Genomic DNA, 57,671 nt, shown 5'->3' with positions numbered 1-57,671 from the left:
CAACAAGGTGGACCAGCCATGAGCCAACTCACCGACGGTTTCGGACGCAGCTTTCCGTACCTGCGCCTGTCGTTGACCGAAGCCTGCAACTTCCGTTGCAGCTATTGCCTGCCCGACGGTTACCAGGTCGATGGCCGCCCGCGCTTCCTGCAGGTGGATGAAATCGCGCGCCTGGTGCGCGCGTTCGCCGCGCTGGGCATGAGCAAGATCCGCCTGACCGGTGGCGAGCCCAGCCTGCGCAAGGATCTGGACGAGATCATCGCCACCGTGGCGGCGGCGCCGGGCATCCGCAAGGTGGCCATCACCACCAATGGCACGTTGCTGCCGCGTCGCCTGCCGGGCTGGCACCGCGCCGGCCTGACCGCGCTGAACGTGAGCATGGACAGCCTGCAGCGCGAACGCTTCAGGACCATCACCGGGCATGACCGCCTGCCGGAGATCGAACAGGGCCTGGCCCTGGCGCAGGCGTTGGGCCTGCCGGCGATCAAGCTCAACGCGGTGCTGCTGCGTGGCCTGAACGATGACGAGCTGCCGCAGTGGATGGACTACCTGCGTGGCCGCCCCTTCAGCGTGCGCTTCATCGAACTGATGCGCACCGGCGACAACGAAGCCTATTTCCAGCGCCACCACCTGCGCGCCGACGTGGTGATCGAGCAGCTGCTGGCCGCTGGCTGGCACGAGCGTCCGCGCGCCGCCGACGCCGGCCCGGCGCGCGAGTTCGGCCACCCCGACCATCGCGGCAGCATCGGCATCATTGCCCCGTATTCGCGTGACTTCTGCAAGGGCTGCAACCGCCTGCGGGTGACCGCCAAGGGCGACCTGCGGCTGTGCCTGTTCGGCGAGTTCGGCGTACCGCTGCGCCCGCTGCTGCAGCGCGATGAGGACCATGAGGCGCTGCTGGCACGCATCACCACACAGCTTGGCCTGAAAGCGGCCGGGCATGGACTGCACCAGGGCCAGACCGGGCTGACCCCGCACCTGGCCTCCATCGGAGGATGAGCAACACGATGAGTGGGGAATTGAACGCGGCCTTCCATATGGCCGATGTCCGTAACAAGCGCATCAGCCGCCGCCGTGCGGTGGCGGTGGGCGAGCTGCATGCCGGTCCAGTGGCCTATCCGCTGATCGTCGAGCGCCGCCTGCCCAAAGGCGATGCGCTGGTGATGGCCGAGATTGCCGGCCTGCAGGGCGCCAAGATGGCGTCGATGCTGATGCCGCTGTGCCATCCGCTGCCGCTGGAACTGGTGCAGGTGTTCTGCGCACCGGTGCCGGAGCGGCAGGCGATCCGCGTGTGGTGCGAGTGCGCCAGCGAGGCACGCACCGGCGTCGAGATGGAGGCGCTGGCTGGTGTCAACGCGGCGTTGCTGACCCTGTACGACCTGAGCAAGCCAGTGGAACCGGCACTGCGCATCGAAGGCATCCGCCTGCTGTTCAAGGAAGGCGGCAAGCGCGGGGTCTGGCTGCACCCGGATGGCATGGACGAGGCCGAGCGCGTGCGTTTCAACCCACGTGCACCTAAGGGGTTGGAGGGTGCGGCCTGCGCGGTGATTACGCTGAGCGATCGCGCCAGCGAAGGCACTTATGAGGATGTGTCCGGCCCGACCCTGGTGACCGGCCTGAGAAAGCTGGGTGGCGACGTAGTGGCCGCCGAAGTGCTGCCCGATGGCATCGAGCCGTTGGCGGGCCGCCTGCAGGCCTTGGCTGCCGAGGGCGTGCGCCTGTGCCTGTGCACCGGTGGTACCGGGCTGGGCCCGCGTGACCTGACCCCGGAGGCGCTGCGTTCCTTGAACGCACGGCCGGTGCATGGCCTGGCACAGATGGTGCGGGCGCTGAGTGCACAGCACACGCCGATGGCCTGGCTGAGCCGCGCCGAGGTGGTGCAGCTGGGCAACATGCTGGTGTTCGCATTGCCAGGCAGCCCGAAGGCGGCGGCGCAGTGCCTGGACATCCTGGCGCCGGTACTGGGCCACGCCCTGGCGATGGTCGACGGTGGTGGCCACTGATGATTGCCTACAGCGAAGCCCTGCAGCACCTGCTGGATGCGGCCACGCCGCTGCCGGCCGAGCGCCTGCCGTTGCATGAGGCCGGCGCCCGCACTCTGGCCAGTGACATCATCAGTGAGCAGTCGCTGCCGCCGTTCGACAATTCGGCGATGGACGGCTTCGCGCTGCGCGCCAACGGCGCGACGTTCGAGGCCGGTACCGAATTCGCGGTGCAGGGCTGGCAGGCGGCCGGCGATGCCGGTGCCGAGGGCGGCGAGGGTGCCTGGGAAATCATGACCGGAGCGCGCATGCCGGTTGGGCTGGATACGGTGGTGCCCGTCGAGAACGTGGAGATCCTTACCAGCGAGGACGGCCGCCCGACCCGCATCGCATTGAAGGGCACGGTGAAGCCGGGCCAGAACGTACGCCTGCGCGGCCAGGATGTGAGCGACGGCGAGCGTGTGCTGCAGGCCGGGCAGGTGCTGGACATCAATGCGCGCACCCTGCTGCATGCCATCGGCGTGGGCCAGGTGGCGGTGGTGGCGCGGCCGAAGGCGGCAGTGATCGCCACCGGCAAGGAGCTGGTGACCGAGGCGGCGCAGACGCTGGAATCCGGCCAGATCCGTGACAGCAACCGGCCGTATCTGGTGGGCCGCCTGCAGGCCGCCGGTGCCGAAGTGGTGTGGCAGGGCACGGTGGGCGACGACGTGGTCGCGTTCAATGCGGTGCTGGATGAAGCGTTGGCTGCCGGCGCGCAGCTGCTGATCAGCACGGGCGCGGTGTCGGCCGGCCGCTACGATTTCGTTCCCGATGCACTGCGTGGCCGTGGTGCGCGCATCGTGTTCCACAAGGTGGCGATCCGCCCGGGCAAGCCGTTGCTGTTCGCGGTGCTGCCCAATGGTGCGCTGTATTTCGGTCTGCCCGGCAACCCGGTCTCGGCCGCTGTGGGCCAGCGCTTCTTCGTCGAGCCGGTGCTGCGCCGCTTGCTGGGGCTGGCACCGGAAACCGTATTGCAGCTGCCGCTGCAAGCCGACGTGCGCACGCCGCCGGGCCTGCGCTTCCATGCGCGGGCGCGGGTGGAAGTGGACGGTCAGGGGCGCCTGAGTGCGCGTGTGCTGTCCGGGCAGGAGTCGTTCCGTTTGATGTCCATGCTGCAGGCCAACGCTTGGGTGGTACTGGAGGCCGAGGGAGACCTGGCCAACGCTGGCACCTACGTGCGCGTGCAGGGCTGGGGTCACCATGACCCGGTGCAGCTGGCGAGCCAGGAGTCATGATGAAACAGGTGAATCTGCAGTTGTTTGGTGCGTTTTCCGATCTGGATGCCAGCCGCGAGATCGCGGTGGAGGTGGCTGGTAGCACCGTGGCCGACCTGCGCCAGGCGCTGCGCGAGCTGCTGCCGACGCGTTGGCCGGGCTTCCGCGCGGGCCTGCTGGACTACTCGGCGTTCGCCGACCAGCAACGTGTGCTGCGCGACCATGAAGCGCTGCCCGACGATGGTCGGGTGGCGATCCTGCCGCCGGTAAGCGGGGGCTGAGCGATGAGCGAGAAGATCATCGCCAAGGTGGTGGATCGCGCGCAGGCGTCGATCGATCCGGCCGAGGGCATCGCTGCGGTGTCCGATCCGGGTTTCGGTGGCATCGATGTGTTCATCGGCAAGGTGCGCGACGTCAACATCGGCCGCCCGGTGAACGGGATTACCTATGACCTGTTCGAGCCGCTGGTGCTGAACGAGTTCAAGCGCTTGGCCGCCGAGGTCGAGGCGACGTTCGGTCCGAAGCTGAAGCTGTATGTGGCCCATGCCAAGGGCCGGTTGGGCATTGGCGATGTGGCGGTGGTGGTGGCTGCGGGCAGCCCGCACCGCGACGAGGCATTCCGGGCCTGCCGGCAGTTGATCGAGGTGGTGAAGCACCAGTGCCCGATCTGGAAGCAGGAGCATTACGAGGACGGCGACAGCGAGTGGAGCGAGGGCTGCAGCCTGTGCCACGCGGACAGCGAACCCGCACACGCCCATGACCATGCGCACGACCACCACCATTGAGTCCGCTGCAGCCACGCATGGCGTGGCTCTACCACCGAATGTCTGGATGGCCGTGGGGTTCAGTAGATCCACGCCATGCGTGGATGGGGCCGTTCCCGCGTATCCAACCGGCGCAGCCACGCATGGTGTGGCTCTACCATGAATGGAACCATCAACGGCATCGTGCTGGCCGGCGGCCTGTCCAGCCGGATGGGGCGCGACAAGGCGCTGCTGCCGTGGCAGGGGCGCACGCTGCTGGAACACATGCGTGGCCTGCTGCTGCAGGCCGGCGCCGAACGGGTGTGGGTGAGCGGCGACTATCCGGCCTTCGGCGGCATCCCCGATCAGGTGGCGCGCTGCGGTCCCCTGGGTGGACTGCACAGCGTGATGCAGCAGATGCCCGATGGCCCGGCCTGGGTGGTAGCGGTGGATACGCCGTTGCTGGCGCCGCGGCTGCTGCAACGGCTGGCCGCCGAGGGGCGGGGCGCATGCACGATCTTTGACGGGCATCCCTTTCCCATGCTGTTGAATGTGGACAATGCCACTCGTAGCGTGCTGGCCGCGATGCTGGATGATGCGGACGGACGCCGCTCGGTACAGGCCTTCCAGCGCCGCCTGCAGATGCACGCGCTGCTGCTGGAAAGCGTTGACGAAGCCTGCCTGGTCAACTGCAATACCCCCGAACAATGGGAGGATGTTGCGTCATGAAAGTGCAGTTGCAGGACCAATCAGTACGGCTTCGCCTGGATGAGGCCGAACTGGCGCGCCTGCTGGCCGGTGAATCGGTCGAGAACATGACCCGCTTCGGCGGTATCGAGGGCTGGGGCATGGCGGTGTCGCTGCATGGCGGCGAGCAGCCCGTGCTGCTGGACGGGGGCACCTTCTGCCGCCTGGTACTGCCGCGCCCGGCCGTCGAGGCCTTGGCGGCGCGGTTGCCGTGCCGGGATGGGCTGCCATTCGACATTGCCCTGGAAGACGGCGGCCAGCTTCAGCTGCAGTTCGATGTGGACGTGCGCGACAGCGTGCGCCAGCGCGGGGTGACCCGCCGCAACACCGCTTCACCGGTTTGACATTTGTCAGGGGCACGGCGGAAACCGGCCCCTGATTGATCCAGATCAACCCCGTCGTTGTTGCTGCGCGGCCTAATGGCTGCATGACGACGGGTCACAACTTGAAAGCAATACCCACGTCATTCCACAGCCTTGGAGCCATGTATGACCGTCGGTAGCGATCCTGTTGTCCGCAGCACTGCCCGTCCGGGTCGCGTCATCAGCGACTGGACGCCGGAGGACCCCGGCTACTGGGAGCTCACCGGCAAGCGGGTCGCCACCCGCAACCTGGTCATCTCGATCCCCTCGCTGCTGCTGGCCTTCTCGGTCTGGGTGCTGTTCTCGGCGGTGTCGATCAGCCTGCCGAAGATCGGCTTCAACTTCAGCACCGACCAGCTGTTCTGGCTGGTGGCGCTGCCCAGCCTGTCCGGCGCCACGCTGCGCATCTTCTATTCGTTCGTGATCCCGATTTTCGGCGGCCGCCGCTGGACCGCGCTGTCGACCGCGTCGCTGCTGGCACCGACGCTCTGGCTCGGCTTCGCGGTACAGGACCCGGCCACGCCGTACGGGGTGTTCGTGGCCATCGCGATCCTGTGTGGGTTCGGTGGCGCGAACTTCTCGTCGTCGATGTCCAACATCTCCTTCTTCTACCCCAAGCAGAAGCAGGGCCTGGCGCTGGGCCTGAACGCCGGCCTGGGCAATGTGGGCGTGTCGGTGGCGCAGGCGGTGATCCCGCTGGTCATCACCGTGGGCGTGTTCGGTGCGCTGGGTGGTGCGCCGCAGCCCACGGTGGAGGGTGGGGCGCCGCTGTTCCTGCAGAACGCCGGTTTCATCTGGGTGCCGGCCATCGCGCTGTGCGCCATCGCGGCCTGGTTCGGCATGAACGACCTGACCAGCGCCCGCTCGTCGTTCTCCGAGCAGGCGGTGATCTTCCGCCGCAAGCACAACTGGCTGATGTGCTGGTTGTACATCGGCACCTTCGGTTCCTACATCGGCTTCTCGGCCGGCTTCCCGATGCTGGTGAAGAGCCAGTTCCCGGACGTGAACCCGCTGGCCTACGCCTTCATCGGCCCGCTGCTGGGTGCGTTGATGCGTTCGGTGGGCGGCAGCATGGCCGACCGCTGGGGCGGCGCACGCCTGACTTTCTGGGTGTTCGCGCTGATGATCGCCGCCGTGTTCGGTGTGCTGCACTTCCTGTCCAGTCACGGCCAGGGCGGCAACTTCCATGGCTTCCTGCTCAGCTTCATGGCGCTGTTCGTGCTCAGTGGCATCGGCAACGGCACCACCTTCCGCATGATTCCGGTGATCTTCCGCACCCTGCATGAGCGCTGGTCGGCCAACGACAACGCCGAGGGCAAGGCTGCTGCTGCCCACCAGGCCAGCATCGAGTCGGCCGCGGTGGTCGGCTTCTCCGGTGCGATCGGCGCCTATGGCGGCTTCTTCATTCCCAAGAGCTACGGCTCGTCCATCACCTTGACCGGCAGCCCCGACATGGCGCTGTACGGATTCGTTGTTTTCTATGTCACCTGTCTGGCCGTGACCTGGTGGTGGTACTACCGGCGCGGTGCCGAGACACCCTGCTGACGACATGAAAACGCACCGCAGCCAGATGACACACACAGCCACGATGCCGATGTCCGCAAAGGGAGACCCCCGATGAGTTATTTCCTCGATCGCTTGCAGTTCTTCAAGCGTGACCCCCAGACCTTTGCCGATGGCCACGGATTCGCCAAGAGCGAAGGCCGTGACTGGGAAAACAGCTACCGCGCCCGTTGGCAGTACGACAAGATCGTGCGTTCCACCCACGGCGTGAACTGCACCGGTTCGTGCAGCTGGAAGATCTACGTCAAGAACGGCCTGGTCACCTGGGAAACGCAGCAGACCGACTACCCGCGTACGCGCCCGGACCTGCCCAACCACGAACCGCGTGGCTGCCCGCGTGGCGCCAGCTATTCCTGGTACCTGTACAGCGCCAACCGGCTGAAGTACCCGCTGATCCGCGGCACGCTGCTGCGCCTGTGGCGCGAGGCGCGCAAGAGCAAGGGCCCGGTCGATGCCTGGGCCAGCATCGTGGAGGACAAGGAAAAGGCGCGTTCGTACAAGACCCGCCGCGGCATGGGCGGCTTCGTGCGCCTGCAGTGGGAAGAGGCCAACGAGATCATCGCCGCCTCCAACCTGTACACGGTGAAGCAGTACGGCCCGGACCGCGTGGTCGGGTTCTCGCCGATTCCGGCGATGTCGATGGTGTCCTACGCCGCCGGCGCGCGTTACCTGTCGCTGCTGGGCGGCGCCTGCCTGTCCTTCTACGACTGGTACTGCGACCTTCCGCCGGCCTCGCCGCAGATCTGGGGCGAGCAGACCGACGTGCCCGAATCGGCCGACTGGTACAACAGCCGCTACATCATCGCCTGGGGCTCGAACGTGCCGCAGACGCGTACGCCCGATGCGCACTTCTTCACCGAGGCGCGCTACAACGGCACCAAGACGGTGGCGATCTGCCCGGACTATTCCGAGCTGGCCAAGCTGACCGATCACTGGCTGCACCCCAAGCAGGGCACCGATGCGGCGCTGGCCTTCGCCTTCGGCCATGTGATCCTGCGCGAGTTCCACGTCGATTCGCCCTCGCAGTACTTCCAGGACTATTGCCGGCAGTACTCGGACATGCCGATGCTGGTGCGCCTGGAGCGCCGCGACGACGGCCGCCTGGTGGCGGGCCGTTTCCTGCGTGCCAGTGAACTGGGCGGGCTGGGTGAAGCCAACAACCCGGACTGGAAGACGCTGGCCTATGACGAGACCAGCGGCCAGATCGTGGTGCCGAACGGCTCGATCGGCTTCCGCTGGGGCGAGAAGGGCAAGTGGAACATCGAGGAGAAGGAGAGCAAGGGCGCCGAGACGCGTCTGCGCCTGAGCCTGGCCGATGGCCATGAGGGCATCGAGGCGGTGAGCTTCCCGTACTTCGGTGGCATCGAGACCGACGGCTGGACCGCCGCGCCGGCCGACGACGTGCTTGAGCGCAACATTCCGGTGCGCCGGCTGGCCACGGCCGAGGGTGGCGAAACCCTGGTGGCCACGGTCTACGACCTGCTGCTGGCCCAGTACGGCGTGGACCGTGGCTTTGGCGGCGGCAATGTGGCATCGAGCTTCGACGACATGGTGCCGGGCACCCCAGCCTGGCAGGAGCGCATCACCGGCGTGTCGCGCGCCGAGGTGATCGAGATCGCCCGCGAGTTCGCACGTACCGCCGACAAGACCCATGGCCGTTCGATGATCATCGTCGGCGCCGGGATGAATCATTGGTTCCACAACGATATGAACTACCGCGGCCTGATCAACATGCTGATCATGTGCGGTTGCGTGGGCCAGACAGGTGGCGGCTGGGCGCATTACGTGGGCCAGGAAAAGCTGCGCCCGCAGACCGGCTGGCAGCCGCTGGCCTTCGGCCTGGATTGGAGCCGCCCGCCGCGCCACATGAACGGCACCTCGTTCTTCTACTTCAACACCGGGCAATGGCGCTACGAGAAGCTGCAGGTGGACGAGCTGCTGTCGCCGCTGGCGGATGCGAGCAAGTACAGCGGCAGCCTGGCCGACCTCAACCTGCGCGCGGTGCGCATGGGCTGGCTGCCGTGTGCGCCGCAGCTGGACCGCAACCCGCTGCAGCTGGTACGCGAGGCCGAAGCGGCGGGTGTTGCCCCGGCCGACTACGCGCTGGGCAAGTTCAAGGACGGCTCGCTGGACTTCGCCTTCGCCGATCCGGATGCACAGCAGAACCATCCGCGGATGATGTTCATCTGGCGCTCGAACCTGTTGGGTTCGTCGGGCAAGGGCCACGAGTACATGCTGCGGCACCTGCTCGGCACGCGTCATGGCCTGCAGGGCAAGGACCTTGGCGAGATGGGGGCGATCAAGCCGGAGGAAGTGACGTGGCGTGACGAGGCACCGGAAGGCAAGCTGGACCTGCTGGTCACGCTCGACTTCCGCATGTGCACCACCGCGCTGTACTCGGACATCGTGCTGCCCACGGCCACCTGGTACGAAAAGGACGACCTCAACACCTCGGACATGCACCCGTTCATCCACCCGCTGTCGAAGGCGGTGGATCCGGCCTGGGAATCGCGCAGCGACTGGGAGATCTTCAAGGAGGTCGCCCGCACCGTAAGCGAAATGGCGCCGGGTGTGCTGGGCGTGGAGAAGGATCTGGTGCTGGTGCCGACCCTGCATGACACCCCGAACGAGCTGGGCATGCCGTTCGGCGTGGCCGACTGGAAGAAGGGCGAGTGCGAGGCCATCCCGGGCCAGACCATGCCGTCGATGACGGTGGTGGAGCGCGACTACCCGAACCTGTACCGCAAGTTCACCTCGCTCGGCCCGCTGCTGGACAAGCTGGGCAACGGCGGCAAGGGCATGAGCTGGGACACGAAGCACGAGGTCGAATTCCTCGGCAAGCTCAACCACACCGTGCACGACGCGGGCGTGAGCCAGGGCCGCCCGGCCATTTCGACCGCGATCGACGCGGCCGAGGTGATCCTGCACCTGGCGCCGGAAACCAATGGCCACGTCGCAGTGAAGGCGTGGGAATCGCTGGGGACCTTCACCGGCCGCGAGCATACCCACCTGGCGGTGGGCAAGGAGCACGAGGCGATCCGCTTCCGTGACATCCAGGCACAGCCGCGCAAGATCATTTCCTCGCCGATCTGGTCGGGCCTGGAAGACGACAACGTCAGCTACAACGCCGGCTATACCAACGTGCACGAGCTGATTCCGTGGCGCACGGTGACCGGTCGCCAGCAGTTCTACCAGGACCACGAGTGGATGATCGACTTCGGCGAGGCCTTCATGGGCTACCGGCCGCCGGTCAACACGCGCACGGTGGAGCCGCTGCTGAACCAGCGCCCGAACGGCAACAAGGAGATCGTGCTGAACTGGATCACGCCACACCAGAAGTGGGGCATCCACAGCACCTACAGCGACAACCTGATCATGCAGACGCTGTCGCGCGGTGGCCCGATCGTGTGGCTGAGCGAGGACGACGCGCGCAGTGCCGGCATCGTCGACAACGACTGGATCGAGCTGTTCAACGTCAACGGTGCGATTGCCGCGCGTGCGGTGGTCAGCCAGCGCGTGATGCCGGGCATGGCGATGATGTACCACGCCCAGGAACGCATCATCAACGTGCCGGGCTCGGAGATTTCCGGGACCCGCGGCGGCATCCACAACTCGGTGACCCGCATCGTGCTCAAGCCCACCCACATGATCGGCGGCTACGCGCAGCTGGCGTACGGCTTCAACTACTACGGCACGTGCGGCACCAACCGCGACGAGTTCGTGATCGTGCGCAAGATGGACAAGGTCGATTGGTTGGACGATGAACAGCCCGCTGGCGCTTCGGCATCGGCCAGCAAGGAGATGGTGTGATGAAGGTCCGTGCACAGATCGCGATGGTGCTGAACCTGGACAAGTGCATCGGCTGCCATACCTGCTCGATCACCTGCAAGAACGTCTGGACCTCGCGCGAGGGCGTCGAGTACGCCTGGTTCAACAACGTGGAAACCAAGCCGGGCATCGGCTACCCCAAGGAATGGGAGAACCAGGACAAGTGGAACGGCGGCTGGGTACGCACCCGCGCCGGCAAGCTGGTGCCGCGTGCCGGTGGCCGCTGGCGCATGCTGGCCAAGATCTTCGCCAACCCGGACCTGCCACAGATCGACGACTACTACGAGCCGTTTGATTTCGACTACCAGAACCTGCACACCGCCAAGGACAGCCAGCACCAGCCCACCGCGCGGCCGCGTTCGCTGATCAGTGGCGAGCGCATGCAGAAGATCGAGTGGGGCCCGAACTGGGAGGAGATCCTGGGTTCGGAGTTCAGCAAGCGCTCGCGCGACTACAACTTCGACCAGGTGCAGAAGGAGATCTACGGCGCCTTCGAGAAGACCTTCATGATGTACCTGCCGCGCCTGTGCGAGCACTGCCTGAACCCTGCGTGCGTGTCGGCGTGCCCGTCGGGCGCGATCTACAAGCGCGAGGAAGACGGCATCGTGCTGATTGATCAGGACAAGTGCCGCGGTTGGCGCATGTGCGTCTCGGCCTGCCCGTACAAGAAGATCTACTACAACTGGAAGAGCGGCAAGTCGGAGAAGTGCATCTTCTGCTACCCGCGCATCGAGATGGGCGAGCCGACCGTGTGCTCGGAAACCTGCGTGGGCCGCATCCGCTACCTCGGCGTGATGCTGTACGACGCCGACCGCATCGCCGAGGCGGCCTCGGTGGCCGCCGAGAAGGACCTGTACCAGGCCCACCTGGACATCTTCCTGGACCCGAATGATCCGGCGGTGATCGCCGCCGCGCGCAAGGAAGGGATCCCGGACAGCTGGCTGGATGCGGCCAGGCAGTCGCCGGTGTACAAGCTGGCGATCGACTGGAAGCTGGCGCTGCCGCTGCACCCGGAATACCGCACGCTGCCGATGGTCTGGTATGTGCCACCGCTGTCTCCGATCCAGTCGGCCGCCGAACGTGGCCGCGTGGGCATGAGCGGTGAACTGCCGGACGTGGCCTCGCTGCGTATCCCGATGCGCTACCTGGCCAACCTGCTGACGGCGGGTGACGAGGCGCCGGTGGTGCGCGCGCTGGAGCGGCTGATGGCGATGCGTGCCTGGCGCCGGGCCAAGAACGTAGACGGCGTGGAAGACACCGCAGTGCTGGAGCAGACCGGGCTGAGCATTGCCCAGGTCGAAGAGATGTATCGCTACCTGGCCATCGCCAATTACGAGGACCGTTTCGTGATTCCCTCTGGCCACCGCGAGTACGCCAACGATGCCTTCGGCGAGCGCGGCGGCTGCGGCCTCACCTTCGGCAACGGCTGCAACGGTGACAGCCCGGCCGATCTGTTCGGCCAGCGCAAGAGCACAACGTTCGTGGTGGACAACGGCCCCAATCATCGCCGCAAGGAGGTGGTGTGATGAGCGTGCTCAAGCTGGTCGGGGTGTTGCTGGATTACCCCCGTGAAGAACTATGGCAGCACGGCGAAGAACTCCTCGCCGCCTGCGACGACCCGGCGCTGGGCGCCGCCCGCCGCCAGCAGCTGCGCAGCTTCGTGCAGCAGCTGCTGGCTACCGATGCGCTGGATGCGCAGGCGGCGTGGCTGGCCAGTTTCGACCGCGGCCGCTCGATGAGCCTGCTGCTGTTCGAACACATCCATGGCGAGTCGCGCGACCGCGGCCAGGCCATGGTCGATCTGGTCGAGACCTACCGCCGCAACGGCTTCGAACTGGATGCGCGCGAGCTGCCGGACTACCTGCCGCTGCTGCTGGAGTTCCTGGCCCATCGCCCTGGCAGCGAGGCCCGCGAGTGGCTGCACCACATCGGCCATATCGCCGGGATGCTGGCGGCGCGTGCCGCCGAGCGTGAGCTGCCGCACCGGGTGCTGTTCGAGATCCTGGTCGAAGCCGGCGACGGCAAGGCCGATCTGCAGGCGCTGCGCCAGCGTGCCAGCGAGGAAGTCCGCGACGATACCGCCGAGGCCATGGACCGCTTGTGGGAGGAGGAGGCGGTGCGCTTCGGCGCCGAAGCCCCTGCCGAGGACTGCAAGCCGCCCGTGCGTTCGCCGGCCCGTCCTTCGCATCGAGAGGTCCAGCCATGAGTTACTCCCTGCATCAATTCGCCTTCCAGCACTACCCATACATCGCCGTGGCGGTGCTGCTGATCGGCAGCTGGGCGCGCTACGACAAGGCCATGTACACCTGGCGCACCGGCTCCAGCCAGATGCTGTCAGACAAGGGCATGCGGATCGGCAGCAACTGCTTCCACATCGGCATCCTGGCCATCCTCGGTGGCCATCTGGTCGGCCTGCTGACCCCGCACGCGGTGTACGAGCACTTCATCACATCGTCGCAGAAGCAGATGCTGGCGATGGTGGTGGGCGGCGTGTTCGGCGCGCTGTGCTTCATCGGCATCAGCATCCTGCTGGTACGCCGCCTGTTCAATGCGCGTGTTCGGGCCACCGGCAGTTTCGGTGACACCCTGGTGCTGGTGCTGCTGTTCGCCCAGCTGTGCCTGGGCCTGTACAGCATCCGCGTCTCATCCGGCCACCTGGACGGTGGGGTGATGGTGCAGCTGGCCGAATGGGCGCAGCACATCGTGACCTTCCGCGCCGGTGCCGCCGACTACATCGAGGGCGTCAGCTGGGTCTACAAGATGCATATCTTCCTGGGCCTGACCCTGTTCCTGATCGCGCCGTTCACCCGCCTGGTGCACGTGTGGAGCATTCCGATCAGCTACCTGTGGCGGCCGTACCAGGTGGTGCGCCGCCGCCAGGCCACGCTGCGCTACGGTCCGCGGGAGTAAACCATGGGCAGCCTGCCGAAATTCCTGCCGATCACCGTGATCGACTCCACCGCACCGGTGCCTGCCGAGGCGCATTCGCATCACCACGACGCGGCAGAGCAGGGGCCGCGCTCGCTCGGGCAGCCGGCACCGTGCCGGCTGTTCGTGGACGAGACCGCGATCAGCGAGGCCGACATCGCCCGCGAGATGCAGCACCATCGGGCGATGCGCCCGGAACAGTCACGCGCCGAAGCGGCGCGTGCCCTGGTGGTGCGCGAGCTGCTGCGTCTGGAAGCGCAGCGGCTGGGCCTGCAGGCGCCGGAGGGCAACCGGGTCAGCGACGAGGAAGTGCTGATCCAGCAACTGCTGGAAGACGCGATCGAAGACCGCGTGCCGACCGACGAGGACTGCCGCCGCTACTTTGAGCAGAACCCGGAGCGCTTCCGCTCGCCTGACCGCGTGCGCCTGCGCCATATCCTGCTGGCGGCGGCGGCCGACGACGTGGCCGGGCGCTTCGCCGCACGCACCGAAGGCGAGCGGCTGGCCGGACTGCTGAAGGAGTCGCCGCACCTGTTCGCCGATTTTGCCCTGCGCCATTCGCGCTGCCCCTCCAGCAGCGAGGGCGGCGACCTGGGCTGGTTGCAGCGCGGGCAGACCACGCCGGAGTTCGACCGCCAGGTGTTCCGCCTGCGCGAGGGCCTGGCTGGATTCCCGGTGGAATCGCGCTGGGGCTACCACGTGGTCTGCGTCGATGCCCGCGAGGAAGGCCAGCCACAGTCGTTCGAGGCGGTGCTGCCGCAGCTGCGTGATTACCTGGAACTGCAGGTACGCCAGCGCGAGGTGCAGGCCTATCTGCTGCAGCTGCAGGAACGCTACCCGGTGCGCGGGCTGGATGAGATCGAAGCCGAAGCAGATATCGGCTGACCCCCATTGAACAAGGAGACCCCATGAACCAGGCCCTTGCCCCCGCCAGTGCCGGGCAGCAGCAGCGTGCGCTGTGGCTGAGCACGTTCGCCTTCACCGTGTGCTTCGCGGTGTGGATGATCTTTTCAATCATCGGCATCCAGATCAGTCAACAGCTCGGTTTGAATGACACCCAGTTCGGCCTGTTGATCGCCACGCCGGTACTGACCGGTTCGGTCAGCCGCGTCTTCCTCGGCATCTGGTCCGACCAGTTCGGTGGCCGCAAGGTGATGGTGCTGGTGATGCTGTGTGGCGCCGTGGCCACCTGGATGCTGACCTATGCGCAGACCTACACCCAGTTCCTGATCGCCGCGCTGTGCGTGGGCATCGCCGGCGGCAACTTCTCGGTGGGCGTGGCCTACGTCTCGAAGTGGTTCCCGGCCAGCAAGCAGGGCACCGCGCTGGGCATCTTCGGTGCCGGCAACATCGGCTCGGCGGTGACCAAGCTGTTGGCGCCGCTGGTGATGGTGGCCGCGGGTTGGACCATGGTTGCCAAGGTCTGGGCGGTCGCGCTGGCCGTCACTGCGGTGCTGTTCTTCCTCTTCAGCAAGGAAGACCCGTCGCTGGAGCAGCGCCGCCGCGAGGGCGTGAAGCCGGTTCCGTTCGCCGAGCAGATGGCGCCGCTGAAGAACCTGCAGGTGTGGCGGTTCTCGCTGTACTACTTCTTCGTGTTCGGCGGTTTCGTGGCGCTGGCGCTGTGGCTGCCGCACTATCTGGTGGGCGCCTACGGCATGGACGTGGGCCACGCCGGCATGCTGGCGGCGTGCTACTCGATCCCGGCCAGCCTGTTCCGCGTGGTCGGTGGCTGGATGTCGGACCGGATGGGCGCGCGGCGGGTGATGTACTGGACCTTCGGCGTGTCGGCCATCTGCACCTTCCTGCTGGCCTACCCGGATACCGAGTACGTGGTGAAGGGCATCCACGGCCCGATCCACTTCCATCTGGCCATCGGCGTGGTGATGTTCACCTTGCTGGTGTTCGTGCTGGGCTTCTTCATGTCGCTGGGCAAGGCAGCGGTCTACAAGCACATTCCGGTGTATTACCCCAAGCACGTGGGTGCAGTGGGCGGTGTGGTCGGCATGATCGGCGGCCTGGGTGGCTTCATCCTGCCGATCGTATTCGGGGCATTGAACGATGCCGTGGGCATCTGGAGCAGTTGTTTCATGCTGCTGTTCGTGCTGGTGGCGGCTGCACTGGCGTGGATGCACTTTGCGATCCGTCGCATGGAACGCCGTCACTTCCCGCAGATCGATCGCGAGACCGACCTGCCCGAAGCCATCGATGCGGCCGCCGCCGAGCGGGTGCGTGGCAGGTAAAGGGGGTTGCCGGCCAGCGGCCGGCACTACCGGGTAGCGGGTGAAAGGGTAGTGCCGGCCGCTGGCCGGCATGAACCCACCGATGCGCCACGCTTGATTTCAATCAGGGCCACGCGAAGAGGAACGCCCGAAGATGTGTGCCATGAGCTTCCACGTCGATGAGAGTGAGGACACTGCGCTGCAGGCGGCATTGCTGCGGCAACCCCGGCATGTGCTGTTTCCGCCGGCTGACCAGTTCAGCACCGGGTTTGGCGAAAGCGGCTGGCGCGCCGCCGTGCGCGCCAGCAATGAGCACCTGATCCCGCGTGGCTTGACGCTCGGCTTCCAGGCCGGTCGTGGTGGGCGCGATGTGCCGCCACAGGCGTATCTGGACATGTTGCTGCTGGCCCTGCAGCTGCAGGCCGATGCCCTGGCCGAGGACCGCGAAGTAGTGGCGATGGTGCTGCAGCTGGGCTTGGCCGAGACCTTGCCGCCACCCCAGCTGGGCCAGCTGCTGGATGCGGTGCCGCAGCACCTGCGCACCGTGGCACGGCCCCAGGTGGAAGTGCGCCTGGACGCGGGCAGCGCGCTGTCACCAGCGCAGCTGCGTGCGGTGGGCTGCACCCGCCTGAATGTGATCGACCGTGCCGATGCGCCGGGGCCGACCTTGCTGGCACAGGCGCGGCAGGTGGGTTTCACCGCGCGCTACTACCAGCTTCGGGTACCTGGGTCTGAGGATGTGGGTTTCATCGAGCGCCTGCACGAAGTGCTGGCCGAAGCACCCGAGCGCATCCTGCTGCCGGCACCGTGCGCGCTGCCGCAGCGTCCGTCGGCAGCGCATTGGCTGCAGGCCTGGCGGCTGCTGCGCGCGGCCGGTTACGAACCGATCGGTGGTGACCACTACCAGCGCGGCGACCTGCCCAACCCGCATGGGCCGGGTGACGGCCAGCGCCATTGCGACCTGGCGGGTGTGCCACGGCGTGACCGCAGTGATTTCATCGGGCTCGGCCTGTCCGCCTGCAGCCAGATCGGCGAAGTGTTCTACCGGCTGGAGGACGAGCTGGGTGAATGGCGGGCGCGCCTGCAGTCCGGTCACATGGGCGTGGCCGCGGGCCTGATCCTGTCCGAGGACGAGCGGATGGCGGCCGAGGTGGCGCAGAGCATCGCCTGCGATCATGCGCTCGATGCGGCCGCCTTCGAGTGGCGCAATGATGAACCGTTCGAAGAATGCTTCGCCGAACAGCTGCCGGCGCTGTCGCCGCTGCTGGCGCGCGGCTGGGCGCAGTGGGATGCACGCGTGCTGCGGCTGGCCGAAGAAGGGCGGTTGCTGTGGCGTATGATGGCCGCATGCTTCCGGCCGGCGGCCGCCATCGCTTGAGTCCTGCCCCGATGTCTTCAACTCCGCCTTCCCAGGGTCGCCTCGGCCGGGCCACGCCGAACCCCGCCGCCGCCGATGATGGCGACGCGCTGCACTTCTGCAGTACCTGTGCATTTTCCGATGCCTGCATGTCGCAGGGTTATGACAAGACTGCGTTGGGCGATCTGCACGTCCTGGTCGACCACGTTGGCCCGTTCCATGCGGGTGACTACATCTTCCGCGCTGGCGAATCGTTCGATTCGATTGCTGCGGTGCGCGCCGGTATGGTCAAGACCTTCGTCGATGACAGCCAGGGCAACGAGCAGGTGCTGGGCTTCAGCCTGCCGGGCGAAGTGATCGGCCTCAATGCGATCCACGGTTCGCGCTTCCCCTGCAATGCAGTGGCGCTGGACACCGTGCACCTGTGCCGCATCTCGTTCCCCAAGCTGAGCCTGCTGGCCACGCGCATGCCGGGGCTGCAGGCCAAGCTGTTCAGCCTGCTCAGTGCGGAGATCGGCAAAGTCGCCACGCTGGCCGCCAACCACCGTACCGAAGAGCGCATGGCCGCGTTCCTGCTGGACATGTCCGAGCGTTACGCGCGGCGTGGTTTTTCTGCCACGCGCTTCAACCTGACGATGGCACGCACCGAGATCGCCAACTACCTGCGGATGGCGCCGGAAACCGCCAGCCGCGTGCTGCGCCGCCTGAGCGATGATGGGATCATCGCGGTGAAGCAGCGCGAGATCCTGCTGCTGCAGCCCGAGCGCCTGGCGGCGCTGGCGGTGGCCGACGAATCCGATTCGAACTGAACCTGGCCGGGAGCCGACGATGAAACGCGCTGGACTGTTGTTGCTGGGACTGCTGGCCACGCTGCCGGCCTGGGCCGCCGAGCTGACGGTGTCGGCGGCATCGAGCCTGACCGAGAGCTTCCGTGAACTCGGCACCGCCTATGAGAAGGCACACCCGGGAACCAAGGTCGATTTCAACTTCGCCGCGTCCGGCGTACTGCTGCAGCAGATCAGCCGTGGCGCGCCGGTGGACGTGTTCGCCTCGGCCGATGAAACCACGATGGACCAAGCCCAGCAGCAGGACCTGCTGGCGGCCGGTACCCGCGAGGTGTTCGCGGTGAACGCGCTGTGGGTGGTGGTGCCGCCGCAGGCCAAGGCCGCGCCGCGTACCCTGAAGGACCTGGCCGGTGGCAGCGTGCAGCGCATCGCACTGGGCAACCCGGACAGCGTGCCGGTCGGCCGCTACGCCAAGGGCGCGCTGGAAGCGGCGGGCCTGTGGCCGTCGGTGCAGGGAAAGACCATCACCACGCAGAACGTGCGCCAGTCGCTGGATTACGTGGCGCGCGGTGAAGTGGACGCCGGCTTCGTCTATGCCACCGATGCGCAGGCCATGCCCGACCGCGTGCGCCGCGCTTTCGCGGTGCCGGTGGCCGGGCGCATCGCCTATCCGCTGGCGGTGACCAAGGCCAGCGCGCAGCCGGCCGAGGCCAAACGCTTCGCCACCTTCGTGCGTTCGACGCAGGGCCAGGCGATCCTTGCCAGGCACGGGTTCGGCAAGCCCTGAGGCATGGATCTCGACTGGAGCGCGCTCGGGTTGTCGCTGAAGGTGGCCGGTTGGGCCACTGCGATCAATCTGGTGCTGGGCGTTGGTCTGGGCGCGCTGCTGGCGCGCCGTCGCTTTCCCGGACGCGAGCTGCTGGATTCGGTGCTGACCCTGCCGATGGTGCTGCCGCCGACCGTGCTGGGCTATTACCTGCTGGTGCTGATCGGCCGTAACGGACCGATCGGTGCGTGGCTGCAGTCGTGGTTCGGCATCAACCTGGTGTTTACCTGGCAGGCGGCGGTGATCGCTGCGGCGGTGGCCTCGCTGCCGCTGGTGTTCAAGCCGGCACGCGCGGCGTTCGAGGAAGTGGACGGACAGCTGGAGCAGGCCGCACGCACGCTTGGTGTGTCCGAAGCGGCGGTGTTCTTCCGCATCACGCTGCCACTGGCCTGGCGCGGCATCCTCGCCGGCCTGCTGCTGGCGTTTGCACGTGCGATGGGCGAGTTCGGCGCCACTCTGATGGTGGCTGGCAGCATTCCGGGCCGCACGCAGACGCTGTCGATCGCCATCTACGAGGCGGTGCAGGCCGGCCAGGACGGCAAGGCCAATGCGCTGGTGATCCTGACCTCGGTGGTGTGCATCGTGATCCTGCTGCTGGCCGCACGGCTGGTGGGCGGGCGTCGCCGGGAGCTGCGCGATGTGGCTTGACCTGCAGGTGCAGCGCCGACTGCAGGCGGCCGGCCAGAGTTTCGTGCTGGACGTAGCTTTGCAGTGCACGCAACGGCAGGTGGTGCTGTTCGGGCCCTCGGGCGCGGGCAAGAGCCTGACCCTGAAGGCAGTGGCCGGGCTGCTGAGGCCGGGCCAGGGCCACGTGCGCCTGCAGGGGCAGACCTTGTTTGACGCGGCGACCGGCGTGGACCTGCCACCGCAGCGCCGCCGGCTGGGCTATGTCTTCCAGGACTATGCGTTGTTCCCACACCTGAGCGTGCGCCAGAACGTGGCGTTCGGTCTGCAGAAGGGCTGGTTGAATCCGCGCGTGGGCCAGCGCTTCGATGCGGTGGAGCAGTGGTTGCACGCATTCCGCATCGACACGGTGGGCGATCTGCTGCCCTCACAGGTATCCGGGGGACAGCGCCAGCGTACCGCCCTGGCACGCGCCCTGGTGACGCAGCCGCAGGCGCTGCTGCTGGATGAGCCGTTCTCCGCGCTGGACCATGATCTGCGCCAGCACCTGCGCCAGGAGCTTGAGACCGTGCTGGACAAGACCGGCATTCCGTTGCTGTTGATCAGCCACGACCCGCAGGATGTGGCCATGTTCGGCCAGCAGGTAGCACGCGTGGTGGATGGTCGTATCGTCGGCGGTTGACCCGCGATGGACGCAAGGGCGATGGATGGCTACATCTGATGGTAGTGTAGACCGCTGGTAGCCAACCATGGAATCCGGAGCAGCAAGCCCGGCGGTACTCTACCGGTTCAGGAGTTCCGCGACGCTCAGGCGATGAATGGTTGCATCTGATGGTAGTGTAGGCCGCTGGCCGGCAACCATGGAATCTGGGGCAGCAAGCCAGCGGTAGCTCTACCGGTTCAGGAGTTCCGCGACGCTCAGGCGATGAATGGTTGCATCTGATGGTCGTGCCGGCCGCTGGCCAACCATGGAATCTGGGGCAGCAAGCCGGCCAGCGGCTACCTACCGGTTCAGGAGTTCCGCGACGCTCAAGCGATGAATGGTTGCATCTGATGGTAGTCTTGACCGCTGGCCTACAACCACGGAATCTGGGGCAGCAAGCCAGCGGTACCTCTACCAATCCAGCGTTCGCGCAATCCAGTGGAATGGATCAATACAGCTCGCAGTGCGTGCGGCCTTCACCCCGCAGCGCGTCCCAGTGCCCTTCGCCACTGATGGCATCGATGGCCTCGCGCACCGCGCCTTCCAGGTGGCTCTTGTTACCGCACAGGTACAGATGCCCGCCACGGGCCAGCACATCGCGCACTTCGTCGGCGCGCTGCTGCAGCACATGCTGCACATAGACCTTCTCGGCCCCATCGCGCGAGAACGCGGTATGCAGGCCGGCCAGCACACCGCGCGCGCGCCAGTCCTGCAGCTGCTCGCGGTACAGGTAATCGTGCTGGCTGTGCTTCTCGCCGAACACCAGGTGCACCTCGCGTTCGCAGGCGTTGGCTTGCAGCTCCTGCATCAGGCCCATCAACGGCGCGATGCCAGTGCCGGTGCCAACCAGCAGCAATGGCGCTTCGCCGGTATCGGGCAGATGGAAGCCGGGATTGGAACGGCAGTACACGCGCGCGTGGTCGCCGCCGTGCAGCAGACTGCCGGTGGCAGTGCCGAAGCGCTCGCGACCGCGCAGGGTGTAGCGCACTTCGCGCACGCACAGGCTCAGCTGGTCGTCGCAGGGGTGCGAGGCGATCGAATAGGCGCGCGGCAGGCGCGGTGACAGCAGCTCGCGCAGGCGGGCCAGCGGCACGCTGGCCGGCGTGGCGTGGTCCTGCAGCACGTCCAGCAGGTCCAGCCCGTGCAGGTAGGCGTCCAGCTCGCGCTTCTGGCTGACCTTCAACAGGCCCTTCAGCACCTCGCTGCCGCCCAATTTGGCCAGTTCGCGCAGCACGCCCTTGCTCAGCAGGCGCAGCTCGCGGTCGTGCAGTGCGGCCACAGCGGCGGAGTCGCCGTACCAGGTGGCCAATGCCTGCAGCAGCGCAGGGTCGTTCTCCGGCACCACGTGCAGGGTGTCACCGGCGCGATACGCCATGCCACTGCCGGCAATGTCCAGCTGCAGGTGCCAGGCGGCCGGGTCGCTGCTGTTCAAGCGGCGGCGTTCGAGAATGCGGGCGGCAAAGGCATTGTCTTCGCCATAGGCGGTGACCTGCAGGTGCAGGTCCTGGCCAGCGTTGAGGTCGCCATCCAGAACCTGGCCCAGCACCGGCTGCCATTGCTGGAAGAACTGCTCGTAACCCAGGTCGGCATCCACGCGGTGCAGCAGCGGCTGCGCCTGGCGCTCGCTCAGCGCGGCATCCAGCGCCTTGGTGAAGCCACAGAAGCTGGGGTAGCCGGTGTCACCGAGGCCGAACACCGCATAGCGCAGGCCACTCAGTGTCGGGGTCTGGCGCAGCGTTTCGAAGAACTGCTCGCCGTTGGCTGGCGGTTCGCCGTCACCGAAGGAACTGGAGATCGCCAGCAGCACATCGCCGTGGCCGAGGCTGGCCACGTCGATATCGTTGAACGGGAGCACCTGCGGCGCGTGCGGCTGCAGGTCCGCGCCCAGGCGCTGGGCCAGGGCGCGGGCATTGCCCGACTCGGACGCGAAACCCACCAGCAGGCGGCTGAAGGGCGTACTGGTCGGGAGGGCGTTCACGCGGCCTCGTAGAAGTCGTCGAACTTTTCCTTGCTGAACTCGACCAGGTCGTAGTTCTGCATCAGGTCGTTCACCACGCGGCGGATGCTGATGTACGAGGTGATGTTGCCCTCGGCATCGAACAGCGGTTGCACGGTGGTGTCGACCACGTAGAGCACGCCACCCTTGCCAAGGTTGGGCACGATGCCGGTCCAGGTCTTGCCGGCCTTGATGGTGTCCCACATGTCCTTGTAGACCGCCTTGGGCACATCCGGATGGCGCACGATGCTGTGCGGCTGGCCGATCAGCTCCTCGCGGGCGAAGCCGGTGAGCGTGCAGAACAGGTCGTTGGCGTAGGTGATGTTGCCCTGCAGGTCGGTGGTCGAGATCACCATGACGTTCTGCATGGCATTCAGCAGCTGGGCGTTGTCGGGGGTGTAGCTCATCGCAGGTCCTTTGGATGCCGGTGACGCCGGCGTATTGGGTTCCTGCATAGAGATACGCCCGCGCAGCGGCGGGCGGATTGACATTGATCAAGCGGGTGGCTGGATCGGCTGCGACCGGGTGTCGCAGGGAGCGTTCACTGCTGCAGGGGAAAGCCGATCGTCTCGTAGCAATGCCGCATCAGGTGGCGGCCTCCCTCATTGTTGTGCAAGGTGTCCGCGTCACCGAAGAACCGCAGCAGCGCTCCCCCGGTCGTACTGCCTGCATGCGCGGAGCGCCTGGCTGCCGATGGCAGAAACGGATCAGCTCGCGGATCGTGTCCGCCAGGCAGATCCGCACGTGCAACGGCGCGTTCGATCATCAGCTGGGCACATGCGCCTGCCAGATAGGCGTCTGGTTCGCGCTGCCCGCCGCGCCGAGGCTGTCCTGCCAATGCGGTGGCGATATGCTGGAACTCATGGGCGGTGGTGGCGATCACGCGCCTGCGCAGCGAGTCGGTGTCGGGACCGGAGGGAAACCAGAAGCTGACCATCTGGCCCTGCGGCTCTGGTCCTGGCAGCTGTCGCCAGATGCCGCCTCCGTCACTTACGATCGTGAGCTGATAGCGCATTGGTGTCCGTTCCTGCCCATTGGCCTGGAGCGGCAATCCAGCGGATCGTGCGGCGGCCTCGCAGAGCCGCGACGCCTGCATGGCTGAAAGCGCTCGATCTTCCCAGAGGACTCGAGTTGCGACGGATGACCATCCGCACTCGATGGATCGATTGGGATACTCCGAGCTTTCTGGACCGGGTAGCACCGACACTGTGCTGATCTTCAGATGTGAGGTAGGGCCTCGCAGCAGGGTGGCATACCCTCCATCGGTACTGACCAGGTTCCGGGGAGGCAGCTGGATGGATTGGCACGCACTTGTGGCCAGAAGGATTGCCGCCAGCCCAGCATAGAGCCCGAGGGGGAGGCCCGGTTGGGTACGCCTGGACTGACGGCGCTGCATCAGAGGGGCAGCCCGCGAGTAGATGTGAGGGTGATACCGATTGCTGCCACGACAACTCGCAGATTGCTCATTGGTACTCTCCACGTTGGACGTCGATTGACCGATCAGCTCAACCCGCTGATTCGGCAGTCGATCCGTACCGGCTCAGGCTCGATCAGGCAATCGGAATTTTTTCAAACACCTCCAGTAGGTGGCTCCGGGCCACGTTTGAGGCGGCACGCAAATGTGCAGGTCGAGCTGATAGCGACCGTCGCGCTTCCAGTCACACACACGCGGGGAACTCGCGCGTGCGTCAGCCCATCAGATAGCGCAGCACACCGGCCGATACCACGCCGATCAGCACCGTCGGCAGCATCGACAGCCGCGTGGCGGCCAGCAGGGTGATCGCCAGCGCGGCGAGGTCGGCGGGCTTGTCGGCGACGAAGTCGGGCGCGATCACCGAGATCAGCACGCAGCCCGGCGCGGCTTCCATCACCGTCACTGCGCGCTTGCTCAGCGTGCGGTTGCGCAGCGCGAGGAAGCCGATGATGCGGGTCAGGTAGGTGGCAGCGGCCATCAGCACGATGGTCAGCACCGAGGTCCAGTGGATCAGGCCGTTGAAGATCATGCTGCGTCCTCCGCCAGCAGCCAGGCGGCCGCCAGGCCGGCCAGTGCGCCACTGGCCACGTACCACGCACCCGGCACCAGCAGGTAGGTGGCAGCGGCCACCACCAGGCTGACCAGCCACGGGCGCGCTGCTTTCATGCCCTGCCACATGCCGCGCAGCAGCACCAGGAACACGGCCGGGAAGGCCATGTCGAAACCATAGGCGTGGATGTCGACCAGCATCGGGCCGACGATCGCGCCCAGCGCGGTACAGGCCACCCAGACCGTGTACAGGCCTGCCGACACGCCCAGGTAATAGGCCAGGCTGAAGCCGAGCGCACGGCGGCGCGCATCGGCCACGCCCATCGCCCAGCTCTCGTCGCACATGAAGAACAGCGCCGGCAGCACGCGGCGGCGCGGCAGGTGCTGCAGCAGCGGGGCCAGGCTGGCGCCCATCAGCAGGTGGCGGCTGTTGACCAGCGCGGTGATCGCCACGATCAGCGCGATATGCAGCGGCGAGGTCCACAGTTCGACGGCGGCGAACTCCGAGCCACCGGCGAAGTTGAGGCCGGTCATCAGCGGCACTTCCAGGGCGCTGAGGCCTTTCTGGGCGGCCTGGGCGCCGAGCACCAGGGCGAAGGGAATGAAGCCGATCATCACCGGTACGGCGGCGCGCAGGCCGCGCAGGAATTCGGCGCGCGGGGCGGTATCGCAGGTATCGGGCAGGGGGAGGGTGGTACGGGCGTCCATGGAACGGCACAACGAGGTGGGGGTGGCCCATGCTAGCGGTCCGATCGCGAAATCGGGTTGCGTTGATGCCATTCAATTCGGGAATATTGAGATTCCATGCGGCTAAGGTCGCCAAAGGTGAAATCCCGTGCAGTATCAGCTCGACAACCTCGATCGCCGCATCCTCGATGCCCTGCAGCGTGACGGACGGCTGCAAAACCTGGAGCTGGCCCGGCTGGTGGGCCTTTCGCCCTCGGCCTGCCTGCGGCGGGTGCGGCTGCTGGAGGAGGGCGGCTACATCGACCGCTACGTGGCCCTGCTGAATGAGGCGAAGGTGGGTCGTGGCTTCACGGTGTTCGTGCGAGTGTGGCTGCGCGGGCAGGACGAGGACACCACCAACCACTTCATCAACAGCATCAAGTCGTTCCCGGAAGTGCTTGAATGCCATCTGATGGCCGGTGACTGCGATTTCCTGCTGCGGGTGGCGGTGGCGGACCTGGATGCTTACCGGCAGTTCCAGATGCAGCACCTGAACCGGATCACCGGGGTGCAGAACACCAAGACCGAGATTCCGATGCAGCGGATCAAGCAGACCACCCAGCTGCCGCTTTGAGGATGGGTGGTTCCGGCCGGGTTGCACCCGGCACCCGCGGTAGTGCCGGCCGCTGGCCGGCAACCTCAGGAGCAACAGCAGCCGCAACGGCGATGTTCCCAGGGCGGCGGGGCGGTGTGGCCAGGCAGGACACGCCGTAGACCCATCCATGGGGGCTCGATGGCGCCATCCATGGCGCCAACGGTCCTGCCTGCCCACACCGCCCCGCGCCTGACAGTTCCCCGCGACCTGTTGGGGTCGGATCCCGTTGCTGTGCAACGGGCTCTGACCCCGGGAGCAGATGGACATGTCTGTTCGATTCATTGATTCCTGATGCGTGACTGGGTTCACGGAGCCTGGCTCAACGCCGGGCGTAGGCAGCGGTCATCGCAATGACATCTGGCCCCGGTACGGTTTGAGCCCGCTTGCTGGTCGCGCGCGGGCCGGGGTTCCGGTCGTGGCGCGCGTCCACTGCAGCTGCTGTCGCTGCCGAGGGTCATGTGTTCTACGTCAGGGGGCTGAATGGACACCATGCGGTCAGAACTTGGAAGGTGGCCATCGCCGCATGGCTGCTGCTGTCCTTTGCCGCTGTGGCGCGGGACGGTGTTCATGCCTACGACATCCCTGCGCAGCCGCTGGAGCAGGCGGTCGAGCGCTTCAGCGTCATCAGCGGGTGGTCGGTGATGTACCCGGGCGATCTTGCCGCCGGCCGTAGCAGCCATGCGCTGCGCGCCAGCCTTGCGCCGCTGCCTGCCTTGCAGATGCTGCTGCAGGACACCGGCATCGAGGCCGAGATGATCGGTGAGCAGCGCGTGGTGCTGCGCCGGGGCACGCCCTCGGTCGCCGAACCCGGTACTGGTGCCGAACTTCCCGAGGCCGAGCGTCGGCGTCGCTATGGCGGGCTGCAGCAGCGCCTGCGTGCGGTGTTCTGTGACGACCCCGAGATCGCGCCCGGCCGCTATGCCGCGACGCTGCGCTTCCACGTCGACGGCGAAGGCCAGGTGCATGCGCCCGAGCTGCTCTCAGGCAGTGGCAGCGCCCGCCGCGATGCACGCCTGCTGCAGGCGCTGCAGGGCCTGGTGCTTGCGCCCGATGCCGCCGCGCTGCCGCAGCCGGTGACGCTGCAGATCCGACCTTCCGGCACCGACCACGACTGTGGTCGGCGCGCGCCCCTTCCATGACTTCAAGGATTCGAACATGAGCAACGGTACGGCTGGGGCAGTTGACCTGATGGACCACCTTCTGGGGGCCTACGACGAGCTGAAGCGCCGCCTGGTGCGCAAGCTGGGCTCGGAGGAGCTGGCCGGCGATGCGCTGCAGGACACCTGGATGCGCCTGAGTGCGCGCCGTGACCGCCTGGATGCCGTGCAGAATCCCGCGGCCTACCTGTTGCGCATGGCGATGAACACGGTGATCGACCGCCAGCGTGCCGACCACCGCCTGCTGAGCCTGGAAGAGGTGGATACGCTGATGGAGATGGCCGACCCTGCACCGGGCCCGGCGCAGGCGGCCGAACTGGATTTCGCGCTGGAGGACATGGTCGGCCTGCTGCAGCGCATGCCCGAGCGCCGACGCCGCATCCTGCTGGCGATCCGCGTCGATGGCCTGCAGCAGCGCGACGTCGCCGACCAGCTGGGCGTGTCGCTGCGGCTTGTGCAGCGCGAGCTGAAAGCGGCCCAGGACTACCTGGCCGAGCGCAGCGGACAGGGGCGCCAGGTGCGGTTCTGAGCGGCGGCATCCGTCTACACTTTGACGCCGAGCAGAACCCCGCAGCGTGCGGGTCCGGCATGAGCCCCCATGGATCCTGACGATCGCCCGCAACGCCCGCTGGATGCCGTCGAGCGTCAGGCCCACGCGTGGGTGGTGCGGCTGACCTCGGGCGAGGCCACCGCCGCCGATGGGCGCAGGTTCCGTGAGTGGTGCGAGGCTGATCCGCGTCATCGCGAAGCATTCGGCCGTGCGCGCCGGCAATGGGCGCAGGTACGCCTGGCGGGCGAACAGCTGCCCGCCGCTGCGCGCCAGCCGGTCGCGCCGACGCCGTCCCAGCGCTGGAGCCGGCGCGCCTTCCTGGGCGCCGCGATTGCCGCACCGGCCAGCCTGGTGGTGGTGGCGGCGATCCGCCCGCCGCTGGGGCTGTGGCCCTCGGTGACGGCGATGGCGGCCGATTTCCACACCGGCACCGGTGAGCGACTGCAGATCGCGCCCTTGCCGCTGCTGAAGATCGAACTGGATACGCAGAGCAGCCTGCGCCGTCGTTCGGACACGCAGGGCGAAGGCTTCGAGCTGGTGCAGGGCCAGGCCGCGATCGAAACCCAGGCAGGCCTGCGCCTCGCCCTGTTCGCGGGGCCGGGCTGCGTGATTGCCGATGAAGGTGCGGTGCGCCTGGACGTCCGCAACACCCACGGCCAGGTACGGGTGACCTGCCTGCAGGGCAGCGCCCGCATCGAGCACCCGCAGGGCCGCCTGCAGCTGCAGGCGGGCCAGCAGACCCAATACGACGAGCGCCTCAGTGGCGTGGTGGCCGAAGCCCTGGCCTCGGAAGTGAGCGCCTGGACCGAGGGCATGCTGGTGTTCCGTCGCGCTCCCTTGCGCGAGGTGGTGGATGAAATCAACCGCTACCGCCGCGGCAAGGTGCTGCTGGGCGAATCGGCATTGGCGCGGGCCCCGGTCAGCGGTCGCTTCCGCATCGATGATCCGGACGCGGCGCTGGAGCAGCTGCGACTGACGATGTCGCTGGATCTGCGTCGCTTTCCGGGTGGCATTGCCGTCCTTGGTTAGATGAAGACGCTGGCCGTGCGCGCCGTGCAGGGCTGTTGCAAGCAAGGAGACGCCAAGGATGCGCAACGAGACCATCGGTGTGCTGGATCTGCGCCGCAACCTGTCGGCGTTGCTGGAAACCACGCAGCGACGGCCCTTGATGGTGCATCGCTACGGCTCGCCATGGGTGTGCGTGGTGTCCGACGCGCAGTGGCAGCAACAGGCCGTGCTGCTGGACTTCGATCCGCAGTCGCACCCGTTGGCGATGCTGCTGCGGCTGCAGCAGCAGGTGCTGCCCCTCGCTGAGGCCGGCACGCTGCCGCCTGCGGCGATGGCGCGCGTGCTGCTGCTGATGGGCATGCACGGCATCGACGATCTGGTGCAACTGCACGAGCAGGTACAGCATCATCGTCTTTGGCACTGGTTCGTGGCCGGCACCCATGGCGTGATGGACGGCTGGCAGCTGCCGGCGCTGCGTGTTGCGATGGCGTCATGGTGCGATGACGTGGATATGTCCAATGCACTGGCAACGTTCGCCGCACGCAGCGATGTGGCGATACTGGCGCGCCGTTGCGGGGGCGAAGCGCCGCGACTGGAGCGCGAAGCCTGCAGGCAGATGACGCTGCGATGACGTTGCTGATGAAGCGCCACGCAGCGCACAGAGACGCATTCGCGTTGTCGCTTCACCTGCCTTGCTGACGTCTTCTCCAGAGTACGACGCACCACGCGTCGCGGAGCACGGGCGGCGCCGATGGCAGACAGTCGCAGGATCAGCATGCTGGAGCTGGATCGTCACCTGAGCCAGTCGCTGGAACAGGCACGGCATACGCCCGTGAACGTGCAGCGCTATGGGCACTCGTGGGTCTGGGTACTGTCCAGTGACGCCTGGGCCGATGCGGCGCGCTGGGCGGCACTGGACAGCAGCGCGCATCCGCTGGCGGCGTTGCGGCGCGCCCTCGATCTGCAGCTGCGGCCCTGGCCCGAGGCGGCCATGAACGCGCTGCCGCTTGACGCGGGCGATGTGCGGCAGCTGCAACGTGCGGCGTTGCTGGTGGTCGTGCGTGATCTCAACAGTGCGCAGCGCGTGTACGACGATCTGCGTTACCACCAGGTCTACCGGATGTTCATCGGCCTCGACCATGGCACCGCGTGGTCGCCGATGCAGTGCGTGCGCCTGCTGCAGGCCTGCGCGCACCCGTTGCTGCGCGGCTGCATCGACGATGCGCTGGCCAGCGTGCCGCAGCACCTGTTCGAGTCTGCATGTGCCCCGGCTACACGTGTTGCGCCTGCACAGGCACGCGCGCAGCGAATAGCAGGCGGATGTTTATCGTACTGACACATGCACCGCTGACCATGGCGCAGCGGTCTCTTCCAGGATGACGAGGGCGGAACAATGGCAAGGCAGGTGGGTGGTCGCAGGGCTCGGCAACGGGGTTTCAGCCTGATCGAGATCATGGTGGTGGTGGTGATCATCGGCATTCTTGCCGCGTTGATCGTGCCGCGGTTGATGGACCGTCCCGACCAGGCGCGCGTGGTGGCGGCGCGTCAGGACATCGCGGCGCTGATGCAGGCATTGAAGTTGTTCAAGCTGGACAACGGTCGCTATCCCAGCGCCGAACAGGGCCTGCAGGCGCTGGTGAAGCCGCCGCAGGGCAGCGGTGCGATGCCGGTGACACCGTATCTGGATCGCCTGCCGAATGACCCATGGGGTCATCCGTACCAGTACCAGATTCCCGGCACCCATGGCGACATCGATGTGTTCTCGCTGGGCGCGGACAGCAAGCCCGGCGGTGACGCCGGGAACGCGGACATCGGTTCCTGGCAGCTGTGAGGCGTGCAGATGACAGCCCGGACGCGTTCGGTCCCGTGCACCCGCCAGCGCGGCATGGCGGTGATCGTCGCCCTGCTGGTGGTGGCATTGGTGGCGGTGATTGCCACTGCACTGCTGACCCGGCAGTCGGCACAGCTGCGTGCGCTGCGTGGCGACCAGCTGCGTGCGCAGGTGCGCATGGCGGTCGATGCCACCCTGGAGCGCGCGGCGCAGCAGCTGCGTGAGGATGTAAAGGAGCAGCTGACCACGGTGCGCGGCGGCCGTTGGGCGCGTCCGCTGACGCTGCAGTTGCCGCTGCCGGTGCAGTTGCAGCTGGTCGATGCACAGTCCATGTTCAACCTGCGCAACCTGCTGGCCTATGGCAAGCCGGACCTGGAGGCACGGCGCGCGTTCATCGCGCTGTGTGCCGGGCAGGGCCTGGGGCAGGGTGCCTGTGCATCTGCTGCCGATCACATCCAGGCGAGGCTGCGTGATGCCGACCTGCAGGCGCAGGCGCCGTTGCCGCGTGAATCGGTGATCGAGCAGGCCCTGGCGGGCGCCGACCCAGTGGCGGTGCAGGCACTGGCACGGCGCACCGTGGTGCTGCCGGCCCAGACCCTGGTCAATGCCAACACCAGTGACATCAGCGTGTTGCAGGCGGTCACTCCCGGCGTGGAGCCGGGGCGCCTGCAGGCGCTGCTCGGTGAGCGCGACGGTGGCCATTGGCTGCTCAACCGCGGCGATATCGCCAATCGATTGCAACTGAGCAACGCGCAGATGGCCGTGGTGCCGCTTGGCATTCATAGCGAGTGGTTCCTTGCCGTCGGCCAGGTACAGGCCGATGGCAATGCGGTCGACTTCCGGGCCCTGATCTGGCGCGAGTACCGCGATGACAGTGTGCGCGTGCAGCGTGTGTGGACGAGGATTGGAGCATGAGCGTGCAGCTGAGGGTGCGCCTGCCGGCGCTGGAACACCTGCGCGCCGACAGTACGGTCGAGTGGGCGCAGTTGCACAAGGGTGGGGTGCTGGCCCATGGCCGCGAGGGCTTGGCCGTGCTCGGGCAACGTCATCCGCAGGCCGAGGTGCTGGCCTGTCTCGATCCGCAGGACCTGATCCTGCTGGAACTGCAGCTGCCGCCACTGTCGGGCCGCAGGCTGCAGGCCGCACTGCAGGGCGAGTTAGAGGCGATGCTGCTGGATGACCTGCAGGAGGTCGTGTTGGCACATGGTGCGCAGGCGGCGGACGGCACGGTTCCTGTGGCGTGGCTTGGCCAGCAGGCAGTCCTGCAGGCGCAACAGCTGCTGGCTTCATGTGCACTGCAGCTGCAGGCACTGTACCCGACGCCGCTGCTGCTGCCATGGCAGAACGGCCAGGCAACGCTGCAGGCTGCCGGTGAGCATCTGCTGGTGCGCTGCGGGCGCGATCGGGGTTTTGTGCAGTGGTGCGGTGGGCGCGACACAGCGGCGGTGCTGCAGTCGCTCGCGGCGCGTCTTCAGCAATCCGGGGTGCAGGCCGTGCAGTGGATCGACAGCGTGCCGTCGGTGTGGCCGGAGAACCTGCCGGCCACCGTGGTCGCGCATGAACGGCAGGCCAGCGGACCCGTGCCAGCGTGGTCGTTGCCACTGCCGGGTCGCAGCAGGCAGGCACCACGCGTGGCGATCGGCCTCGCATTGGCGGCGGTGTTGCTGGCTGCGCTTGGGCTGCAGCTGCAGGTCTCGCGCTGGCGCAGCGAGGGCGAGGCGTTGCAGCAGGACATGGCGCGGCAGTTCAGTTCGCACTTTCCGGAGATCACCGATGTGGTGGACCCGGTGCTGCAGGCGCGGCGCGCGCTGGCCGTGCCGTTGCCGGCGCCGCCGTTGCCACCGGTGCAGCGGCAGGTCGCAACGACGCTGCAGGCGATTCCGGAGTTGGGCGGCCAGGTGCGCGGCCTGCGCTATCAACCCGGCCAGCTGGAACTGGAGCTGGACGCCGATGCGCAGGCGGTAGCCGATGACGCGCAGCGGCTGGAGCAGTGGCAGCAGGCGGCGCAGGCGCAGGGCCTGCAGATGGCGCGCGAGGCCGGTGGACGCCTGCGCGTGAGCGGGGGCGGACAGTGACCGCCAGAGCCGTGCGCCTGGGCGAGGGTGTGGCCGGTCTGCAGCGACGCTGGCAGCACCTGCCGCCGCGCGACCGCTGGATGCTGTGGGTGATGGTGCTGGCGCTGCTGGCAGCGGGGCTGTGGTCATTCTGGCTGGAGCCGCTGCTGAAACAGCGTGCGCACTGGCAGGCTGAGCTGCCGCGGCTGCAGGCGCAGGCGCGCGCACTGGCGCCGCTGCTGCGTGCACGCGAACGCCAGCAGCAGGTGCAGGGGCAGCGCCCGACGCTGGCCGCGCTGCGTAATGGAATCAAGTCCGCCGGCCTCGCCGATGGACTGCATGTCGAAGCACGCGACGGGCGTTGGCACCTGCAGGTGCAGGCCGTACCTGCTGACGCACTGTGGAACTGGCTGCTGCCCGTGCTGGCCGATCCGGCCATCGAACTGCAGCAACTGCAACTGACACGCACAGGGGATGCGAACATGCCGGCGGCACGGATATCCGGAAACATCGTGATGGCACTCACTGCGGGTGGCCATTCATGAGGGCGATGCGCAGCCTTGCCTGCAGCACTGTACTGGCCCTGATCGTGGGTGGCGCTCACGTTGTTGCACCGGCACAGGCGCAGGACGCCCCCGATGAACCGGTGCAGTTGAACTTGGTGGATACCGATATCGGCGGCGTACTGCGCATGGCGGCGCGCTTCACCGGTCGCCAGTTCCTGATCGACCCGCGGGTGACCGGCAAGATGACCGTGGTCTCTGATGGCCCGGTCAGCCGTACCCAGGCGTACCAGTTGCTGCTGGGCGCACTGCGCATGCGTGGCTTTGCCGTGGTCGAGAACGGCGGTGTCAGCCGGGTGGTGCCGCAGGCCGAGGCCAAGCTGCTCGGTGGCCGTGTGGGCGCGGGCGGGGCCGGCGGCGAGGTGGCCACGCGCACCTTCGCGCTGCGCTACGAGAACGCAGCCGCGCTGGTGGCGGTGCTGCGGCCGATGATCAGCCCGGACAATCCGATCACCGCCAACCCGGGCAACAACACCCTGGTGATCACCGACTATGCCGACAACCTGGAGCGCATCGCGCGGGTGATCGCCAGCGTCGATACACCGGCCGGCATGGACACCGATGTGGTGAAGCTGCAGCAGGGCATTGCCGTTGACGTGGCAGCGATGGTCGCGCCGCTGCTGGATGCGCAGGGCGCCGAGCCCAGCCAGAAGGTGGTGGTGATGGCCGACCCCCGCAGCAACAGCGTGCTGCTGCGTTCCAGCAGCCCGGGCCGAACGCGCCTGGCGCGGCAGTTGGTGGAGAAGTTGGACCGCGCGCAGGACGAGTCCGGCAACCTGCATGTGGTCTACCTGCGCAATGCCCAGGCCAATCAGCTCGCCGGCGTGCTGCGCGGCGTGGTGGCCGGGCAGAGCGATGCACCGGCAATGGGCAGCAACGAAGGCATCACGCCACTGCCGGGTGACGCCAACCGCGCCGCACCCGCGCAACCGTCGCAGCCACCGCAGGCCAAGACCGGTGGCAATGCGCTGGAGTCGCAGCGGCTGGACCCGAACCGTCGCGACCCGATCGACGCCGGAAGCACCGGCTTCAGCCAGAACGGCATTTCGGTGCAGGCGGACGTGGCCACCAACACGCTGCTGATCTCCGCCCCCGAGCCGGTGTACCGCAACCTGCGGCGGGTGATCGACCAGCTCGACCAGCGCCGTGCGCAGGTGCTGGTGGAAAGCCTGATCGTGGAGGTCAACCAGACCGACGCGGCCGAACTGGGCGTGCAGTGGATGCTGGGCAATGGCCGCACCTTCGGCGGCACCCACTTCGGCGGCACCACCGGTGGCAGCGGGCTGAACACCACCGCACGCACCACCCTGGACGTGCTGCCCAAGGATGGTCTGAAGATCGGCGTGATCGACGGCACCATCAACCTGCCCGGCGTCGGCCAGATCCTCAACATGAAGGCGTTGGCCAACGCGCTGCAGAGCAAGGGCGGTGCCAACATCCTGTCCACGCCGAACCTGATGACGCTGGACAATGAAGCGGCCAGCATCATGGTCGGGCAGACCGTGCCGTTCGTCAGCGGCCGCTACGTGACCGACGGTGGTGGCGGCAGCAACAACCCGTTCCAGACCATCGTGCGCGAGGACGTGGGCCTGAAGCTGCGGGTGCGCCCGCAGATTTCCGAGGGCGGCACGGTCAAGCTGGACATCTACCAGGAAGTCAGCAGCATCGACGCGCAGAGCGCGAACAGCACGGCCGGCATCATCACCAACAAACGCGCCCTGGATACCAGCGTGCTGCTGGACGATGGCCAGATCATGGTGCTCGGTGGGCTGCTGGAGGATAGCGTCAGTCATGGCCGTGATGCGGTGCCGGGGCTGGGCAAGATTCCAGTGCTGGGCGCCTTGTTCCGCAGCGACACGCGCAAGCGCGCCAAGACCAACCTGATGGTGTTCCTGCGCCCGCACGTGGTGCGTGACCCGGCCGCCGGCCAGCGCCTGACCCGCGACCGCTACGACTACATGCGCAACGCGCAGGCCGGCGCGCAGCCGCTACAGAGCTGGGCCTTGCCGGCGCTGTCGGCACCGCAGCTGCCACCGCAGGACCTGCCTGTACTCGGCCAGGGCAATGCACGCGATGGCCAGGGCCAGCCGCTGCAGAACAGCAGCCTGGCGGCGCTGTACCCGTCCGGTGACGGCGATGCGCAGCTGGTGCAGTTCGCGCAGGGGCTGGACCCGGCGCGTGCCAGCCAGGGCGTGGCGCAGGTGCGGGCACTGGGCCTGCAGGCCTATGCCGAAGCGACGCCGGGTGAGAGCGGGCAACGCCTGCGGGTGCGATTGCCGCGCGACCCGGCGACGCTGGATCCGGCGCTGCAGCAGCTGCGCGGGCTGGGCTACACGCCGGAACTGGTGATCGGGCCGTGAGCACCGCCGCGCCACTGCCGTACGCCTGGGTGCGCAGCCATGGCGTGATGCTGTCCGAAGTTGGCGGCGAGTCGGTGCTGCTGGGTACCGCCGAAACCGCCGCGTGGGCCGTGGCCGAACTGCGCCGACGGCATGGCCCGCTGCCGTTCCAGGCGCTGGATGCAGCGGCCTGGCAGCAGCGGCTGGGTGAGCAGTACCGTGACGGCGGCGATGCCGCTGCCGTGGTCGGTGCCGCTGAAAGCGAAGTCGATCTGGACCGGCTGATGCAGGACATGCCGGAAGTCACCGACCTGCTGGACGCGCAGGACGATGCGCCGGTGATCCGCATGATCAACGCGCTGCTGGCACAGGCCGCACGCGATGGCGCCAGCGACCTGCACATCGAGCCGTTCGAGACCCACTCGGTGGTGCGCTACCGGGTGGACGGCACCCTGCGCGACATGGTGCAGCCGCGGCGCGCACTGCACGCGGCGCTGGTGTCGCGCATCAAGATCATGGCCCACCTGGACATTGCCGAGAAGCGGCTGCCGCAGGACGGGCGCATCGCGATCCGCGTGGGTGGGCGTCCGCTGGACATCCGTGTCTCCACGGTGCCGACCGGGCATGGCGAGCGTGCTGTGCTGCGCCTGCTGGAGAAGGATGCCGGCCGTCTGCAGCTGCAGCGGCTGGGCATGGCCGATGACACCCTGGCCACGTTCACCGGATTGATCCGGCAGCCGCACGGCATCGTGCTGGTCACCGGCCCGACCGGCAGCGGCAAGACCACCTCGTTGTATGCGGCGCTGGGCCAGCTCGACAGCAGCACCAGCAACATCCTCACCGTGGAGGACCCGGTGGAGTATGACTTCGCTGGTATCGGCCAGATCCAGGTCAACGCGCGCATTGGGATGAGTTTCGGTACCGCGTTGCGTGCGATCCTGCGCCAGGACCCGGACACCATCATGATCGGAGAGATCCGCGACTTGGAGACCGCGCAGATCGCGGTCCAGTCGTCGCTGACCGGCCATGGCGTGCTGGCCTCGCTGCACACCAATGATGCGATCTCGGCGGTGACCCGCCTGGCCGACATGGGCGTGGAGCCATTCCTGCTGGCGTCCTCGTTGCGCGGCGTGCTGGCGCAGCGGCTGGTGCGGCGCCTGTGCACGCAGTGCCGGCGTGCCGAGGTGGATGGCGAAGGCCACACCGTGTGGCGTGCGGTGGGCTGCGCGGCCTGTGCCAACAGCGGCTACCGGGGACGCACCGGTATCCACGAACTGTTCGTGGTCGACGACCGCGTGCGTGCGCTGATCCACGAAGGGCAGGGGGAACCTGCGCTGCGCGAGGCGGCACGACGTGCTGGCATGCGGACGTTGCGCCAGGACGGTCAGCGCTGGGTCGACAGCGGGGTGACCACGCTGGAAGAGATCCTGCGCGTCACCGGCGACGACTGAGGCCTGCATGGCGCTGTTCGACTACCAGGCCGCCAACGCGCAGGGCCGCATCGAGAAGGGTCAGCTGGACGCCGACAGCCCGCGCGGCGCACGCCAGCTGCTGCGCGGTCGTGGGCTGACACCCGTGCAGGTCCGCGCGGCGCGCGGTGCGGGCAGTGGCTGGGGCGCCCGGCGGCTGTCTGCCAGCGAGCTGGCCTGGGCCACGCGCCAGCTGGCCAGCCTGCTGGCCGCCAGCTTGCCGTTGGAAGCTGCATTGAGTGCGGTGATCGAGCAGGCCGAGCGCCCGCACGTGGCCCAGGCACTCACCGCTGTACGTGCCGATGTACGCGCTGGCCAGCGCCTGACTGTTGCACTGGCAGCGCGGCCACGCGATTTTCCGCCGATCTACCGGGCACTCGTGGGCGCGGGCGAAGACTCCGGTGATCTTGCGCGGGTGATGGAGCGCTTGGCCGACTACATCGAAGAGCGCAATGCGCTGCAGGCCAAAGTACTGACCGCCTTCATCTACCCAGCGGCGATCAGCCTGGTGTCGGTGGCGATCGTGATCTTCCTGCTCAGCTACGTGGTGCCGCAGGTGGTGACCGCGTTCGTGCAGGCGCGGCAGACGCTGCCGATGCTGACCCAGGTGATGCTGGCCGCCAGCGCGTTCGTGCGCAACTGCGGCGTGTGGGTGGGGCTGGGCATCGCTGCGCTGGTGGTGGCATGGCGGTTGGCTCTGCGCAAGCCCGAGCTGCGCCTGCGCTGGGACGCGATGCTGCTGCGGGTGCCGATGGTCGGGCGTTTCGTACTGGGTGTGAACAGTGCGCGCTTTGCCTCGACCCTGGCGATCCTGCTGGATGCCGGTGTGCCGCTGCTGCGTGCTTTGGAGGCGGCGCGGCAGACGCTTGGCAATGCGCTGCTGGCGCGCTGTGCCGATGATGTGTCTTCGCGCGTACGCGAAGGTGCTGCACTGGGTGCTGCGTTGAAGGTGCAGAAGGTGTATCCGCCGATCCTGGTGCACCTGGTAACCAGCGGTGAGAAGACCGGCTCGCTGGCACCGCTGCTGGATCGCGCTGCGCAGACCATCTCGCGCGAGATCGAACGTCGCGCGATGGCACTGACCGCGCTGCTGGAACCGACCATGATCCTGGTGATGGGCGGCGTGGTGCTGACGATCGTGCTGGCCGTGCTGATGCCGATCATGGAAATGAATCAATTGGTCCAGTGATGCGCAACGCGCATCACGGCACGCTTTCGATTCTCCACACAATCCTCCACACCTTTTTTCGATCTTCCACAGGTTTCTTAAGCGGCCTGTCATCGGCGCGGACCAGCATAGCCACGTCGCCGCAGAGTGGGCTGGGAGGCCCTCGGCGGCAGCAGGCGTGTAGTGACCGTTCCTCCCTTGGCGTTTCCCTTCGCAGTAAACCCTTCAGGAGAAGATCATGAACAAGTACAAGACCCTGGCCGCGCTGGTTGCTACCGCGCTGCTCGCCACCGCCGGTGCCGCTTCGGCCCAGACCGCCGTCACCGGCGGCGGCGCTTCGCTGCCGGCCGACCTGTACAAGGGCCAGGCTGACAGCATCCTGCCGGTCAACTTCAGCTACGCCGTGACTGGTTCGGGCACCGGCAAGAAGGCCTTCCTGGAAAACAACTCGGCGCTGTTCTCCACCACCGGCACCGTGCACTTCGCCGGTAGCGATTCGGTGCTGAGCAGCACCGAACTGAACACCTACAACAGCACTTACAACGTGTCCGGCGATGCCAACCGCTACGGCGCCCTGGTTCAGATTCCGTCGGTGGCCACCTCGGTCACGATTCCGTTCAACAAGGCCGGTTCGGCCGTTGACCTGTCGGTGACCCAGATCTGCGGCATCTTCTCCGGCAAGATCACCAGCTGGAGCCAGCTGGCGGGCCTGGGCCGTACCGGTGACATCCAGGTCGTCTACCGTGGCGAAAGCAGCGGCACCAGCGAACTGCTGACCCGCTTCCTGACCAGCGCCTGCCAGCCGGCTGACGTGTCGGGCAGCAACCTGAAGTTGACCAACGGCGTGCCGGCGTTCTCGGTGCAGTCGACCTTCGCCAACCTGTTCACCACCGTGCCGTCGAACTTCATCGCCGCACCGGCCACCGGTGGCACCGCGCTGTACAACGCCGTCTATGCCGTTGACGGCCGCGTTGGCTATGTCGGCCCGGACGTGATCCCGAGCCTGACCGACGCCACCAAGGTCGCCAAGGTCAAGGGCTTCTCGCCGGATGAAGTGAGCGTGCAGGCCACGCTGGAAACCGCTGCGCCGCCGACCGGTGCCGCTGCCGAGAACCCGGCGAACTGGGTGCCGGTGTTCGGCAACCCGAGCGCGGGCTATCCGATCGCTGGCTACACCAACTTCGTGTTCGGCCAGTGCTACAAGAACGCCACCGTGGGCGCCAATGTGCGCGGCTTCCTGACCCGCCATTACGGCAGCACCGTGGTCAACGGTGTCGAGCAGGGCCCGAACGACGACGCCATCCGCGCGCACAAGTTCATCCCGCTGACCAAGGCCTGGCGTGATGCGGTCCGTGCTCGCTTCGCCACCGCCACCAACGCCGGTGCGGTGAACAATCCCAGCACCTGCTCGGGTATCGGCCGTCCGCTGTAACTGCAATTGCTTTGGTAGTTGCAGGAAGTGCACAAGGGCGCCGGCAGCAATGCCGGCGCCTTCTGCGTATGTCCGCTGCATGACCGTGATGCGCCTGTCGTCTTCACGCCGCCGCCACCGTCTATGAGGTGCAGGGCGTGCCTCGCGCAGGCCCATCCGTACACACGCCGCCGCCGACGCGGCCCATCAGGTTGACGAGGTCCCCGATGTCGCACCCGCATTCGCCCACCGCCCGTTTCCCTGCTGCCCTGTGGCGCAGCCACCCGATGGCCTGGGCCGTCGCCGTGGCCCTGGGCAGCGTGGTGGCTCCGGCCACTCAGGCCCAACAGGCGTTCAGCCCCGGCTGGTTCGCCGAGCGCGGTGCGGCGCAGGGCGCGGCGGCACAGAGCGGGCGCATGCCCAATGGCGTGCCGATCCAGTTCCAGCTACCCGCGCAGCAGCAGGATGCGGCACGGCAGAAGCTGCAGCAGTCGATCGACAACCTTGGTACGGCCGCGCAGGCCATCGCCCTGCAGCAGCGCCTGCAGGAACAGGCACGGCAGGCGCGCCGCGAGGCGGGCTTCGTGATCGCCGATGGGCTGGGCAAGGATGGCCTGAAGGTCGACGAGAATCCGCTGACCCGCGGCTGGATCAACGCCCGCGAGGCGATCCAGTCGCAGGCCGCCGACGGGCGGGTGCTGGTCAACATTGAGCAGACAGCCGACCAAGCGATCCTGAACTGGGAAACCTTCAACATTGGTGGCAACACCACACTGAATTTCCTGCAGAACCCCGACTGGGCCGTGTTGAACCGGGTGAACGATCCCGCCGCAAGGCCCAGCCAGATCCTTGGCCAGCTGAAGGCCAATGGCACGGTTTTCGTGGCCAACCGCAACGGTGTGGTGTTCGGCAACAACAGCCAGGTCAATGTCCGCAATCTGGTGGCAGCGGCCGCACGCATCAGCGATGCGCAGTTCCGTGAGCACGGCCTGTACAGTGCCGACGCGAACACCTCGGCGCTGACCGACGCCGTGGGCAAAGTCATGGTCGAACGCGGTGCACGCATCACCACGCACGAACCGACCACGGCAACGCGGGGCGGTGGCTATGTGCTGCTGGCTGGGCACAGCGTGGAGAACGCGGGCCAGATCGAGACGCGCAAAGGTCAGACCCAGCTTGCCGCCGGCGACAGTTTCGTGATCCGCCGTGGCGTGGGCACGGCGCAGAACACTGCATCGACCACCCGTGGCAACGAGATCGCACCGCGCTTCGTCGCTGACAGCACGGCCGGCAGCGTTCGCAACAGCGGTCAGATCCAGGCACGCGAGGGCGACATCACCCTGGCCGGCCGCACGGTCGAACAGGCCGGCGTTGCGGTTGCGACAACCACGCTGAATCAGCGCGGCACCGTACACCTGCTGAATTCGGCGTCCGATGCGGCGGGCAGTGTGACCCTGGCCTCCGGCTCGACCACTGCAGTACTGCTGGAAGACGATGGCAAGAGCACGGCGCTGGACAGCCAGCGCGACGCGCTCATCAAGGAATCCACCGAGCAGGACAAGCTGCGCGGTTCCAGCAACAGCGGCACCTTCGACAATCTTTCGCGCCTGCAGGACCGCCGCGAGCAATCGCGCATCGAAGTCGTCTCCGGCGGCGATGTGAACTTCCAGGCCGGCGCACTGGCAGTGGCCACCGGCGGCCAGGTGATCGCCGACGCCAGCCGGCGCAGCTATCTGGATGATGGCGCGCGCGTGGACGTCTCCGGTGCGGTGGGCGTGCAGGTGGCGATGGAAAGCAACAACGTCAAGGTGAAGGTGCAGGGCAATGAGTTGCGCGATTCGCCAGACAACCGTGACAGCGGCAAGCTGATCAACAGCGAGGTGTGGATCGATCGCCGCCAGTTGACCGAAGTCGCCGCCGGTACCGGCGGCTATGAAGGTACGCGCTGGTATGCCGGCGGCGGCCTGCTGGAAGTGGGGGGCTACCTGGACAATCAGGGGCATTCGATCAGCGAATGGGCAGCGCAGGGTGGCACCGTCCAGCTGGCAGGCAAGGAAGTCGTCAGCCACGCCGGTTCGCGCATCAATCTGGCCGGTGGCAGCCTGGATGTGCAGTCCGGTGTGGTGCAGCAGAGTTGGCTGCGTGGCCGCGACGGGCAGTTGTACCGGCTTGATGATGCACCGGCCGAGATGCTGTACGACGGTCTGTACCAGGGCTATGAAGTGAAGCAGGAACGGTGGGGGGTGACCGAATCGTTCCGCAATCCGCTGGTGGCACCCACCCAGCGTTTCGACAATGGCTATACCGTGGGACGCGATGCTGGCCGTCTGCTGATCTCGGCGCCCACGGCTGTCCTGCAGGGCCAGGTGGATACGGTGGCCTTCCAGGGCCTGCAGCAGACCCGCCGCCCCGACCAGGGGCAGGACGGATACGCGCAGGCACAGACGGCGGCGGCCCGCAACGCCCAGCTCTGGCTGGGGCGTTTCGACAACACCGGCCGAAGTGCAGTGTTCGATTCGCAGATCCGCATCGGAGCGCTCCAGGCCGACACCCGGTCATGGACGTTGCAGGCGCCGATCGGGGAAACACAGCGCAATACCGTGTGGTTGGACAGTGAGGTCCTGAGCGCTCAGCGTTGGGGGCAGGTGGACCTCGCTTCTGCGGGCCGCATCGACCTGGATGGCACGCTCAGGTTGCAGGAGGGCGGTCGGCTTGGGCTCACTGCAAGCCGCGTCAGCTTCGGTGGAACGGTGCAGATTGCCGGAGGGCAGGTGGAGGCCGGCAACCTGCTTCCGGCGCTCGGCGGGCCCTCGGCCCTGCTGAGGTCCGGACGCGGCGCGGTGGATGTTGCGGCGGGCGCACGGATCGATCTTGGCGGCAGTTGGAGTAACGCGCTTGCTGCGCCGGATGGCGACCCCGCGCAGGCGTGGATCGACGGTGGACAGATGCGCTTCAACAGCAGTCACGACATCCGTGTGGGTGAAGGGGCAGCGATTCTTGTCGATGCCGGCGGCGCGATCGATGGCAGTGGCAAAGGGCGCGTAGGCAAGGGCGGCAGTGTCAGCCTGCTCGCGGCCAGCACCGAGGTTGCCACCGACGGCAGCGGGCGGATCCGTATCGGCGATGGCGCACGCTTCAGCGCGCTCGGCAATGGAAGCGGCAATTTCACGCTGGCAACAGGCGGTGCGGTGTCTATCGGCGCGCCTGGCACGGATGCATCGGCGGCGTCGTTGCAACTGCAGTCAGCACTGTTCAGGAGTGGCTTCGCCGGCTATGACATCGCTGGGCACAACGGTTTGACGGTTGAAGAAGGTACCCAGCTGCAGGTGGAACGACCGGCGCTGCGCCTGGCCGAGGGCGCACAGCAGGCACTGGCCCGCGAGCAGGGCGTTCAGGCCTGGACGCCGTCGCTGTATGAGGCGGATCCGGCCAGCGGGCGTGTATCGCAGCGCGGCGGCGCGAGCCTGGCATTGCGCGCAGGGCATCTGCTGTCCACGGCCGATCTGCGCGTTGGCAAGGGCGCAAGGATCGAGGTCGATGCCGGCCAGTCGATCGAACTGTTCAGCGCCGGCAATCTGGACGTGGCTGGCAGTCTGAAGGCGGCCGGCGGCCGCATCCGCCTGGACGAGGCATTCGACCCGACCGGTGTGCGTGGCGATCAACGCCGCGAACGTCGCTGGACGATTGCCGAGGGCGCCCTGCTGGACGTGAGCGGCGATAGCGTTTCCCTGCCCGACGCGCGCGGGACATTGCGCGGACAGGTGCGCAAGGGCGGAACGATCGAGATCGGGGGGGCGTTGGACTGGGAAGACCAGGACAACGTACGCCACTTGCCGCCCGATACCTTCGTGGTGGTGGAGCGCGGTGCGCGGCTGGACGCGTCCGGTGCTTCGGCGCTGCTGGACATTGATGGCAGCGGGCGCACCCGGGTGGACAGCGACGGCGGCAGCATCGTGCTGCGCGCCGGCAATGCGCTGTACATGCAGGGCGACCTGGACGCGGCAGCGGGCGGCGACAGCGCGCGCGGCGGCACCCTGGGGGTTGCCTTCGGTGGTGGCACCTACGGCAGAACGGCAGACGGCAAGGAGGTGCTGGCACCGCGGGTGATCTCGTTGACCCAGCACGCCGCGCAGACGGCGGACCTGCCTGCACGCCTTGAGTACGGCCATGCGGCACTGTCGATGGGGCAGATCGAGGCCGGTGGTTTCGATCATCTGGCCCTGTTCGGCGACATCCGCGCCCTGGGAGATGTCACTCTGCGCATGGACCAGAGCCTGCGCATCCAGGGCTTGAATGAGCGTTACCTCGGCCTCGTCCCGGGTAACAGCGAGGGCGGCCGCCTGCAACTGGCCGCGCCATATGTTCGCCTTGCGCAGGGGCGCTGGTGGCAGCCGGCCGGGGAAGGCACGTTGCGCCCACTGGAGGCAGCGTTCGACAGCGGCCGGCAGCATCGCCTGGACGTGAGCGCCGATCTGATCGATCTGCGAGACGTCACCTGGCTGGCGGGATTTGACCAGGTCGCGCTGCGCAGCCGCGGTGACATCCGCATGCTGGCCCCGGTCGCCAGCAGTTCACTCGTCTCCACGCTGGCAAGCCCGGGTTCGATCGATATCAGCGCCGCACGTATGTATCCGGCGGCCCGGGCCAAGGGACGCATCGTGGCGGGCGTCCCCGGCATCGGTCCTTCAGGCCTGTCCTGGCAGAACCCCGACGCCGTACTGCGCATCCATGGCATTGCAGGCGGCGCGCAACCGGCACCGGACTCTGCGTTCGGAAGCCTGGAGCTGGTGGCGGCGACGGTGGTGCAGGGCGGCAATGTGCAGGCGCCGTGGGGCCATGTGCAGCTGGGTGGCAGGGAATTCAACGCCGATGCGGCCAGCCGCGTCGACCTGCTTGCAGGCAGCGTGACGTCGGTGAGCGGTGCCGGCCTGCAGCTGCCGTTTGGCGGTACCGTGGATGGTGTGGGCTGGCGCCGTAACGGTGCCGACTTCGATGTGCTGGGCCCCGGCTCGACCAACATCCCGATCGGTATCGACATCGTCGCCAACGCTTTCAATGGCGTGGCGGGCAGTGTGCTGGACGTCTCCGGCGGAGGCGAGCTGTCCGGTGCCGCATTCGTGGCGGGGCGCGGCGGCTCGGTGGACATCCTGAGGCACGCGCTGGCGGATGCGAACCCGCGCTACCGCTTCAGCGGCAGTGACAATGCGGTCTACGCGATCATGCCGGGACGCTCGGGCACGCAGGCGCCGCAGGCGGTCTCGGACGGCAGCGCCGATCCGCGCATCGGCCAGCAGATTGTCATTCCTGCCGGGGTTCCCGGCCTCCCGGCCGGAACCTACACGCTGCTGCCGGCAAGCTACGCACTGCAGAAGGGCGCATTCCGCGTCGAAGTCGGCGCCGAAAGCGCCGTCGGCAGCCGCCAGGCAGTGGCGACCGGCACGGGTTCCTGGCGCGTCAGTGGACACCAGGCGCAGAGCCTGGGCGGTGGAGTCTCATCGCTGCTCACCGATCTGGTGCTGACGCCGGCGGATGTGGTGCGCCGCCATGCCAGCTACAACGAGACCTCCTACAGCACTTTCGTACAGGGCGTGGCTGAGCGGCGTGGTGAAGCGCTGCGCTGGCGGCCAACCGACGCCGGCAACCTCAACCTGGTGTTGGGCGATGGCGCCGGACGTTCGAGCGTGCCAGCCGCGATCTTCCAGGGCGTGTCACGCTTCAACGCCGGCAGCAATGACGGACGCGGGGGCACGCTTTCAGTCAATCTGCTCGCCTCCAATGAGGCAACGCTGGAGATTGCCACCCAGGGCGGTAGTGCCGGCAGCGGCAGCGGCGCCACCCTCTTCGATTCGGCGCTCAATGCGTTCCGCCCGGAAACGATGCTGATCGGCGGCGTGCTGCGACGTGACGCGACGACTTACTCGTTGGAGGGCAGCGCGCAGCACATCGTGGTGCGCAACGGCGTCAACCTGACGGCGCAGGAAGTGCTGCTGTCGGCTGCGTTCGGGGGCAAGGGCATCCTGGTCGAGCAGGGCGCTTCGATCGATACCTTGGCCGGGGCCGATCCCTCGCGCGTGGCGCAGCCCACGGCGCCCTACCTGGTGTCGGGCGGCCTGCTTGCCGTGTCCAACCAGCGCTTGACGGCGCTCAGTGCGCAGGGCGGCAGTGCCGGCGGTCCGGTGGCGATCGACATCGGCGGATGCGTGGTGGACTGCAATGGCCAGACCCGGTTGCTGTCGGCAGGCAGCATCAACGTGGTCACCGACGGCGCGCTGAGCATTGGCGACGCGGTGAGCTACGGCACGCGCCAGCTCGGCCTGGGCATGTCGGCGCTCAATCTCGGCAGCGCCGAGGCCATTGCGGCGGCAGCGGCAGCCGGCGGCCTGCCGGCGGGCATGACCATGAACCAGGAGGTCCTGCAGCGATTGCTGCGTGGAAACACTGCCACCGGCGCGCCGGCGCTGGAGGCGCTGAGTCTGACCGCGCGCGATGCCATCAATGTGTTCGGCAGCGTGGACCTGGATACGCGTGACGGTGCGACCGGCCGCAGCAGCCTGCGCAGCCTGGTGCTGGGCGCCCCTGCCATTCATGGTTACGGCACTGCGGCCGACCACGCGCGCATCTTCGCCGATACGCTGGTCTGGGACGGAACGCTGGCCGGCACCACATTGCCCGGCGGTGAGCAGGCCCAGCCAGCCGGCGAGGCAATGGTGGGTCGGCTTGGCCAAGGGCAGCTGGAAATTAATACGCGGGTGCTGGAGCTGGGGCGTGCGCCCTTCACCCGGCCCAGTTCGTCGGTGGCCGCGGATCGGCAGGTGCTCGGCTTCGCCGGCGTTACCCTGGCAGCGTCGGATCGCATGTTGTTCTCCGGCAAGGGCAGCCTGGATGTCTTCCAGCGGCAGGGCGATTACGTGGCAGGCAGCGGCTGGCAGTTCAGCGGCGGCGCGCTGGATATCGTTACCCCGCTGCTGACCGGCAGTGCGGGCGCGCAGCTGGCAATCCGCAATGGCGGTACGGTGCAGGTGCGCGGTGCCGCGGCAACCGCGGGCAGCGATGCGTTGGGTGCGGAGTTGTCCATCACGGCCGAACGCGTTGTGATCGACAGCCGGGTGGCGCTGGCGTCCGGCCGGTTCGAAGCCAATGCCCGCCAGGGCGTGGCGCTTGGCAGCAATGCAGTGCTGGACATGGCGGGGCGGAAGGTCAGCCTGTTCGACGTGGACAAGTACAGTTGGGGCGGCGACGTAGCGCTGTCGAGCCGTGAAGGTGACATCGTTGCCGACGCGGCGTCGCGCATCGATCTTTCCGCCCGCAACAACCGCGGCGGCCGCTTGACGGTCGCTGCGCTGGGCCCGCAGGGCGGCCGTGTGGATCTGGCAGGTACGTTGCTTGGCGGAGCCAGCGGCCGCTACGACGCCGGTGGCACTGAAGTGCCCTACGACGGCGGCGAACTGGTGGTACGTGCACGCCAGTTGCAGGACTTCTCCGGGCTGAACACCCGGCTTACCGCCGGTGGCATTACCGGTGGCCGGACGTTCCAGTTGAGCGAAGGCGACCTGGTGATCGGCGATGAAGTGAAGGCACGCAACGTGGATATCAGCGTCGATGGTGGCAGCCTGCTCGTCAATGGTCGCATTGATGCCAGTGGCGAACAGGTCGGCAGCATCCGCCTGTCCGCCCGCGATGTGCTGCGTATCGACGGAACATTGGACGCGCATGGCAGCGCCTTGCGCGTCGATAGTTACGGCAAGATCATCGACAGCCCGAACCGGGCGATGATCGAACTGAACTCGGCCAGTGGCGGCCTGCAGCTGGGCGCGTCCGCTTCGATGGACCTGCGCGCCGGCACGTCGGTGGCTGCGGGTAGCAGCCCGGGCCAGAACGATGGCCGCGCACGCGGCAGCGTCAAGCTCAACGTGCCACGCGTGGGCAGCAACGACGCCGCGATCGACGTGGCCAGCGGCATCCGTATCGCCGGTGCCGCCGACGTCCAGGTCAACGCCTTCCGCAGCTATGATTCGGCGCCATTGGCCAGCGCTCCTGACGTGCATGGCCATCGTCCGCAGGTGATCAACCAACACTGGCTGGACACGGTTGTGGACCCGGACAACAGCCAGTGGATGAACGCCGCGCTGACCAATACGGTACTGCAGCAGCGTACTGCCGCACTGGGCAGCTATCGCCTGCGCCCCGGCGTGCAGATCGTGGCGCGGACCAGCAGTGACAACCCGCGTGGCGATCTGGTCGTGGCCGGCGATATCGATCTGTCCGGCTACCGCTACGGACCGCAGTCGAACCGGACCGATCCAGCGCGCCGTGGCTTCGGTGAATCGGCAGCGCTGGTGCTGCGCGCCGAAGGCGATATCAACGTCTACGGCAGCATCAACGATGGATTCGCACCGCCGCCTGCCAATCCCGATGAGGACGGCTGGGTGCTGCTGGAAGGGCGCAGTGCCGGTACGCCCAACACGGCGTTCGGTGGCGACCTGATCGTGCCCGGCGAAGGTGTACAGCTGCAGCGCGGCACCGAATTCCGTGCTGGCGCGACGCTGAACTATGCACTGCCCTTCGAGGCCGTGACCCTGCCGGCCGGAACCGTGCTGCCCGCGGAAATGCGGTTGTCGGGACCGCTGCTGCTGCCGGCCGGCACCGTGCTGGGTGCAGCAGTGACGACGGCGGGTGGCGAGGTGGTAGCGGCTGGAACCGTGCTGGCCCAGGCATTGACGTTGCAGGCGGGTGCGCGCCTGGGCGCCGGCTTCCGGCTGCGCGCGCCGGCGCCGGTGGCCGCACAGGTGTGGCCGGCCGGCGTCGCGCTGCCGATGGCGATGAAGCTGTCAGACGCGGTGGACCTGCATGCCGGCGCGATCATCCCGTCGATGACCAAGGTGGAGCTGGCCGGCGATGCGCCGGTGAAACTGCGGCCTGCCGACGCCAGCGGGCGCCAGGGACGCAACTGGGCGCTGGCGGCGATGCTGCCCGAAGGCACCACCTCGTGGGATCTGACTGCAGTGGCCGGTGCCGATACGACCGCTGCCGATCCGCGTACCCGCAGCTGGGGAAGCGACGGCAGCATCGTGCTGGCCGACAGCCACTACAGCACCATCGGGACGGTGACCAAGACGACGGAATGGAAGGGTGATCGAATCGTCAATTTGGAAGGTTCTCTGTACTGGTGGGGCGATGAGAGTCTGGCCGGAAAGTCACCTGCCGAGGTGGCCGAGATCATCGGGACCACCGAGGCGGAGATCTGTGGCGCAGGCGCCTTCTGCGGCCCGGCCCCGCGCCTGGTGGACAAGGAAGGCTCGCTGGCATGGTGGGGCGATGAATCCTGGGTCGGCCGCCCGGCTACGGAACTGGGCGCCGAGATGGGCATGTCGGAGGAAGAGATCTGCGCGGCAATGGGCTACTGCTACGGCGGCGGTACGCTTACCGAAGTCACCACCTACGGCAAGCGCCTGGGCTCGCCGGCCTGGAGCGTGCTGCGTACCGGCAAGGGTGATCTGGCACTGCTGGCCGCGCAGGACGTGCGCATGAAGTCCGGCTTCGGCGTGTACACCGCAGGTGCGCCGACGCTGCTGGGCGATGGCAGCGATCCCCAGTTCAATCCGGTGCGTACGGCTGCGCCCTGGCACACCTCGCTGCTGGGCAGGAACCAGGTCTCGGGCAACTATGATGCGGCGCTGGCCAGTTACCGTGCGTGGTATCCCGACCATGGCGGCGATGTCAGGGTTGAAGCCGGGCGCGACATCATCGGCGACGCCTGGACCGCCCGGTCCGAATCCGGTACGGCGCAGCGCGACCAGGCCGGGCATTCAAGCGCAGCCGTGGGCGGCTGGTTGTGGCGGCAGGGTACGGGCACCACCGAAGGCGTCCAGGCAACACCGACGAGCTGGTGGATCAACTTCGGCACGTACAGCACCGTGGGCGCCGAAGCGGACGCAGCTCCCCGCATGGTCGGGTTCACCGGCTTCGGCACGCTGGGAGGCGGCAATCTGTCACTGGAAGCGGGCCGCCACGCGGGCGTGCTCGACCCGATGGGCAATGCCCTGGGTCTGTTGACCGCGCCTCATTCCAGCGCGATTGTTGCTGCGGTAGGGTCGACCGGGCGCGTCAGCAATGGTGAGCTGCATCTGACCGGTGGCGGCGACCTGACCCTGCGCAGTGGCGGTGCGTTGAATCCTGGCCTGCGCGCCAGCGCGCAGCAGCCGGAGAGTTTCCTGCAGGATCTGGATCTCAATGGCGCGATGACCAACCTGCGCGGCAGCACCCTGCTGCAGGCGGCACGCATCGGTGGCCTCAGCGCGATACAGAGCAGCTACGGAACGCTGGGCCTGATGGATCCGTTCGTGGCGGACGCCCCGGTGGCGATGGCGGGGCCCCTGCTCATTCTGGGTGATTCCACTGCCCGCCTGCAGGCCCGTGGTGACATTGTTCTCGGTGGCGCCGCAGATGCAGGGCGTGTACCGACGGCCAACTACAACGACGTGGTTCTGGGCGATGGCCAGCATGCAGCTGGCACGACGTGGTTCTCGCTCTGGACCCGAGGCACGGCACTGGACCTGTTCTCGGCAGGCGGAAATCTCGCACCCAGCCTGGCCGGAACTCTGCATGCAACCGGTAGCAACATGTTCGCTGAAGGCATCGCGCTGCGCGAGCAATCCGTTCCCGCCAGCATCAATTACTGGCTGTATCCGTCCAGGTTCAGCGCGGTGGCAGCGAGTGGTGACATCATCAGCGCCCCGCTTCGAGGTCTCGGACCAGGGGCGACTACGGGCGATGTGATCCTGCTCGCGCCTTCGGCCAGCGGCCAGCTCGATGTTCTGGCCGGAGGCTCGATCCATGCCGCGATCAACGCCACCGGCATTGCACGTTCCGGTAGCGACGCCCGCCTGCCTGGCCCGTTTGATCCTGCATTCGTGGCCCAGCGGGGCGCCAGCCTGACGCGGGTCGGCCACAATCTCTCCGACGATGGGGTGCAGGGAGCGGATCCGTCGGCGAACCTGCCCTTGTTCGCGTTCGGCCCCAGTACTCCGACCACGGGTGCGCTGACGTCCCGGCCCACGTCGCCCAGCCGCTTCTATGCCGTTGCCGGTGACATCATCGGGTTGGGCAGCGGCGGGCGCAGGCAATTGAGGCGGAACATCGGCGAGGAGAGCCGGACACTGTTCGACTGGTACGAAGCGGGCTCGGCCGTACAGCTGCGCGCCGGTCGCGACGTGATCAATGCGAACGTCACCGCGCTCAACACCAGCGGTACCGATATCAGCGGGATCGAGGCGGGCCGGGACATCATCCGCAGCAACCTGACGGTGGCCGGCCCTGGCAACGTTGAAGTGAGTGCGGGCCGGCAGCTGCGCCAGGAAGAGGCCGGAAGCATCGTGAGCCTGGGTGGCGTCGTCCAGGGCGATGCCCGTCCCGGTGCCAGCATCGCAGTGACTGCCGGCAATCAGGGCATTGACTTCGATGCACTGCGCACGCGCTACCTGGACCCGGTCAACCTGGCCGACCCGGCGCAGTCGCTGGCATCGCAGCCCGGCAAGGCGGTGAAGATCTATGACAAGGAGTTGAAGCAGTGGCTGCAGCAGCGCTTCGGCCTGGCCGTCGACGGCGCCGAGGCGCTGGCTGCGTTCGACCGGTTGCCGAGCGAACAGCAACGGATGTTCCTGCGCCAGGTCTACTACGCCGAACTGCGCGAAGGCGGCCGCGAGTACAACGATCGGAATGGGCCACGTGTTGGTTCTTACCTGCGGGGCCGTGAGGCCATCGCCACGCTGATGCCGGACAAGGATGCAGCAGGTGCGACGATCCAACGCACCGGCGATATCCTGATGTATGGCGGCGCCGGCGTACGTACCGAAGCCGGTGGCAACATCGAGCTGATGGCACCGGGCGGACAGATCGTGGTGGGTGTACAGGGCGTGGTGCCACCGGCCAGTGCCGGGCTGGTGACCCAAGGGCAGGGTGACATCCGGCTGTTCAGCCAGGACAGCGTGCTGCTGGGCCTGTCGCGGGTGATGACGACGTTCGGCGGTGACATCCTGGCCTGGTCGGAGCAGGGTGACATCAATGCCGGTCGCGGTTCGCGGACCACCTTGTTGTACACGCCGCCGCGTCGCGTCTATGACGGCTGGGGCAATGTGATCCTGTCGCCGCAGGCTCCCGCCAGTGGCGCAGGCATCGCCACCTTGAACCCCATCGCCGAAGTGCCGCCGGGCGACGTCGACCTGATCGCGCCGCTGGGCACCATCGATGCGGGCGAAGCGGGCATCCGTGTTTCGGGCAACATCAACCTTGCCGCGCTGCAGGTGCTCAACGCGGCCAACATCCAGGTGCAGGGTGAGAGCAAGGGCCTGCCGGTGTTGGCCACGGTGAACGTCAATGCGCTGGCGTCGGCCAGTGCTGCAGCGAACAGTGCCAGCCAGGCCGCACAGGACGTGATGCGCAAGAGCCAGGACGACGCACGGCGCAACCAGCCGTCAGTGATCAGCGTGCAGATTCTCGGCTTCGGCAGCGGCACCAGCAGCATTGCGCCGCCGGCGCGCGGCACGACCGCCAACAGCGGCTACGACGCCAACAGCGCCTTCCAGTTCCCGCAGGCAAGCCGCGACGAAGGCACGCAGCGCCGATAGGCATAGCACGCCCCGGTAGGTGCCGACCTTGGTCGGCACGCATTGCCCGATGCAGCGCATCGGGCTGCAGCATCGGGCCAGCCGCCAGGGAACGGTGGCGGCCCCAGCCAGGACGGCACGGAGGGCAGGGAGCGGCCATCAGCGGTGAGGACCACCGACACAGCGCCGCCGGGTGCAGGAGAGCACCCGGCGGCACGAGGGACGCGCGCATGTGTCACGGTAGATGCCGACCTTGGTCGGCAGTAGATCCTCGCCATGCGTGGATGCCCGGACAGCCTCAGTGCCGACCAAAGGTCGGCACCCACGAGAGCAGGCGTGGCAGCAGGAGCCGCCCGGCCGTAGGTCCACGCCATGCGTGGATGCGCTACCACGACCGAATCCTACAACTCCAGCACCCGCCGGTAACTCAACGGCCCACGCCCATCGCGCAGGCCCAACCGCAGTTCAAGTCCGGTGGCCGGCAATACCTCGCCCTCGCTCGGCAACACGGCCCATCCCGTTCCAGGCTGCCACGCCCGCACCTCGAACCGCTGCACATCGCGCGCCACCGCAATGCCCTTCGACGGATCCGGTGCGGGCAGGGGATACCGGTCCGTAGCCGCACCACTGGCCCGCCACAGCGTGCTGCCCTGCCGCCACCAGCGCACCCGCTGCCAGTGCAGCCCATCGCTGCCCACGCTGCGGGTGATCTCCAGCGCGAAGCTGCCATCCGGGTGCCGCTCGCTCACCAACGACGGGGGCAGCAATCGCTGCGGACGATCTGCCGGGCGCACCGCGCCATTCATCAGCGCATCGTCTGCGCGCATCTCGATATCCCGCTGGAACTGCTGCAGCACGCGCAGCGCCGTCGTGGTCTCTGCATCGGCCTGGCGCAGGCGCTGGTCGCTGCTGGCCACGCTGTCCAGCGCACGCCAGCAGATCAGCGCCAGCACGCCCATGATGGTGATCGCGATCATCACCTCGATCAGGGTGAAGCCACGCACGGCGCGCCTCATTGCGCCGCAGTCCACGGCAGCTGCATCCGGGCCAGCGACTGCCGCGGTGCATCTTCGGCCACCACGGTCAATTCCAGTTGCGGCTGCCCGTCGCTGCCGGTGCCCAGATGCTGCAGGACCAGGAAGCTGCCGCGTCCCTGCACACAGCGCTGCCGGGCATCCTGCGGCGGCTGCCCGGCGAGGCGCAGCTCCCGCCAGCGGTCCTGCGCACACAACAGCGCCAGGCGACGGTCGCGCAGCCGTGACTGATCGTCGGTCGCCACTGCCACCGAGCGCATCACCGCAGCCAGTGCAATCGATACGATCGCCAGCGCGATCAGCACCTCGATCAGGGTGAATCCGCACGCCGTCTGCTTCACTGCACGACCTGCAATTGTCCGCTGCCATCATCACGAAGACGCAGTGCGCGGCCGTCCAGCGACAGTCCAAGCTCCCAGGCGGTACCGATCCACTCCGGGCTCAGCTCGATGGCGTTGGTGGGCTGCACCGCGATGCCTGCAGCCTGCCACTTCTGTGGACGCAGCAGATCATCGCGTTCAACGGTGACCCAGCGGCTGCCTTCGAGGCGGCTGAAACGATAGCCGGCGGCGTCGGCCTGCCAGCGCAGGGGGCGGCCATCGATGCGGGCCTCGTCGCGCGCCACCTGCAGGCGCTGCGCCAGTCGTTCGCCTTCCTGCCGCAGCTGGCGCGCGGGGTCGAGCAGGCTGCCCAGGCCCAGGCCGATGCCTGCCGTGCAGATGCCGATGATCACCAGCACCACCATCAGTTCCAGCAGGGTGAAACCACGCGGGATGCGTCGCATCGACATTGCCTCCTGTCCCTTGCCGATGCGTGCCAGCGTAGGCCCGCATGATGAAACAAAAGCGTCAGCCGCACCTGCTAGCGTAGGCGGACACGAACGTGGCGATGATGTGGAACATGGACGGCAGGCGCTGGGATCGGAATCGGATGTTGACCCTGCTGGCGGCGACGCTGCTGCTGGCCGTGGTGGCCTATTGGAGCGTCACCCTGTCTGCGGTGGCGCCAGCGGCGGCCGCGAGCGAAGCGCATGCCGAGGCGCCGGTACGGCCGATGTTCGATGCAGTGGCCAGCCTACCACTGGTGCGGCTGCTGTCGCCCGGTGCGGTGCAGACCGAGGTGGTCGTGCTGGGCGTGATGGCGGGTGACCATGCGCCATTGGCCCTGCTCTCGGTAGATGGACGCCCAGCGGAAGCGTATTCGCCCGGCCAACGACTCGGACCCTGCACGGTACTGGCCAGCATCAGCGCCAGCGCTGTGGAACTGAACCAGGCCGGGCAAACGCGCAGCCTGCCGGTGCCTGAGCTGCCGCCGGTGCCGACCGATGGCATCGTGCCGGGCGGGTCCCTGTAGAGCCGAGCCCGCGCTCGGCTGCGTCTGGAAGAACAGTCGGGCAAGGCTCGACTCTACAAAATCCAGTGGAGCATGGCTCGACTCTACAAAATCCTGCCGAGCGCGGGCCCGGCTCCACGGCTGCGCAGGCTCAGCGCGCCGGACGCTGCGGTTCCACCGAACGACCAAAGGCATCGCCCATGCGCTGTCGTGTGCCTTCCAGGTTGTACTGCATCAGCTGGTTGCCCGGCTGCCGCATCAGGCGTTCGGCTTCAGGCAGCGCCGGTGACTTCGCCGATTTCGGCGTCGGGGCCAGTTTGCGTTGCAGGCACTCCCAGGCGGGGATGCGCTCGCCGTTGACCTGTACTTCGATGCAGGGTGCGGCATCGTCCTGTTTCTTCGCCTCTCCGGCCCAGGCCGATGGCAACGCCAGCAACAAGGCAAGGGCGAGAGCAGGGCGATGGCCCGCCTTCAACGACTCACTCATCTTGAATCTCCTGCGACAACCGACGTTCTGGAATGAAGACGTGTGGCGAGGGCAGTCTCCGCCCGCGAGTGTTCCGGCGCTGTCAAAAGATGACAGTGCTGTCACAAAACTATTGGCGGCTTTGACGCGACGTACACGTCCTGTTGGTAGACCCACGCGCCGCTCCCTGGCCACTCCCTTCGATACGACGCGATGCCTTCGATGACTCCTGTTCCGTGCCGAGCCGTCCGCCTTCCGCTGCGCCTGCATCCGCTGGTGCTGGCTCTGACCGCGATGCCGCTGCCATTGTTCGCGCAGGACGCGGCGCCTGCGCCCAGCGTGAACATCAATGAATACATCGTGCGCGGCAACACCGTGCTCGATCCGCGCCAGATCGAACGTGCGGTGGAGCCGTTCCTCGGCCCGGGCAAGACCCTGGCCGATGTCGAGAAGGCGCGTGATGCCGTCAATGCGCTGTACCAGCAGGCAGGCTACCAGTCGGTCTACGTCGAGCTGCCCGAGCAGCAGGTCAGTGGCGGCGTCGTGCTGCTGAAGGTGCAGCAGACGCCGATCGGGCAGCTGCGTGTCGTAGGCACGAAGCACGAATCGCCCGAACGCATCCGCGAACGCGTGCCGGCACTTGCCGAGGGCAAGGTGCCGGACTTCGACCAGGCGCAGAAGGAACTGACCGCGCTGAATGAAGGTGGACGTCGCCAGGTGATGCCGCTGGTGCGCGAGGGCCAGGTGCCGGGCACGATGGATGTGGACCTGCAGGTCGAAGAGAAGTCGCCGTGGCGTGCCAGCGCGTCACTCAACAACGACCACAGCGCCGACACCGAGAAGCTGCGCCTGAGTGCATCGCTGGCCTACGACAACCTGTGGAAGCGCGGGCACAGCGCCAACATCGGCGTGTACCTGGCGCCGGAAGATACCAAGCAGGCCAAGGTGTTCTCGGCCTCGTACATGATGCCGTTCGAGGGCACGCCGTGGAGCCTGGAAGCGTCCGGCTACAAGTCCGACAGCCGCGTGCTGAACGCGGGTGGGCAGGTGGGTACCGGCACCGGAACCAATGTAATCGGCAACGGCCATTCGATCGGTCTCAAGCTCAACTATCGACTGGCCGGCAGCAGCCAGTGGTGGCGCCAGCTCAGCCTCGGCGTGGACTTCAAGGACACCGAGGAAGACACGCAGATGGGCAAGGAGAGCCTGAAGACGCCGCTGAAGTACGCGCCGATCACCCTGGCGTTTGTCGGTGTGCGCCAGGGCGAGCAGGATCAGTTGAGCATCAATACCCAGCTGGTGGCCGGTACCCGCCGCCTGTTCGGCTATGGCAGCGATGCCATCGGATTCGGGCAGAAGCGCTACTGGGCGGACCCCAGTTTCATCGCGTTCAAGGCCGATGTGGCCAACACCCACACCTTCGGCAGCGATTGGCAGTGGTACGCGCGCGGCTCGCTGCAGGTGACCGACGCACCGCTGGTGTCGGCCGAGCAGTTCGCCGCCGGTGGCATGTACACCGTGCGCGGCTATCTGTCGGCCGAGGCGATCGGCGACTACGGCGGCCTGGCCAGCCTGGAATGGCGTACCCCGGCGTGGTCGCTGTGGAGCGGCACGGATCTGCGCGTCTACAGCTTTGCCGACGCCGCCTACCTGCGCCTGCGCCAGCCGCTGCCCGAGCAGCGTGACAAGTACAACCTGGCCTCGGTCGGCCTGGGCGCGCAGCTGCGCCTGGGTGAGCACCTGCAGCTGCGCCTGGACTACGCCTGGCCTTATGCCGATGGCCCGGTCACGCGCAAGGACGACCCGCGCCTGCATTTCAACATCAGCACCAGTTACTGACCCTTCCCTTGAACATGCGTTCTCCGGAGACCCTTCGCATGGACCGTTTGCTTTCCCGAGTGTTGTTGCTGCTGGCCGCGCTGGTTGCGCTGCCTGCTGCTGCGGCCGATGCCAATTGGTGGCAGGCCGAATGGAAGTACCGCAAGCCGATTACCGTCGATGCCGGCCCGCAGGGTGCGGGCCTGGCCGGTGACCCGGGCCGTACGCCGCTGCTGCTGCGCCTGCATACCGGCAACTTCGGTTTTGACGGCACCCAGGATGCGGGCAATGACCTGCGCTTCGTCTCGGGTGATGGCCGCACCGTGCTGGCCCACCAGATCGAGCAGTTCGATCCCAAGCTGGGCCTGGCCCTGGTCTGGGTGGACGTGCCGGCGGTCAGCGCCGCGGCGCCGCAGACGATCTGGATGTACTACGGCAACGAGAAGGCCCCGGCCAGCGGCAACGGCCAGCAGGTGTTCGACCCGGACTACACGCTGGTCTACCACTTCGCCGAAGCCAATGCGCCTGCACGCGACACCACCGCCTACGGCAACAATGCCGGTGCTGTGGTGCCGCCCTCCGAAGGTTCGGTGATCGGCCGTGGCGTGCAGTTGGGCGCAGGCCCGCTGCCGTTGCCGGCCAGCGCCTCGCTGGCACAGGAAGCGGGGGCGCCGTTGACCCTCTCGGCCTGGATCAAGCCGGGCAGCAACAATGCGGCGCAGGCGATCTACGCCCGTCGCGATGGCGCCTCCGAGCTGGTGGTCGGTATCGAGAACCGCGTGCCGTTCGTTCAGCTCAATGGCCAGCGCAGCACGCCGGCACAGCCGATTCCGGAAGGGCAGTGGGCGCACGTGGCACTGACCGCGGAGAAGGGTGCGCTGCAGCTGTACCTCAACGGCCGTGTAGTGGCCCAGCTGAGCGGCGAGCTGCCGGCGCTGGGTACCGCGCCGGTGGTGGGCGCCGATGCGCCGGGCGCGGCGCAGCCGCTGGCCAACTTCGAAGGTGCGCTGGATGAGTTGCGCGTCTCGCGGGTTGCACGTCCAGCCGCGCTGCTGCTGGCCGATGCCACCGCTCAGGGCGCCGACTCGCGCCTGATCAGCTACGGCGCCGACGAGCAGTCGGCCGGCCAGAGCCACTTCGGCTTCATCCTCAAGGCGATGCCGTTCGATGCCTGGGTGGTGGTCGCCATCCTCGGCCTGATGATGCTGATGTCATGGGCGATCATGATTGCCAAGAGCCGCCACTTCGGCCGCACCAGCAAGGCCAACGCGGTATTCACCGAGAGCTTCGGCAAGTTGTCCGGTGTGCCGCTGCGCACTCTGTCCGAGATGGACCGCCAGGGCAAGGCGCCGACCGCGATGCATGACGGCTCGCTGTGGCGCATCTACCAGGTGGCCATCGATGAAATGCAGCAGCGCCACCAGCGCGATGGCAACAGTGGCTACCTGAGCGGTGCCACCATCGCCGCGATCCGTGCCTCGATGGATGCGGTGATGGTGCGCGAGCAGGAAGCAATGGCACGGCGCATGAACTGGCTGTCGACCACCATCGAAGGTGCGCCCTACGTGGGCCTGTTCGGCACCGTGATCGGCATCATGCTGGTGTTCGT

The 57,671-nt window shown here is 67.3% G+C and carries 46 protein-coding genes (1 of these 46 running past the window's edge); 37 read left to right on the top strand and 9 right to left on the bottom strand.

Annotated features, from left to right (window positions below; genetic code table 11):
* The first annotated feature begins 18 nt into the window (after positions 1 to 18).
* The 19 genes from moaA (at position 19) to ACZK45_RS11965 (ending at position 19,899) form a co-directional block, all read left to right on the top strand.
* On the top strand, positions 19 to 999 hold the full coding sequence (moaA, locus tag ACZK45_RS12055; RefSeq protein WP_180838512.1) for a GTP 3',8-cyclase MoaA: 981 nt from the start codon (positions 19 to 21) through the stop codon (positions 997 to 999).
* A gap of 8 nt (positions 1,000 to 1,007) precedes the next feature.
* Positions 1,008 to 2,003, top strand: coding sequence for a bifunctional molybdenum cofactor biosynthesis protein MoaC/MoaB (gene moaCB / locus ACZK45_RS12050; protein WP_180838511.1), 996 nt, complete (start codon positions 1,008 to 1,010; stop codon positions 2,001 to 2,003).
* Positions 2,003 to 3,256 (top strand): molybdopterin molybdotransferase MoeA, encoded by a 1,254-nt coding sequence (locus ACZK45_RS12045; protein ID WP_478444724.1) that lies wholly within the window; start codon positions 2,003 to 2,005, stop codon positions 3,254 to 3,256. Before moaCB ends, ACZK45_RS12045 begins: the two co-directional genes overlap by 1 nt.
* Complete coding sequence (locus tag ACZK45_RS12040) at positions 3,256 to 3,516, top strand: MoaD/ThiS family protein (protein WP_049444672.1); 261 nt, start codon at positions 3,256 to 3,258, stop codon at positions 3,514 to 3,516. The genes ACZK45_RS12045 and ACZK45_RS12040 overlap by 1 nt, the downstream gene beginning before the upstream one ends.
* Positions 3,517 to 3,519: 3 nt before the next feature.
* Positions 3,520 to 4,020 carry a molybdenum cofactor biosynthesis protein MoaE gene (locus ACZK45_RS12035; protein ID WP_049401277.1) on the top strand — a complete coding sequence of 167 codons (501 nt, stop codon included), beginning with the start codon at positions 3,520 to 3,522 and terminating at the stop codon, positions 4,018 to 4,020.
* A gap of 138 nt (positions 4,021 to 4,158) precedes the next feature.
* Entirely contained in the window at positions 4,159 to 4,707 is a 549-nt protein-coding gene (gene mobA, locus ACZK45_RS12030; protein ID WP_253145101.1) for a molybdenum cofactor guanylyltransferase, read from the top strand.
* Complete coding sequence (locus ACZK45_RS12025) at positions 4,704 to 5,069, top strand: hypothetical protein (RefSeq protein WP_253145110.1); 366 nt, start codon at positions 4,704 to 4,706, stop codon at positions 5,067 to 5,069. The genes mobA and ACZK45_RS12025 overlap by 4 nt, the downstream gene beginning before the upstream one ends.
* Before the next feature lie 144 nt (positions 5,070 to 5,213).
* The gene (locus ACZK45_RS12020; RefSeq protein ID WP_253145112.1) at positions 5,214 to 6,632 is read left to right on the top strand and encodes a NarK family nitrate/nitrite MFS transporter; all 1,419 of its coding nucleotides are present in this window, start codon (positions 5,214 to 5,216) and stop codon (positions 6,630 to 6,632) included.
* A 72-nt stretch (positions 6,633 to 6,704) separates the two neighbouring features.
* A complete protein-coding gene (locus ACZK45_RS12015) occupies positions 6,705 to 10,460 on the top strand; it encodes a nitrate reductase subunit alpha (RefSeq protein ID WP_478444723.1) in 3,756 nt (1,251 codons plus the stop codon).
* Entirely contained in the window at positions 10,460 to 12,004 is a 1,545-nt protein-coding gene (narH, locus tag ACZK45_RS12010) for a nitrate reductase subunit beta (RefSeq protein ID WP_478444722.1), read from the top strand. The genes ACZK45_RS12015 and narH overlap by 1 nt, the downstream gene beginning before the upstream one ends.
* Entirely contained in the window at positions 12,004 to 12,684 is a 681-nt protein-coding gene (narJ, locus tag ACZK45_RS12005; protein ID WP_065723459.1) for a nitrate reductase molybdenum cofactor assembly chaperone, read from the top strand. Before narH ends, narJ begins: the two co-directional genes overlap by 1 nt.
* A complete protein-coding gene (gene narI, locus ACZK45_RS12000) occupies positions 12,681 to 13,388 on the top strand; it encodes a respiratory nitrate reductase subunit gamma (RefSeq protein WP_180838504.1) in 708 nt (235 codons plus the stop codon). The genes narJ and narI overlap by 4 nt, the downstream gene beginning before the upstream one ends.
* A gap of 3 nt (positions 13,389 to 13,391) precedes the next feature.
* Positions 13,392 to 14,291, top strand: coding sequence for a peptidylprolyl isomerase (locus tag ACZK45_RS11995; RefSeq protein WP_180838503.1), 900 nt, complete (start codon positions 13,392 to 13,394; stop codon positions 14,289 to 14,291).
* Positions 14,292 to 14,314: 23 nt separating this feature from the next.
* Positions 14,315 to 15,646, top strand: coding sequence for an MFS transporter (locus ACZK45_RS11990; protein ID WP_478444721.1), 1,332 nt, complete (start codon positions 14,315 to 14,317; stop codon positions 15,644 to 15,646).
* Between the two features lie 142 nt (positions 15,647 to 15,788).
* On the top strand, positions 15,789 to 17,003 hold the full coding sequence (locus ACZK45_RS11985; RefSeq protein ID WP_253143252.1) for an oxygen-independent coproporphyrinogen III oxidase: 1,215 nt from the start codon (positions 15,789 to 15,791) through the stop codon (positions 17,001 to 17,003).
* A gap of 11 nt (positions 17,004 to 17,014) precedes the next feature.
* A complete protein-coding gene (locus ACZK45_RS11980) occupies positions 17,015 to 17,791 on the top strand; it encodes a helix-turn-helix domain-containing protein (RefSeq protein ID WP_049401325.1) in 777 nt (258 codons plus the stop codon).
* Between the two features lie 19 nt (positions 17,792 to 17,810).
* Positions 17,811 to 18,554, top strand: coding sequence for a molybdate ABC transporter substrate-binding protein (modA, locus tag ACZK45_RS11975; RefSeq protein WP_478444720.1), 744 nt, complete (start codon positions 17,811 to 17,813; stop codon positions 18,552 to 18,554).
* Between the two features lie 3 nt (positions 18,555 to 18,557).
* Entirely contained in the window at positions 18,558 to 19,241 is a 684-nt protein-coding gene (gene modB, locus ACZK45_RS11970) for a molybdate ABC transporter permease subunit (RefSeq protein ID WP_337302770.1), read from the top strand.
* Positions 19,231 to 19,899, top strand: a complete 669-nt coding sequence (locus ACZK45_RS11965; RefSeq protein ID WP_478444719.1) for an ATP-binding cassette domain-containing protein — start codon at positions 19,231 to 19,233, stop codon at positions 19,897 to 19,899. The genes modB and ACZK45_RS11965 overlap by 11 nt, the downstream gene beginning before the upstream one ends.
* A 469-nt stretch (positions 19,900 to 20,368) precedes the next feature.
* On the opposite strand, the gene ACZK45_RS11960 is transcribed toward ACZK45_RS11965, so the two are convergent.
* The 5 genes from ACZK45_RS11960 to ACZK45_RS11940 form a co-directional block, all read right to left on the bottom strand.
* Positions 20,369 to 21,898, bottom strand: coding sequence for a diflavin oxidoreductase (locus ACZK45_RS11960; protein WP_478444718.1), 1,530 nt, complete (start codon positions 21,896 to 21,898; stop codon positions 20,369 to 20,371).
* On the bottom strand, positions 21,895 to 22,323 hold the full coding sequence (locus ACZK45_RS11955; protein WP_032128130.1) for a PAS domain-containing protein: 429 nt from the start codon (positions 22,321 to 22,323) through the stop codon (positions 21,895 to 21,897). Before ACZK45_RS11955 ends, ACZK45_RS11960 begins: the two co-directional genes overlap by 4 nt.
* Positions 22,324 to 22,457: 134 nt before the next feature.
* Complete coding sequence (locus ACZK45_RS11950) at positions 22,458 to 22,931, bottom strand: hypothetical protein (protein ID WP_478444717.1); 474 nt, start codon at positions 22,929 to 22,931, stop codon at positions 22,458 to 22,460.
* A gap of 673 nt (positions 22,932 to 23,604) precedes the next feature.
* Positions 23,605 to 23,919 (bottom strand): AzlD family protein, encoded by a 315-nt coding sequence (locus ACZK45_RS11945; RefSeq protein WP_032128129.1) that lies wholly within the window; start codon positions 23,917 to 23,919, stop codon positions 23,605 to 23,607.
* Positions 23,916 to 24,647 (bottom strand): AzlC family ABC transporter permease, encoded by a 732-nt coding sequence (locus ACZK45_RS11940; RefSeq protein ID WP_253143250.1) that lies wholly within the window; start codon positions 24,645 to 24,647, stop codon positions 23,916 to 23,918. The genes ACZK45_RS11945 and ACZK45_RS11940 overlap by 4 nt, the downstream gene beginning before the upstream one ends.
* 127 nt (positions 24,648 to 24,774) lie before the next feature.
* Here ACZK45_RS11940 and ACZK45_RS11935 point away from each other — a divergent pair, with 127 nt between their 5' ends.
* The 15 genes from ACZK45_RS11935 (at position 24,775) to ACZK45_RS11865 (ending at position 51,433) form a co-directional block, all read left to right on the top strand.
* On the top strand, positions 24,775 to 25,239 hold the full coding sequence (locus ACZK45_RS11935) for an Lrp/AsnC family transcriptional regulator (RefSeq protein ID WP_099553468.1): 465 nt from the start codon (positions 24,775 to 24,777) through the stop codon (positions 25,237 to 25,239).
* A 479-nt stretch (positions 25,240 to 25,718) separates the two neighbouring features.
* Positions 25,719 to 26,399 carry an STN domain-containing protein gene (locus tag ACZK45_RS11930; protein WP_125893671.1) on the top strand — a complete coding sequence of 227 codons (681 nt, stop codon included), beginning with the start codon at positions 25,719 to 25,721 and terminating at the stop codon, positions 26,397 to 26,399.
* 16 nt (positions 26,400 to 26,415) lie between these two features.
* Positions 26,416 to 26,946 carry an RNA polymerase sigma factor gene (locus ACZK45_RS11925; RefSeq protein WP_032128154.1) on the top strand — a complete coding sequence of 177 codons (531 nt, stop codon included), beginning with the start codon at positions 26,416 to 26,418 and terminating at the stop codon, positions 26,944 to 26,946.
* Between the two features lie 69 nt (positions 26,947 to 27,015).
* The gene (locus ACZK45_RS11920) at positions 27,016 to 27,996 is read left to right on the top strand and encodes a FecR family protein (protein ID WP_125893670.1); all 981 of its coding nucleotides are present in this window, start codon (positions 27,016 to 27,018) and stop codon (positions 27,994 to 27,996) included.
* Between the two features lie 58 nt (positions 27,997 to 28,054).
* On the top strand, positions 28,055 to 28,606 hold the full coding sequence (locus tag ACZK45_RS11915) for a hypothetical protein (RefSeq protein ID WP_329893612.1): 552 nt from the start codon (positions 28,055 to 28,057) through the stop codon (positions 28,604 to 28,606).
* A 144-nt stretch (positions 28,607 to 28,750) separates the two neighbouring features.
* Positions 28,751 to 29,311 carry a hypothetical protein gene (locus ACZK45_RS11910; protein ID WP_478444716.1) on the top strand — a complete coding sequence of 187 codons (561 nt, stop codon included), beginning with the start codon at positions 28,751 to 28,753 and terminating at the stop codon, positions 29,309 to 29,311.
* A 57-nt stretch (positions 29,312 to 29,368) separates the two neighbouring features.
* Positions 29,369 to 29,806, top strand: a complete 438-nt coding sequence (gene gspG, locus ACZK45_RS11905) for a type II secretion system major pseudopilin GspG (protein WP_478444715.1) — start codon at positions 29,369 to 29,371, stop codon at positions 29,804 to 29,806.
* A 9-nt stretch (positions 29,807 to 29,815) separates the two neighbouring features.
* A complete protein-coding gene (gspK, locus tag ACZK45_RS11900) occupies positions 29,816 to 30,721 on the top strand; it encodes a type II secretion system minor pseudopilin GspK (RefSeq protein ID WP_478444714.1) in 906 nt (301 codons plus the stop codon).
* A complete protein-coding gene (gene gspL, locus ACZK45_RS11895) occupies positions 30,718 to 31,881 on the top strand; it encodes a type II secretion system protein GspL (RefSeq protein WP_293794906.1) in 1,164 nt (387 codons plus the stop codon). Before gspK ends, gspL begins: the two co-directional genes overlap by 4 nt.
* The gene (gene gspM / locus ACZK45_RS11890) at positions 31,878 to 32,405 is read left to right on the top strand and encodes a type II secretion system protein GspM (protein WP_032128120.1); all 528 of its coding nucleotides are present in this window, start codon (positions 31,878 to 31,880) and stop codon (positions 32,403 to 32,405) included. The genes gspL and gspM overlap by 4 nt, the downstream gene beginning before the upstream one ends.
* Positions 32,402 to 34,783, top strand: coding sequence for a type II secretion system secretin GspD (gene gspD, locus ACZK45_RS11885; protein ID WP_478444713.1), 2,382 nt, complete (start codon positions 32,402 to 32,404; stop codon positions 34,781 to 34,783). Before gspM ends, gspD begins: the two co-directional genes overlap by 4 nt.
* On the top strand, positions 34,780 to 36,213 hold the full coding sequence (gspE, locus tag ACZK45_RS11880; protein ID WP_478444712.1) for a type II secretion system ATPase GspE: 1,434 nt from the start codon (positions 34,780 to 34,782) through the stop codon (positions 36,211 to 36,213). Before gspD ends, gspE begins: the two co-directional genes overlap by 4 nt.
* A 7-nt stretch (positions 36,214 to 36,220) precedes the next feature.
* Positions 36,221 to 37,420 (top strand): type II secretion system inner membrane protein GspF, encoded by a 1,200-nt coding sequence (gene gspF, locus ACZK45_RS11875; RefSeq protein ID WP_478444711.1) that lies wholly within the window; start codon positions 36,221 to 36,223, stop codon positions 37,418 to 37,420.
* Between the two features lie 217 nt (positions 37,421 to 37,637).
* On the top strand, positions 37,638 to 38,831 hold the full coding sequence (locus tag ACZK45_RS11870; RefSeq protein ID WP_478444710.1) for a substrate-binding domain-containing protein: 1,194 nt from the start codon (positions 37,638 to 37,640) through the stop codon (positions 38,829 to 38,831).
* Between the two features lie 206 nt (positions 38,832 to 39,037).
* The gene (locus ACZK45_RS11865; RefSeq protein WP_478444709.1) at positions 39,038 to 51,433 is read left to right on the top strand and encodes a filamentous haemagglutinin family protein; all 12,396 of its coding nucleotides are present in this window, start codon (positions 39,038 to 39,040) and stop codon (positions 51,431 to 51,433) included.
* A 380-nt stretch (positions 51,434 to 51,813) separates the two neighbouring features.
* Here ACZK45_RS11865 and ACZK45_RS11860 read toward each other — a convergent pair whose 3' ends face one another.
* The 3 genes from ACZK45_RS11860 to gspH are packed head-to-tail and all read right to left on the bottom strand — an operon-like array spanning position 51,814 to position 53,230.
* Positions 51,814 to 52,428, bottom strand: coding sequence for a prepilin-type N-terminal cleavage/methylation domain-containing protein (locus tag ACZK45_RS11860; RefSeq protein ID WP_125893654.1), 615 nt, complete (start codon positions 52,426 to 52,428; stop codon positions 51,814 to 51,816).
* Positions 52,425 to 52,787, bottom strand: coding sequence for a type II secretion system minor pseudopilin GspI (gene gspI, locus ACZK45_RS11855; RefSeq protein ID WP_478444708.1), 363 nt, complete (start codon positions 52,785 to 52,787; stop codon positions 52,425 to 52,427). Before gspI ends, ACZK45_RS11860 begins: the two co-directional genes overlap by 4 nt.
* Complete coding sequence (gene gspH, locus ACZK45_RS11850; protein WP_049462512.1) at positions 52,784 to 53,230, bottom strand: type II secretion system minor pseudopilin GspH; 447 nt, start codon at positions 53,228 to 53,230, stop codon at positions 52,784 to 52,786. The genes gspI and gspH overlap by 4 nt, the downstream gene beginning before the upstream one ends.
* 104 nt (positions 53,231 to 53,334) lie before the next feature.
* On the opposite strand from gspH, the gene ACZK45_RS11845 reads away from it, so the two are divergent.
* Entirely contained in the window at positions 53,335 to 53,799 is a 465-nt protein-coding gene (locus tag ACZK45_RS11845) for a hypothetical protein (protein ID WP_478444707.1), read from the top strand.
* Positions 53,800 to 53,929: 130 nt separating this feature from the next.
* Here the strand turns inward: ACZK45_RS11845 and ACZK45_RS11840 are convergent, their stop codons facing one another.
* Positions 53,930 to 54,265 carry a hypothetical protein gene (locus ACZK45_RS11840; protein WP_478444706.1) on the bottom strand — a complete coding sequence of 112 codons (336 nt, stop codon included), beginning with the start codon at positions 54,263 to 54,265 and terminating at the stop codon, positions 53,930 to 53,932.
* Between the two features lie 201 nt (positions 54,266 to 54,466).
* Here ACZK45_RS11840 and ACZK45_RS11835 point away from each other — a divergent pair, with 201 nt between their 5' ends.
* Both ACZK45_RS11835 and ACZK45_RS11830 read left to right on the top strand, forming a co-directional pair.
* A complete protein-coding gene (locus ACZK45_RS11835; RefSeq protein ID WP_478444705.1) occupies positions 54,467 to 56,083 on the top strand; it encodes a ShlB/FhaC/HecB family hemolysin secretion/activation protein in 1,617 nt (538 codons plus the stop codon).
* 38 nt (positions 56,084 to 56,121) lie between these two features.
* Positions 56,122 to 57,671, top strand: the 5' portion of a protein-coding gene (locus ACZK45_RS11830) for a DUF2341 domain-containing protein (RefSeq protein WP_125893648.1). It continues 235 nt past the right edge of the window; 1,550 of the gene's 1,785 nt are visible here — the first part of the coding sequence; its start codon is at positions 56,122 to 56,124; its stop codon lies beyond the right edge, outside the window.

This window comes from Stenotrophomonas sp. 63632_Sma, assembly GCF_056482875.1.
This window is presented reverse-complemented; position numbering and strand designations above follow the sequence as displayed.

Excerpts from the sequence above, each read along its gene's own strand:
- moaA (WP_180838512.1), top strand. The coding sequence starts at position 19 with ATGAGCCAACTCACCGACGGTTTCGGACGCAGCTTTCCGTACCTGCGC.
- moaCB (WP_180838511.1), top strand. The coding sequence starts at position 1,008 with ATGAGTGGGGAATTGAACGCGGCCTTCCATATGGCCGATGTCCGTAAC.
- ACZK45_RS12045 (WP_478444724.1), top strand. The coding sequence starts at position 2,003 with ATGATTGCCTACAGCGAAGCCCTGCAGCACCTGCTGGATGCGGCCACG.
- ACZK45_RS12040 (WP_049444672.1), top strand. The coding sequence starts at position 3,256 with ATGAAACAGGTGAATCTGCAGTTGTTTGGTGCGTTTTCCGATCTGGAT.
- ACZK45_RS12035 (WP_049401277.1), top strand. The coding sequence starts at position 3,520 with ATGAGCGAGAAGATCATCGCCAAGGTGGTGGATCGCGCGCAGGCGTCG.
- mobA (WP_253145101.1), top strand. The coding sequence starts at position 4,159 with ATGAATGGAACCATCAACGGCATCGTGCTGGCCGGCGGCCTGTCCAGC.
- ACZK45_RS12025 (WP_253145110.1), top strand. The coding sequence starts at position 4,704 with ATGAAAGTGCAGTTGCAGGACCAATCAGTACGGCTTCGCCTGGATGAG.
- ACZK45_RS12020 (WP_253145112.1), top strand. The coding sequence starts at position 5,214 with ATGACCGTCGGTAGCGATCCTGTTGTCCGCAGCACTGCCCGTCCGGGT.
- ACZK45_RS12015 (WP_478444723.1), top strand. The coding sequence starts at position 6,705 with ATGAGTTATTTCCTCGATCGCTTGCAGTTCTTCAAGCGTGACCCCCAG.
- narH (WP_478444722.1), top strand. The coding sequence starts at position 10,460 with ATGAAGGTCCGTGCACAGATCGCGATGGTGCTGAACCTGGACAAGTGC.
- narJ (WP_065723459.1), top strand. The coding sequence starts at position 12,004 with ATGAGCGTGCTCAAGCTGGTCGGGGTGTTGCTGGATTACCCCCGTGAA.
- narI (WP_180838504.1), top strand. The coding sequence starts at position 12,681 with ATGAGTTACTCCCTGCATCAATTCGCCTTCCAGCACTACCCATACATC.
- ACZK45_RS11995 (WP_180838503.1), top strand. The coding sequence starts at position 13,392 with ATGGGCAGCCTGCCGAAATTCCTGCCGATCACCGTGATCGACTCCACC.
- ACZK45_RS11990 (WP_478444721.1), top strand. The coding sequence starts at position 14,315 with ATGAACCAGGCCCTTGCCCCCGCCAGTGCCGGGCAGCAGCAGCGTGCG.
- ACZK45_RS11985 (WP_253143252.1), top strand. The coding sequence starts at position 15,789 with ATGAGCTTCCACGTCGATGAGAGTGAGGACACTGCGCTGCAGGCGGCA.
- ACZK45_RS11980 (WP_049401325.1), top strand. The coding sequence starts at position 17,015 with ATGTCTTCAACTCCGCCTTCCCAGGGTCGCCTCGGCCGGGCCACGCCG.
- modA (WP_478444720.1), top strand. The coding sequence starts at position 17,811 with ATGAAACGCGCTGGACTGTTGTTGCTGGGACTGCTGGCCACGCTGCCG.
- modB (WP_337302770.1), top strand. The coding sequence starts at position 18,558 with ATGGATCTCGACTGGAGCGCGCTCGGGTTGTCGCTGAAGGTGGCCGGT.
- ACZK45_RS11965 (WP_478444719.1), top strand. The coding sequence starts at position 19,231 with ATGTGGCTTGACCTGCAGGTGCAGCGCCGACTGCAGGCGGCCGGCCAG.
- ACZK45_RS11955 (WP_032128130.1), bottom strand. The coding sequence starts at position 22,323 with ATGAGCTACACCCCCGACAACGCCCAGCTGCTGAATGCCATGCAGAAC.
- ACZK45_RS11950 (WP_478444717.1), bottom strand. The coding sequence starts at position 22,931 with ATGCGCTATCAGCTCACGATCGTAAGTGACGGAGGCGGCATCTGGCGA.
- ACZK45_RS11945 (WP_032128129.1), bottom strand. The coding sequence starts at position 23,919 with ATGATCTTCAACGGCCTGATCCACTGGACCTCGGTGCTGACCATCGTG.
- ACZK45_RS11940 (WP_253143250.1), bottom strand. The coding sequence starts at position 24,647 with ATGGACGCCCGTACCACCCTCCCCCTGCCCGATACCTGCGATACCGCC.
- ACZK45_RS11925 (WP_032128154.1), top strand. The coding sequence starts at position 26,416 with ATGAGCAACGGTACGGCTGGGGCAGTTGACCTGATGGACCACCTTCTG.
- ACZK45_RS11920 (WP_125893670.1), top strand. The coding sequence starts at position 27,016 with ATGGATCCTGACGATCGCCCGCAACGCCCGCTGGATGCCGTCGAGCGT.
- ACZK45_RS11915 (WP_329893612.1), top strand. The coding sequence starts at position 28,055 with ATGCGCAACGAGACCATCGGTGTGCTGGATCTGCGCCGCAACCTGTCG.
- ACZK45_RS11910 (WP_478444716.1), top strand. The coding sequence starts at position 28,751 with ATGCTGGAGCTGGATCGTCACCTGAGCCAGTCGCTGGAACAGGCACGG.
- gspG (WP_478444715.1), top strand. The coding sequence starts at position 29,369 with ATGGCAAGGCAGGTGGGTGGTCGCAGGGCTCGGCAACGGGGTTTCAGC.
- gspK (WP_478444714.1), top strand. The coding sequence starts at position 29,816 with ATGACAGCCCGGACGCGTTCGGTCCCGTGCACCCGCCAGCGCGGCATG.
- gspL (WP_293794906.1), top strand. The coding sequence starts at position 30,718 with ATGAGCGTGCAGCTGAGGGTGCGCCTGCCGGCGCTGGAACACCTGCGC.
- gspD (WP_478444713.1), top strand. The coding sequence starts at position 32,402 with ATGAGGGCGATGCGCAGCCTTGCCTGCAGCACTGTACTGGCCCTGATC.
- gspF (WP_478444711.1), top strand. The coding sequence starts at position 36,221 with ATGGCGCTGTTCGACTACCAGGCCGCCAACGCGCAGGGCCGCATCGAG.
- ACZK45_RS11870 (WP_478444710.1), top strand. The coding sequence starts at position 37,638 with ATGAACAAGTACAAGACCCTGGCCGCGCTGGTTGCTACCGCGCTGCTC.
- ACZK45_RS11865 (WP_478444709.1), top strand. The coding sequence starts at position 39,038 with ATGTCGCACCCGCATTCGCCCACCGCCCGTTTCCCTGCTGCCCTGTGG.
- ACZK45_RS11860 (WP_125893654.1), bottom strand. The coding sequence starts at position 52,428 with ATGAGGCGCGCCGTGCGTGGCTTCACCCTGATCGAGGTGATGATCGCG.
- gspH (WP_049462512.1), bottom strand. The coding sequence starts at position 53,230 with ATGCGACGCATCCCGCGTGGTTTCACCCTGCTGGAACTGATGGTGGTG.
- ACZK45_RS11845 (WP_478444707.1), top strand. The coding sequence starts at position 53,335 with ATGATGTGGAACATGGACGGCAGGCGCTGGGATCGGAATCGGATGTTG.
- ACZK45_RS11840 (WP_478444706.1), bottom strand. The coding sequence starts at position 54,265 with ATGAGTGAGTCGTTGAAGGCGGGCCATCGCCCTGCTCTCGCCCTTGCC.
- ACZK45_RS11835 (WP_478444705.1), top strand. The coding sequence starts at position 54,467 with ATGACTCCTGTTCCGTGCCGAGCCGTCCGCCTTCCGCTGCGCCTGCAT.